We start from the raw sequence: 53,793 nt of genomic DNA, 5'->3' as shown, positions 1-53,793 counted from the left end.
AAGGGGCCGTCCTTATGCTGAGGCAAGCTTACTCCGAGTTTCTGTAATTTTTCTTGTGCTTTTTTCATAATATCATCAACTTTTTGTTGTGTTGCATCATCTGTATTTGTTGTACTGCCATTTGTTCGCTCTACCACTGTTGAAGAGCTTGTTTCATCTTTGCTTGCTGCAAATGCCGTGGAATTTGCAGCGGCCATAACTCCTAGTGTTAAACCGCTTGCCATGATATAACCGAATAGTTTCTTTTTCATGCTGTTGTCACTCCTTAAAAGTTATAGGGGTGTGGTACAGAGCTGTCCACAGATGTTAATGTAACCACCAATAGTGAAAAAATGGTGAAAATAGATAAAAAACGAAAAAATATATAGACTTTTCGTGAACAGTACATTTCTTTTATTGGACAACAAAATGAAATTCGATATGATTTTATCCAAGAAACAACACAAAAGAATGGAGACTTTATATAGATGAACACTCTTAAAAAATGGGGAATAGCTTTGGTAGCTGCAATAGCGGCTTTAAGCCTCGTGTTTTTGTTTCGAGATGAGTTAAAGCCAGGTCCAACGTTAGAAGATTTTTCAGGAGCAACTGAGTTGCACCCTGTTGTAGAAGAAAAGAAAAATAAACTTGTTCAAAAAGCAAGTGACCGAGGAATCTCGATTGTAATTACGGAAGGTTTTCGTTCGAAAGAAGAACAAGATAAGCTTTATGCAAAAGGCAGGACGGAAGAAGGCAATATTGTGACCCAGTCAAAAGGCGGCCAGTCTTACCACAACTACGGATTAGCTATTGATTTTGCTATTCAGTTAAAAGATGGACAAGTTATTTGGGATATGGAATATGACGGCAATAATAACAATCAATCTGATTGGATGGAAGTTGTAGACATCGCAAAAAATTTAGGGTTTGAATGGGGAGGAGATTGGCGAGGTTTTAAAGATTATCCTCATTTTCAAATGAGTCCGGAAAATATAACAAACGACACACGCTAATAAAGCGTGTGTTTTTTTAGGGGGATAATATAATTTTACTATATTTATGTCAGAACCTCTAACACAACTAGAGATTTGTATTTTCTTTTTTTATTAATGTACCGATAAGAGATTTTTTTATATAAATATAATAAAAACATAGATGGATAATTGGGGGTAGGTATGATTATAGAGAACTGCTCGATAAAAATGAAAGACAATTCGTATAAAGATATGCGTTAACTAATATAATCTATTGATTAAGCTTATACAAGTACCTTCAGCCTAGCGAATGTATGCTTACATATCAGTGGGTGCCGACAAAACCTTTTATTTTTCTAGCATATTTTATTTGAAGGTAGTTCATTCCGATTACAAAAAAGAGATAATTTGTCAACTATTGACTTTATTTTAAGGATAAGAATATAATTTTTAATATATTTCAAATATTTTAAAAATTTAAATATTTATTATTGTTCGCAGATTAGGAGGGGGAAAATGATTGTTTTTGACGGAGTGAATAAATATTACGGTGATTTTCACGTATTAAAAGATATCAATTTAACAATTGAAAAAGGTGAAGTGGTCGTTGTAATTGGGCCTTCGGGTTCTGGTAAAAGTACGATGCTGCGCTGCATAAATTATTTAGAAACAATATCTAACGGACAGTTAACGGTAAATAATATACTGGTTGCGGATAAAAAAACAAATATTAATAAACTGCGCCGTAATATAGGTATGGTGTTTCAGCATTTTTATTTATATCCGCACAAAACGGTTTTAGAAAATATCACGTTAGCGCCTATGAAAGTACTTGGGCAGTCTGCCGAAGAGGCTAAGAAAACGGCTCTGTATTATTTAGATAAAGTAGGAATCGGTGAAAAGGCTAACGCCTATCCATCCCAGCTTTCAGGCGGACAGCAGCAGCGTGTAGCCATTGCGAGGGGACTTGCGATGAAACCAGAAATTATGCTTTTTGATGAGCCTACCTCTGCTCTTGATCCAGAAATGATTGGAGAAGTGCTAGATGTCATGAAGACATTGGCTAAAGAGGGAATGACGATGGTAGTAGTAACTCATGAAATGGGGTTTGCGAAAGAAGTAGCAGATCGCATTGTATTTATGGATCAAGGAAAAATCTTAGAAGAGGCAACTCCGGCTGAGTTTTACGAAAACCCGCAAGAAGAAAGGGCACGTTTATTTCTTAGCCGTATTTTAAATCATTAATTGTTTAATAGGGGGAGTAACATGAAGAAATCAAAAACGTTTTTAAAGGCGGCTGTGCTTTCATTAGCAGCGGCTATGATGTTAGCAGCTTGTGGAGGGAAAAGTGAAGAAACGAGTGGATCACCAGCTAAAAAAGATGCTCTCACTGAAATCAAAGACCGAGGGAAAATCGTCATTGGGGTCAAAAATGATACGCGGTTGTTCGGATTAAAAAATCCGAAGACGGGTGAAGTAGAAGGTTTTGATGTTGATATTTCCAAGCAGCTGGCTAAAGAGATTTTAGGAGATGAAAACAAGGTAGAATTTAAAGAAGTTACGTCCAAAACAAGGGTTCCTCTTCTCCAAAAAGGAGATATTGACGCTGTTGTTGCGACAATGACTATTACAGACGAACGTAAAAAAGAAGTGGATTTTACGGATGTGTATTTTCAAGCTGGACAGTCTCTTCTTGTGAAAAAAGGCAGTAAAATTAAAAGCATCGATGATTTGAAAAAAGGTACTAAAGTGTTGGCTGTTAAAGGATCAACTTCGGCTATTAACATTCGTGAAAAAGCACCAGAGACAACGGTATTAGAGTTTGAAAACTACGCAGAAGCATTTACAGCTTTAAAATCTAAGCAAGGAGATGCTTTAACAACTGATGATGCAATCCTTTATGGAATGGCTGATGAAGATCCTTCTTATGAATTAGTAGGAAAGCCGTTCACAGAAGAGCCTTATGGTATTGCTGTGAAAAAAGGAAACAAAGAGCTTGTAGATGCCTTAAACGATGCGCTCAAAAAGATGAAAGACTCTGGGAAATATGATGAAATTCACGACAAGTGGATTAAAAAATAAGCATATAGTTTTCTTTTCTCAGGGTGAGCAGTATACTGCTCATCCTGCTTGCTTAGTTGAAGGGAGGAAGAAAATTGTTGGATTTTTCAATTTTGACGAACAATATGGACCTTTATTTAGAAGGTTTTAAGTACACCATTATCGCGAGTCTAATCACTTTAATAGCCAGCTTTGTACTTGGTACTGTAATCGCGGTGATGAGAATAGCACCGCTCAAAATAGTCAATGCAATTGGTACGGTTTATGTAGAGTTCATTCGAAATATTCCGCTTGTGGTTATCGTCTTTTTTATCTTTATTGTGGCAGGAATCAGCGGTACAGCGGCTGGGGTGCTGGGATTAACCATTTATACGGCAGCTTTTATAGCCGAAGCTATACGAGCAGGAATTATGGCTGTTCCAAAAGGGCAGCTTGAAGCGGCTCGCTCATCTGGTCTTACGTACGGTCAGGCGATGCGGTTCATTATATTACCTCAAGCGATAAAAATCGTCATTCCTCCTCTTGGGAATCAATTTATTAATTTAGTAAAAAACTCATCTGTGTTAGGGATTGTTGCTGGTTTTGATTTAATGTATCAGGCAGATCTCGTTTCCTCTCAAACTTACGTAGTGTTTGATGTATATATTTTTGTGGCCTTGTTTTATTTAGTTTTAACCGTTCCGTTAAGTTTAGGAGTTGGTTATCTTGAGAAACGTCTTGGTAAAACAAGCTGAAAGGAGTGAAAGTGATGGATTTTGTGGGTGCTTATTCTCTTGATCATCTTTCCTTCTTAATGGAAGGTTTTTGGGTCACTTTAAAAGTAGCATTCATTTCGATTGTATTAAGTTTTATTATCGGGAGTATAGTGGGTATTTTAAGATATGCCCGTATTCCAGTTCTGTCTCATGTACTTGCTTTTATCGTAGAAATTATTCGGAATTTGCCGCTGCTTTTAATCATCTTTTTTACATACTTTGCTTTACCTGAGATCGGAATTGATATGGAAATTACGTCAGCAGCTATTGTGGCCCTCACTGTATTTGAATCTGCTATGATTTCAGAGATTATCCGAAGCGGATTAAAATCAATTGAAAAAGGACAAATTGAAGCGGCACGTTCCTCAGGTTTAAACTATTACCAAACGCTTCGTTTCGTTGTGCTGCCACAAGCTTTGCGACGAATGGTACCTCCCTTAGTTAGTCAATTCATTTCATTATTAAAAGATACATCGCTTGCAGTGGTCATCGCACTTCCTGATTTGCTCCATAACGCTCAAATTATTTACGGACAGAAACAAAGTTACGTGGTGCCGATGTTTTTAATTATCGCCATGATGTATTTTATTGTGAATTATGCTTTATCAATCATTGCAAGAAAATTAGAAGTCAAAAGGGTATAAAGGCTCTTTTGACTTTATTTTTGGAAAATAAATAACATTGACAATGTATTGATTCAACGCATAAAATGACTAAAGTAACAGTGGTTAAATCAAATCATTTTCATTCATCATATAGAAGAAAAAAACAGTGTTGGTCCAACCCCTACTGAATATCCGGTAGGGGTTTTTGAGCAAGAAGTGATTTGGTTAAACTAACACGTAAAATGAACAGAAGGGACGGGCATCATGGAAAAACAGGATCAAAATTTAAAAAAAGGTCTGTTGCCACGTCATGTGCAGCTCATTGCGCTTGCCGGTATGATTGGGACAGGCATTTTTAAAGGTAGCGCTGATACGCTGGGTATTGCAGGACCAAGTGTTGTACTGGCGTATTTATTTGGCGGACTTATCTTATTTATTGTAATGACAGCACTAGCAGAGATGGCAATTGTATATCCGAATATGAACGTACAAAATTTGGTGCATAAGGCATTCGGTACGCAAACCTCTTTTATTGTAGGGTGGTTGTATTGGGTGAACTGGATTGTCGTGACGGTTGTTGAACTGCTTGCGGGAGGAAGCTTTTTGAAGTTTTGGTTCCCTTCTGTACCTCTTTGGCTCTTAAGCTTTCTCTGTGCAGTGTTGATTGTAGGAATGAATTTATTTCAAGTAAAATATTACGGAGAAATTGAGTTTTGGTTTGCCGGCATCAAAGTAATTGCTCTTACTGCTTTTATTATATTGGGAGCTTTCATTTTATTCGGTGTGATTCCAAGTGACGTGCACAACCCTTGGGCAAATTATACGGCTCATGGAGGATTTTTCCCTCACGGCATGAGCGGTGTGCTAAGTGCTTTTTTAATTGTGATGTTCTCCTACGGTGGAGCTGAACTAATTGGTGTAGCCGTAACGGAAACAAAAGATGTAAAAAATGTTTTACCGAAAGTAATCAAAGGCACAGTATGGCGAGTGATCGGTTTTTATATTTTGCCTATTTTAATTATCTGCGGCCTTATGCCTTGGAATTCTGTATCAGGACAAGACAGCCCGTTTGTGCAAGTGTTTAGTATCACTGGACTTCCGGGTGCGGCTCATATTATGAACTTCGTTTTATTGACGGCCGTTCTATCTGCAGCTAATTCAGGGATGTATGCAACTTCGCGTACGCTCTATGCTATGGCTCAAAGCGGAGAAGCATCAAAGCGCTTCTTGAAAGTTTCAAAAAATGGTATTCCGATTAATGGGTTGATGATTACAGCTGTTTGTATTTTAATAGGTGTGTTTTTAGCTTATAAAACGCCAGATAATGTAATTAGCTATTTGATGACTATTCCTGGATTCACAATTATTCTCATTTGGGTGAGCATTTGTTTAGCTCAATTAAAGCTGCGTAAAGGGTATAAAGAAAAGCCGTTTTTCGCATTAAAGTGGTTTCCTTATACAACGCTTTTTGCAACAGCAGCACTGCTTGTTATTTTTGTATCATTTATGTTTAACAAAAACAATGTGATTGGATCAAGCGTATGTGCGGTTATTCTAGTCGTACTCCTCATTTTTTCATTTATTAATAAAAGTCGAAGAGAAAAAAAGTTTGAAGTATAGCAAAAAGGCAATATACTAGAAAGACGAGGGTAGAAGCTTGTCTTTCTTTTTTTTGCGAAGATTTCTGCATCACGTTACATATTTCTAGATGAAATGTTTAGTTAAATAAATAAAGGATGAGGACTACAATGGAATCAAAAAATGTATTAACAACAAACCGAAAGAAGAAATCAAAGCATTTAGCCACGATTTCTTTAGCGATTATGGGAGTGGGCTTCGTTGCCACAATGCCTTTTGGTGATTCGATTTGGGGACGTTTGCTTCAAGGTGGGTTCGAAGCTGGATTAGTCGGCGGATTAGCGGATTGGTTTGCTGTTACGGCTCTTTTTCGTCACCCTTTGGGCATTCCTATTCCACACACTGCGCTGCTTCCTAAAAACAGACAGCGTATTACAAGAGGGTTAGTCTCAACGCTTGAAAATGACTGGCTGTCAAAAGAAAGTATTCAAGAAAAAGTAAAAAGAATTGCGTTTACGAAACGTTTGCTTCCAATTGTTCGAAAAGGTGTTCATTCGGAAACTATTCAAAGAAAAGGAACAGCACTGCTTGTTGATGCGATTAATCGTGTGGATACACCTAAAGTAGTTCCTATTATTGAAAAAGAGCTCAAATCATCGCTTTCAGCAATAGAGTTAAAACCTATTGTGCATTCGATTGTCGGAGAAGTGGTCAAAAATCAGTATGATGAAAAAGCGCTCGATGTTCTTTTGAATAAAGGGGAGAGCTGGATTAAAAAAGAAGAGACACAATATCAGCTTGGAAGCATTGCTAAAAATGCGCTGGACAATATTGAACTTGATGGTATTTTACAATTTGCTCTCAAATCATTTCAAAGCATGATTAACGAAGAGAAGCTAGGGTCTATTTTGCAAAATTTATTGCTTTCCATTACAGGACGTCTTCGTAATGAAGATGATGAATATCGTCTTGCTTTGGTAAATGGAATTAGAAAAGAGCTGCAAGGCTTGGAGCATAATGAAGAGCTTCTTGAAAAATTAGAAGCATGGAAACAGAAATCGATTAATGAATTAAATGTAACGAATAAATTAACAGAAATCGTTGATAAAATGAAAACGAAAGTGACGGCATTCATTGAAAGCCCTGAATTTATGAAAAGCTACGCTGTTCCTTACGTAGAAGGCTGGCTGAATGCTCTTGAAGCGGATGCACAGCGTCAAGAAGCAATTGATACGGCTATTCAAAAGCAAATCATGAGCTTTGTAGACGATAATCATTCGAAAATTGGACAGCTGGTTCAAGAAAACTTAGACAAATTAGATGATGAAACACTTGTGGATATGATGGAAAACAATGTCGGAAAAGATTTGCAGTGGATTCGAGTGAACGGAGCTCTATGTGGATTCTTGATCGGTATTTTGTTAACGGTTATTAAATTAGCGGTATAAGAAAAAGCATGCTCCTTTTGGAGCATGCTTTTTTTATTAATCATCTATTTCTACACTGATTACGTTGCCACTTTGGGCATCTACTGAAACAGTTGCTTCACGTTTATCGACTGTGTCAATTTCAATTTCGTATACTAAACGGTTGTTTTCTTGGTCTAGATCCGTTTCATTAACGGTTCCTTTAGCACTTTTTAAAGCTGTTTTGATTGCTTGATCTAATGGAGTAGCAGGGGAAGCGTTTTGAAGCTTTTCTTCTTTCTCATCATCATCGTCTTTTTGTTCTTCATCAAATTCAATAATTTTACCGCTGCTGCTATCAATGTCTACATCGTATTCTTTATTACCTTTTGTGATGTCTACTTCATATTGTTTAACGCCATCATCTACGGCTAATTGAATATTTGTAATATCACCGCCGTCTGTTTTTTGAAGAGCAATGTCTTTTGCCTTCGCTTCTTCAATCGTTGTTTGAGTCTTGGTACTGCTTTTAGACTGATCCGCCATGGCATATGCGCTTGCACCTAATCCACCGACTAATACTGCACTGGCTAAAACGGTTGTAATAATTTTCATATGTTATGACCTCCTCGATTTGTTGTTAAGACTATCTTAGCCAATGAACTTTAAAGGAAAAGAAGAAGAAGTTTAAAATTTTCTTAGAAATAAATAAAGATGTATAAAAAAAGCACAGCTTTCCGCTGTACTTTTAATCGTCATCATTTTCATAGGTAATGGAATCCACATGCCCAGAGTAAGCATTTATCATCACTTTAGCTTCTCTTGTTTTAGACTGATCAATTTCGACTTCGTAGAAGGTCTGACCTTCTTCCTCTTCTATTTCAACTGAGGAAAACGTTCCTTTTACTTTTTGTAAAGCAATGTCTCTTGCTTGTTCCATTGAAATGAGAGGCTCGTCAGATGTAGAAGAAACTGGTGGTTGCTCACTCTTTTTTTGCTTTTCTTCTGTATCATTTTTAGTTTGAGTAGATGGTTGTTTTTCTACTTTTTGTTTGATTAATGACTGGACTTCTCCATTTTCCCCATTTACTGTGACGTGATATGGGATATCATCCTTAAGCAAAGTGATTTGATAAATTGGTTCTTCCTCTTTTTGAGAAAAGCTTGCATTTTCAATAGTGCCGCCATATTTCTGCTGAATCATACGACCGACGTCAGATTCGGATAAAATTGTATCAGATTGATTCATTGCTTTTGCGATTCCGTAAAAACAAGCTGAACCAGCAGTAAGAAAGATAAGTATAAAAAGCACCGTTTTCTTCATACATTCACCTCCAGTATTATGAAAAATAGTATAGCAGGCAATTCTTAAAAATCTCTAAGAAAAGGTGAGAAATCAAAGAGGAAAGCAAACCGTTATTGATGTACCTTTTCCTTCTTCGCTGCTAATCTCAATACGCCCGCTATGAGCTTCTACAATCTTTCGAGCAATAGATAATCCCAGTCCTGAACCACCGGTTTCTCGATTTCTTGCTTTATCTACACGAAAAAAGCGTTCGTACACGTTTGATAAGTCTTCTTTTGGAATACCAATTCCTTGATCTGTGACCGTAATCATAAAGCTTTCACTTCTTGTTATAGTTACTTCCACCGCTTTTTCACTATATTTAATGGCATTATCTAACAGGATGTACAGCAGCTGTTTTAACCGTTTTTCATCTGCTGTTACAATTGGATGATCGGTTTTTACGTTTAAATAAATGGTTCGTTCAAAGGCTTGTTCCAGATGCTTGATTGTTTGTCTACAGACGGCCGCCGCATCTACAGGTTCCATTTGAAGCTCCCACTGGGATTCATCTTTCGCCAGCACAAGCATTTGAGAAGTAAGCTGTTTCATGCGCAAAGACTCAGAGTGAATGGCTTCAATGGCTTCTTCTAAAATATCCGGCCGCTTCATTCCCCAGCGTTTTAGCATATTGGCATAGCTTTCTACCACGGTAAGTGGTGTTTTTAATTCATGAGAAGCATCCGATACGAACTGCTCTTGCTTTTTGTAGTTTTCCTCTAATAAATCCATCATATTATTGAAGGTATTGGCCATTTGATCTAACTCATCTTTAGAAGAAGAAGAGAGAGCGATTTTTTTAAACGTGCGAGACACTTGAATTTCTTCCATGGTTTGAATAAGAGATTTGATAGGCCGCAAAATAATTTTACTTAAAAGCCGTCCGGCAAATATAGTTGGAATCAATATAACAAGAGAGGCAATAAGCAAGATAAATTTCAACGTTTGTAAAGATTGTTCCACGTCTTCAAGTTGTTCCGTGACTTCCAAAGAAACGACTTCACCGTTCGTCCAAATGACGGGAGTATGTGAAATTGCGTATAGATGGCCGTCATCTTCTTTGATTGTTGTTTGCTCATTTGGATAATAGGAATAAGATAAGTCCTGAAGCTCTTTCGTTTGATCAGTAACCGATACAACTAAAGGACTGCCGGATTTAGGTAAAATACGAATCATTCCGTTAGGAGGCAAATAGGCACGAAGCAAATTGGCTTGTTTAACCGTTGCACTTGTTTGTTTTAGCCCATTTGTTACGTTGCTTGTTTCTGCTTGCAAACGTTCAATTGCATTGTCTTCCATGGTTTTTTTGAAAATGAAGTAAATCGAACTGTTTGCAATCACTAGCAGAATAAAAAGCAGCGCAGTTGATGTAAGGATAATCTTTGTTTGTAGTTTCATAAGCTACTCCTTAAGCATATAGCCAACGCCGCGCACTGTTTGAATGTAAGGTGTTGAAAATGGAGCATCAATTTTTTTGCGCAGATAACGAATGTATACGTATACAATATTTGTGTCTCCGTAATAATCAAATCCCCATACGTTTGTAAGAAGCTGTTCAAAGCTCAGCACTTGATTGTTATTTTGAAGCATATAGACAAGCAAATCATATTCTTTTGGAGTGAGCTCAATAGCTTCATTTTCACGCGTGACTTCTCGCGTTTTTTCGTTAACAGCTAAATTGCCTAATTGCAGAGTGGCTGTTTCTTGTTCAGTAGGAGATGTTGATGCAGGGTGGCGAAGCCATACGCGAATGCGAGCAAAAAGCTCCTCAATTTGAAAAGGTTTTGTAATATAGTCGTTCGCTCCTAAATCTAGTCCACTTACCTTATCGGGAAGGGCGTCTCGAGCTGTTAATAAAATAACGGGTGTCTGATCACCATTTGCTCGAACACGACGAAGCACCTCAAGTCCGCTCAGTTCAGGAAGCATTACATCTAAAAGCAGCAAATCCCAATCGTGTTCTTGAAACTTTGCCAATCCTTCTGTCCCCGTATAGGCCATGCCCGTTTCGTAACCTTCATGTTCAAGCTCTAGCTGAATTAAACGAGCAATTTTACGTTCATCTTCTACAATTAAAATTTTGCCTTTACTCAACAAAAATTCCCCCTTGTATCTATGTATAGTTGCGTACATTATAGCACGGGGAGGTTAGAGGTGTATAAATGTTAGGGAAATCGATAATTATTTGACTAAATGTATCAATAATAGCCCGAGAAATAATGTTCATTTTCTTCAGAAACTGATAAGATAGCTAATGACATTTAAAAATGAGAAAGGATTTCGATTATGTTATCAGCTATTAATTCAGTAGATTATACCATTTTTCACGCGGTGAATCAGTACGCCTCGCATGTGAAGTTTGTGGATTCGCTGATGGTATTCTTTGCAGATTATGCCCAGTATGTACTTATCGTTTTACTCGGTTTGTTTTTACTTATTAATAAAAACGGCAGCCGTGTTGTAGCATTCCAAGCTTTATGTGCTTGTGCCACAGGAGTTATTATCAATAAAGTGATTAGTTTATTTGCTTATCGAGATCGTCCGTTTATCTCTCACCACGTGAATCAGCTTATTGATCACGCCGCGAATTCTTCATTTCCAAGCGATCATGCTACGTCTGCATTAGTTATCACTTTTACCATTTGGCTACACTTCAAACGTTCAGGGCGCATGTGGATTGTAATGGGTGCGCTTATTGCATTTTCACGCGTATGGGTCGGTGTTCACTATCCATTCGATGTGTTAACAGGAGCCATCTTAGGCTGCGTGTTGGCGTTGTTTATTCATTATGTTATTTTTAATACGAAAATGATGAGGGCTATTACAAACCTGTCTATTTTTCGAAAATCAGCTTATGACGAACAGTCTCAATATTATTAAGAAAAAGTCGCAAATACGCGGCTTTTTTTATTGAAAAATTTTTAATGCATTTAATACTTGTTTTTTAAAATTTAATTGTGTAAAATTTAATTGCAGGAACGGTGAATGAAAAACTTTCAATAAAATTAATAAAAAGGAGAGGTTTATAAATGAAAGCTTTATATGAAACTACAGTGGTCAACACAGGTGGAAGAACAGGGGAAGTTCATTCTTTAGATAACATCTTTAACTTAGATGTTGCAACACCTCCAGCGCTTGGTGGAGAAGCTACAACAGCAACAAATCCAGAGCAGCTATTTGCAGCTGGATATAGTGCTTGTTTCAACAGCGCGTTAGAATTTATGTTGAAAAAACATAACGTAGAAATCAAAAGTAGTGAAGTAAAAGCTACAGTTCAGCTGCTTCCAGATAAAGCTGATCAAGGAGTAAAAATTGGTGTAGCGCTTGAAGCGCATATCGAAGGTCTAGATTTAGAAACAGCGAAAAAATATGTAGACCTAGCTCACTCATACTGCCCGTATTCAAAAGCAATCAGCGGTAACGTAGACGTAACTGTAGAAGTAGTTTAATTGCTTTGAAAATCCTGCTAAGCATGTAAAACTTAGCAGGATTTTTTTATTTGAATTTTCACTATTCATTTATAGGCAGTGCTAGTATAATGAGGAAGAAATGAATCATTCGCACAGTTTAGGTGCTCTTACATAGTGTAAGAGATAACAGGGAATCGAGTGCAAATCTCGAGCGGTCCAGCCACTGTAAGCAGGGAGTTTTCTATCACGACGTCACTCAAAATGGGGAAGGCGGTAGAAAATGATGATCTCAAGCCAGGAGACCTACCTATTCTGTACACTTGACTCTTCTAGGAAAGAGGCGGTGTATCAAGGTACGCAGTGAGCAATTGCTGTTTATTTTCATATGCCGACACATCCTCAATTTCTATAGAATTGAGGCTTTTTAACGTTTTATTTTAAAAAAAGGAGTGTAGGAAATGGAAGGTTTATCAGTTTTTTTACTTGTCTTTTTATTAGGAATCAGGCACGGATTAGATGCCGATCACTTAGCTTTTATCGACGGCCAGACCCGATATAATTGGCGAATGGGCAGCCGTTTTGCCCCGTGGGTCGGAACACTATTTTCACTAGGTCACGGAGGAATGGTAGCCGTCACGGCCGGGGTGCTGGGCGTGGTGATGAAGAATTTTACGTTTCCATCGTATTTCGATCATTTTGCATCTTGGGTATCCATTGTCTCCCTCTTTCTAATTGGCACATTAAACACGTATCATTTGCTTCGAACCAAAAATCAAGAGGAAGAGTTTCAGCTGAGCGGCTTAAAAGGGAAGTTTATCCCAAAAATCGCAAAAGGAACAACTAATCCTTTCTTAATTATTCTTGTAGGAGCGTTGTTTGCCCTAGCTGCCGAAACGGTCAGTCAAACGGCCGTATGGTCTCTAGCTGTAGGGAATGCAGGCAAGTATACGCCGCTTTTATTAGGACTAGTGTTTATGTTTGGCATGATGCTGACTGATACAATCGATTCAATGATTGTACATAAAATGGTGAATGAATCGAGTAAGTTTGGACAATCTGCTTCCCGCTTGATGGGCTGGGTTATTGTTGTCCTTGCATATGGTGTGTCCTTCTACTTAGCGTTCACTTTCTTTAACCCATGGGCCGAAGTGAATTTTGAAATGGTAGGCGTTATTCTGTTTATTTTCTTAGTGTCTATGTTTGTTTTTGTGAGTGTGAAATCAAAAGGGAAAAATATCAAAGTGAATGTCAATTAGTAAAATAAAAGCTTTAATCTGTTGAAGATTGAAGCTTTTTTGTATGAATTTGTTGAAGTTTACGGCTATTTTCGATCGGTTATGAATAAGTTAAAGTATTATCTGTATTTTAAGGATGGAAAAATGTCTGAAAACCATTATAATTAAGGATAATTTAAAGTCGTTATGTGAAACGCAGAACATACTCACACGTAGGATAGATAAAAGTAGTGGATGCAAGCAGCAGGGGTTGTTTGGAGGAGGAATTGATTTGAGTCAGGTAATGGTAGAACAAAGCGTATTTAGTTATTTAAAAGAACATGAACAAGAGATGCTTGAAGATTTAGTTGGATTTGTGAAAAAAGAATCACCGTCCTACAGTAAAGAATTAGTGGATCAGTGTGGGATATATTTAACTCAGCTGTTTCAAAAGCGTCTAGGCGTAGGGTACGAAATCATAGAAGAAAAAGAAGTAGGAAATCACTTGAAATTTACGATTGGAGAAGGAGAAAAGCAGCTTTTAATCATCGGTCACTTTGACACGGTATGGGAAAAGGGAAGGCTAAGCTTAAGGACAGAGGGAAACAAGCTGTACGGTCCGGGAATTTTAGATATGAAAGGCGGCATTGTGCAATCTATATGGGCGATTAAAGCGATTCAAGAGCTTGGCTTAGCGCTGGATAAAAGAATTGTGTTTTTCTGCAATTCAGATGAAGAAATTGGGTCGATTTCATCTAAAAAATACATTGAAGAAGAAGCACAAAAAAGTGAAGCAGTGCTAGTAGCAGAACCTGCGGTGGCGGGGTCAGGTGCGCTAAAAACATCGCGCAAAGGAGCTGGCATTTTTACCGTAAAAGTATGGGGACGAGCAGCACACGCGGGGAATCACCACAAAGAAGGAATTAATGCTATTGAAGAGCTGGCACGCCAAGTGATTTTCCTGCAAGGTTTAACGGATTATGAAAAAGGTACAACGGTGAACGTTGGGACATTTACCGGAGGCAGCGGTACAAATGTAGTGCCGGAGTATGCAGAAGCACACGTGGATTTACGTGTTTCTACAGAAGAAGAAGCAGAACGTATGACGGATATTATTTTGAATTTAACCCCGATTTTAAAAGGGATCAAGCTAGAAGTAACGGGAGGCATGAACCGTCCTCCGATGGTGAAGTCTAAACAAACGGAAGAGCTATTTGAATGCGCTCAGTCAATTGCGGCCAAACTCGGTATGAAATTAGAAGAGGCAGCTGTTGGCGGCGGAAGCGACGGCAATTTTACAGCGGCCATTGGTGTTCCTACATTAGATGGATTAGGAGCATGCGGAAAAGGAATACATGCAGAACATGAACATATCCAAATTGATGCGTTGTCCGAGCGTTCTTCTCTATTTGCAAATTTGTTGCTGCAAATATAAAGAACCCCGCCTCAAATGGCGGGGGTTAAGCTGAAAGCCTATATTGGGAGAGTGTAAGCTTTCTCTTTTATTTACTGCTTTCTTCTTGAAGAGAAAAAGCAGTTTCTTTCTTTTTGAATACGACTTGATCAAGAGCAAGGAATTGACTTCCTGCAAGGAACAAGTGAGCAGACATTGCAATTAAGGCAATATCAAACTCAAATCCACCTACAAATCCGCTTTTAAGCTTCGCTGTAAAAATAGCCCCAAGCATAACGGCTATAAATAAAGCAGCTACAACTCTCGTTGCTAGACCAAGAATAATAAGAACCCCGCCTACAAGTTCAATCGTTGCAACAATGTATGCCATAAAACCAGGGATTCCTAAGCTACCGAAGAATCCTACTGTATTTTCAATCCCGCCTTGCCATTTTTGAAAACCGTGTACTAAAAATGTAAAACCTAATACTAAACGAATAATAAGTGAACCAATTTCGATGTTTTTATTCACTTTACTTCCTCCTTTAAGTGTATTTGAAAAACACTACATTATGTAGTGTAAAAGCCCGAAAAAAGAAATATAGCAATCAAATCAAAAAAGCCTTTCTAATTTGGATAATTTTACAACATTATGAACATCACACTACACATTGTAGTGTGATGTTTGTCCTTAGTCAAGTGAAAATATGAAATTAGACCATTTGGCATACAAAAGTTTCCTGATGGCTACTTGAAAAATCCTTTAATTATATACAAGTCAGTCTCTTATTTTCAATCTCATTCTCCAACATGCTATACTGATGGCGGAGGTGTTACAATGCGCTTAGAAAATAAAAGAGTCATCGCGCTTGTTAGTGCAGACTTTGAAGATTTAGAACTATGGTATCCAGTGATGCGTCTTCGAGAAGAAGGAGCAGAAGTACATTTAGTTGGAGAAAAAGCAAACGAAACGTACATGGGGAAATACGGTGTTCCAGCCGTATCGGACTACGCTTTTAAAGATGTAGATGCAGCTGAATATGACGCTATTTTAGTACCTGGAGGCTGGGCGCCAGATAAATTGCGCCGCTACCCTGAAGTGGTTGAAATGGTTCGCCATATGGATGAACAGCAAAAGCCGATCGGTCAAATTTGCCATGCAGGATGGGTATTAATCTCTGCAAAAATCTTAGATGGCCGAAACGTAACGAGTACGCCAGGAATCAAAGATGATATGGAAAACGCGGGAGCCATTTGGCACGATGAAGCAGTCGTAATCGACGGCCACATTATCTCAAGCCGCCGTCCGCCAGACCTTCCTCCTTATGCAAAAGCATTTGCTGATGTACTAGCAGAGCAATAAGAAAAAAGCTGAAACCAGATTGGTTTCGGCTTTTTTAAGGTACTCTTAAAAAGGAAATAGTAAAGTAAATAAAAAAATATCATTAAAAAAGCGAGCAGATGCATCTGCTCGCTTTTGTTCGTGTTTCTTATCAGTAACTTGCTTTTTGCAAGTGTAAAAACAAAATGATTACTTTCTTTATAAAATCCATGATTTTGGGTTTTGTATGTTTCGTTGTTGTTAGGGCACAATTAGCATTGATTGTGCTTGCATGGATTTCATCCATTGCCGCGGTTTGTTTTTCCACATGATCGATTAACCTAAACGACGCAAGCCCTACCTCTCTTGCATCCTTACGGCTCCGAAGCCGATCCAGTGTGAATAAGTTTTGTTCAAAGACATGTGTCGAATGCCAGTATTTTTACCTTGCATTGTACGATACATCCTTTCAAGTTACTTTCACTAGGTCTAGCTCTTAAAGAAAAGCCAGAAATATAAATATAACACCCCGGTTAATTTATGTCAAATAGAAAATATAAATTATTTCACGTGAAACAATTGCTGCTAAAACATGGTTAAGTAAAGAGATATCCTTTTTATATAGAAGATTTTTTTGATACGATAAGTTAGAGGGGGGATTAAAAATGAACAAGAATGAACAGTTTCGAAATGATGTATTGAGCAGTGTAGAATCATTATCATATGAACAATTAAATCAGCAGCCAGCATCCAATACATGGAGTGTTATGCAAGTATTAGAACATTTATATTTGATAGAGAGCATGATTGTTTCACGTATAAAAGATCAGTTAGAAAACGGTGTAGATCAGCCGACTGAAGAAAAACCGTTTCATTTAGCGGTAGACCGTTCGCGAAAAGTAGATGCACCAGCTCAAGTCACACCGTCTAATGAAAAGCAAACGTTAGAAGAAATGAAAAGTAAGCTGGCAGACTCAAGAGCGGCTTTAGTAGAGTTAGCAGAAACAGCAAGTGAAGATAAGCTAAAACAAAAGTCGTTTCCACATCCTCTGTTTGGTTTAATGGATTTAAAGCAATGGATTGATTTTATTGGCTATCACGAAAAGCGCCATCAAGAACAAATAGAAGAAATCAAAACAGCAATTGGTGCATAAAAAAACAGGCATTTTGTCTGTTTTTTTATTTTTGGACCAAAATAGGATAGTCTGCCATCATCCAAATACCAACACTGTATGTTTGGGGATTATGGTTCCCTACGGTAGAACCTGTTTGAATCGTAAACGAGAGTTGGAGAGGGTCTTGATCGTAATAAATTATTTGCTTGGTGGAAGGGGAATAAAGCCGCTTCGGAGGGATTTTAGGAACCGTATCCGTCGTGTTAACAAAACATCGGCTATTTGAAACAAGATTTGTGTATGTTTGAACGAATTGGGGATCACCTACTCGAGGAGCTCCATAGTTGTACATTGTAACCCCTGGAAAAGATGCGTTTGTGGCGACGTCTAAGGCATGAAGAATAGCAAGTGCGCCACCTAAGCTATGCCCTGTTATATAAAGAGGCTTGGGGGGAAGGGGTTGATACGTTTCAAAAATGACATCACGGCATGATTCGTAAACCGCTAAAAAACCTTCATGGACGAGACCGGCTTGTTGATTGTATGGGTAAGGGCGCTGCCTAATGCGAGCATCAGCAATCCAGTCTGCCTCAGATTGAGTTCCTCGAAAGGCAATCACAATGGATTCATCGGATTCTAAAATAAAACCAAACCACTCTTGCACCCCTACGGCAGAAGCTTTAAACGATTTAACAAGCCGATAGCCTTCAGGTACATCAAATGTGCCTCCCTGGGCGTATTGCTTATAAGCTAAGACGCACGCATAAAGAAGGTTTAAAGCTAAAGGACGATCAAATAAAGGCTCTATTCTCATCATTGTTTTTCACACCTTCTAATAGAAAATAACTCCTATAGCCTATGTGTTCCTGAGAAAAAAGTGCAGGTATTTCTCTATATATAATTGTGGAATGGGCATAGCTTATCGTTAAATGAGTTTGAAGGTTTTCTAAATGTTTTTGTATATTTTGACCAAAAATAAGAAGGTAGGAAAACAAGTCTTAAAAACTAGCTTTTAAAAAATGAATGAATATACTATAATTTGTTTAAATATTTAAAAGAGGAGTACGACTAATGAAACAATTAATAAATGAAACAATTAATAAATTACAGGGTACATTTTACGATGTAAGCAAATATATTGGACAAAACCCTGAACTTGGCCACGAAGAATTTAAAGCGTGCAAAGCATTAACAGATGTTTTAAAAGAACAAGGGTTCACAGTTGAAATCGGTACATGTGACTTGCCGACGGCTTTTACCGCTGTTTATGACAGTCAAAAGCCAGGTCCATCGATTGGATTTATGGCTGAATACGATGCTCTGCCTGATCTTGGACATGCATGCGGACATAACTTAATTGGAACCATGTCAATCGCGGCTGGTATTGGTCTTAGTAAAGCAGTCGCAGAAACAGGCGGTAAAATATATGTATATGGCACACCTGCAGAGGAAACACGAGGCGGCAAAGTAACGATGGCTGAACAAGGAATTTTTAATCATTTAGACGTAGCTATGATGGTACATCCTTATTACTGTCACCAAAAAAGCGGGCGTTCTCTTGCGATGGATGCCATTCAGTTTGAGTTTTTCGGAAAATCTGCGCACGCAGCAGCTGCCCCTCATGAAGGAATTAATGCGTTAGACGGCGTACTACAAACGTTCAACAGCATTAATGCGCTTCGCCAGCATGTGAAGCCAGATGTCCGCATTCATGGAGTGATTACAGAGGGAGGCAAGGCGGCCAACGTTGTGCCTGATTATGCAGTAGCTCAATTTTATGTCCGCGCTTCAACTCGTGCATATGTAGATGAAGTCACAGATAAGGTGAAGGCATGTGCAAATGGCGCTGCTCTAGCAACAGGAACAAAATTAAAAATCTCAAACTATGAATTTTCTTATGATGATATGCAGACGAATCAAACATTATCCGATGTCTATACAAAAAACCTAATCTCATTAGGAGTGGATGAACAGAGCATTAAAGAAGATCAAGGCGATCATGGATCTTTAGATATGGGGAATGTAAGCCAGGTTGTTCCAGCTATTCACCCGTATATTCAAATCTGTGATGATTATTTTGTTTGCCATACGCATGAATTTAGAGAGGCAGCTTTAAGTGAGCAAGGAAGAGAAGCAATGATACTCGGAGCAAAAACGATGGCATTAACAGGGTATGACGTACTGACAAATCAAACGCTGCTTCAAAAAATCAAAGAAGAATTTAGTGCTATAAAGTAAGGAGTAATGATAAAACTATACCAAATAATACGCTTGCAGCCGCAAGCGTATTATTTTAGTAAGAGGTATGAGACTGAATGGTCTGAAAAATTTGACCATGGCGCTGTTCATCGTTCGCAGCTCGAAGAATACGGCTTTGAATCCGAGCATTTGTTATTCTTCCAGCGATTGATTGATAAAATGGAACGGTTTCTACTTCATCTTTGATGGATTCAGAGACGCCTTCTCGAAATGTATTAGGCGGTTTTATATTTAATGAAATTTGTGGATAGCTGCCTGATAAATCATAATAGGCTTTAGAAAACCAGTCAAAGTGTTTAATTTCATCCTGCCGAATACCTAATATAGCTTGTCGGAATTGATTATTAAGAGCAAGCTCTGCTAGGCGTGTATAGTAGTGAACAGCAGAAAACTCATCGTTTACAGCTTTATTTATATCTCTTAAAAGCTGTTCGTCTAGTCTTGTATCATCTTCCCAGTATGCTTCGTGCTGGGAGTAAAATTCATACATATGGAGATACCTCCTCACCGTTTTGTTATCTTGTCATCACCACCATCGTATGTATAGACAAGAAAAGGCGTACATTAAAAGAAAAAAGTTTAACAAAATGGTAAAAAGGGTATGTACAAAGAATAGTATCAAAAACGACAGAGGTTATCTTATGATTAAAATTGTAGCTAAAACTAAAGAAGGAGCTATTAAAGAAATAGAAATGAATGAGATTCGTTCAAGCCATGACTTTCAGTGGTATTGGGTTGATTTTTACAACCCTACCGATGAAGAAAAAAAACAGCTTGAACAATTCAATTTTCATCCTTTAGCAGTTGAAGACTGTTTAAATCAAGGGCAAAGGGCTAAATTTGAGCTGTATGATGAGCATTACTTTTTAGTCTATTATGCGCTTCATAAAGAAGAGCTTGAGCACTTAGAAGTATCTGCTTTTGTAGGTGATAACTTTTTAGTCACGTATCACCTGAATAAATTAACGAGCGTAGCTAGGGTGTGGGAGCTTATCAAAAAAGACCCTGAGGCTACTGAGGACGGAACATGGGATATTATGTATGAACTTTTAGATCATACCGTTGATGAATATTTCCCTGTGCTTTATAAGTTTGAAGATCACATAGATGACATTGAAGATAATGCGAAAGACGAGCCAATGGATGAATTAATGAGGCAGCTCTACGATATCCGAAGTGATTTGTCACGAATGCGCCGCATTTTGAACCCCATGAGAGATTTAATGTATCGTATTATGTCAACCAATGCGTTAAAAGCAAAAGAGCAGGTGCGCTACTTTAATGATATTTATGACCATCTATTAAACATGATTGAAATTATGCAGGCAAGCAGGGATCTGTCAAATGATATTCGAGAAAGCTTTATGTCCATTAACTCGGATCGTATGAATTCAATCATGTTTACACTAACACTTATGTCAGCTATTTTCTTACCATTGACGTTCATCGCTGGCCTCTATGACATGAACTTTTCATACATGCCGGAGCTGACAGGGAAGTATAATTATTTTATTGTACTGGGCATTATGATTGGACTTGTAGGCGTGATGGTATTTGCCTTTTATAAAATGGGATGGTTCAAATATCGAAAAGGCCCTAAACTATAAAGTAGATTGTTAACCTTCCTGTATAAATGTTAATCAACTCAGTAAAACTGAAATTAAATAAGTGAAGATCTTATCTGGCTCTAGATAAGATCTTTTTCTTGTGCTATAAACAAGAAAAGCGGGGAAGTGAGGGAAGAATGTGAAACATGGAAAAATGGGGTTGCGAACCATTACGGTGCTGCTTGTATGCGTGGTGGTGATTCTATCCTTATTATTAACAGATTTATTAGTCAGCAATTCAATTGGGAAAAATATTCGAAATCAACAGGCTGAAAAAGCGCGGACTATAGCTACAATTATTTCAGAATCAACGAACGTGAAAGAGGGACTGGAAACGAAAACACCTCAGTCAATTCAAGACTTTACTAAACGAATTCGTGAAAAATCAAGCGTCTTATTTATCGTTGTTATGGATATGAACGGAATTCGTCAATCTCACCCAGATCCTAAAAAGATAGGAAAAAGGTTTGCTGGAGGAGATGAGCAAAAATCATTGCACGGGGAATCTTATGTATCTGTATCAAAAGGAACACTTGATAAATCTTTGCGCGCTTTTGCACCTATTTATAATGAGAAAAATCAGCAGATTGGTGCAGTAGCTGTTGGGATTTCCTTGAATAATGTAAATGAAGCAATTAGAGACGGACATCGTCGTATTGTTTTAGGTTCATTAATTGGTTTGCTTGTAGGAGTCCTTGGTGCGATTTTATTAGCGAATTACATAAAGAAAATTTTATTTGGATTAGAACCTTCCGAAATTGCTAAAATTCTAGAAGAGAGAAGCACAATGCTGCAGTCGGTTCGTGAAGGAGTAATAGCTGTTGATAAAGAAGGTAATATTACACTTGCTAATCGCTCTGCACGTCGATTATTTGTCAAAGCAGGATTAGCACCAGAGCCAGTCGGTTTGTCTATTCGAGAATATATGCCTTCCTCCAGATTGGACGACATTTTGTCTACGGGGGAATCTCATTATGATGAAGAGCAAGTCATAAATGGAGTAGCTATTGTTGTTAATAGGGTTCCATTAGTGGTAAATGGAGAGATTGTAGGGGCACTTTCTACGTTTAGGGATAAAACAGAAGTTAATATCTTAGCAGAACAACTAACAGGTGTTAAAATGTATGTGGAAGCGCTTCGAGCACAATCACATGAATTTATGAATAAACTCCATGTGATTTTGGGAATGGTGCAGATGAATTATTATGATGAGCTAAAAACGTATATCCATCAGCTTGTCAATCACCGTGTCGATGAATCTAGTTCAGTGACTAAGTCTATTAAAAATCACGCGTTAGCAGGGTTTCTGATGGGCAAAATGAGTTATGCTAGAGAAGAAAGCGTAGAATTGACGTTTTCCGCTGACGAAGTTATTCCAGAACCTTCAGATCCACACGTTACTCATCATCTCATTACCATTATTGGAAATTTAATTGATAATGCAATTGATTCAGTTTGTCATCAAGCCTCTAAAAAAGTGTCCGTTATGCTTGTGTATAAAAACAATAAACTTACGATTCAAGTTGCGGATACAGGCTGCGGCATTCCTTCCGATACAATGAATCAAATTTTCAAGAAAGGCTTTTCTACAAAAGGAACGAGCAGAGGATTTGGGCTGCATTTAGTGAAACAAACGATTGATGAACTAGGTGGCCAAATCGTTATTGACTCATTTATAAATAGTGGTACCACATTCTATATTGATATTCCGTATGAAACAAGGAGAGATCAAGTTGATTAAAGTATTAATTGTTGAAGATGACCCAATGGTTGCTCAGTTTAATCAAAAGTACATCGAAGAAATAGAGGGGTTTACAGTGGTCGCTGTTGCTCATTCGGGTCATGAAGCCTTGGGGAAGGTAAATGAATATCAAGTTGATTTAGTGCTGCTTGATATCTTTATGCCTGGGCAAAATGGTTTGAGAGTTTTACAAGAGATTCGAACAAAACAAGAGGAAATAGACGTTATTTTTATCACCGCTGCTTCGGATGCCCAAACAATTCAGCAAGCTTTGCGCTACGGAGCGATTGATTATTTGATTAAGCCTTTTACATTTGAACGCTTTTATCAAGCACTTTCGGCTTACAAACAAACATTTCGTACGTTAAAACAGCAACCTCAGCTCAATCAACAGGAATTAGACGGGCTGCTGTCTAATAAAAAAATAAAAGAAGTTCCGGTAGAGCCGTTGCCTAAGGGGTTAACGACAGGAACATTAGAAGTCATTATAGAAGCTATTGATTATCTTAAAAATTATCCTTTTTCGACCGATGATGTAGCTGAAAAAACGGGAATTTCAAGAGTGTCTATTCGAAAATATTTAAAATTTCTAACAGATATAGGTCTTCTTGGAGAAAGAATGACGTATGGTACGATTGGACGCCCTGTTTACGCGTACTTATACAATGAACAAAACCGTCATTTGCTGCATCATTACCTCGTTGACTTCGAAAAATAAAGAATTGACCCATCAGAGAAGTACTCCGCTATTTTATCGGTGTGAGAATATTTTACTGTAGAGTGCCAGTGCTTTAAGTGGTATGGTTGATAATAACATAGTAAAAAAAACAAGTTGTTTGACTGAAAAAGAGGTGGTTTCTTGATTGAAAGCATAGAACGCTTAACTGAACTATTGTTATCAGGGAATCAAGATGAAGCTTGGAATATTGTGTGGAAAAAAAGACAGCAGGATTTCGATACATTTTATATTTTTCAGCAATTCATTTCAGTATCAATGGCTCAAATCGGTATGATGTGGGAAGAAGATGAAATTTCAGTGGCTGGTGAACATTTAGCTACTACTACCTGTGACTATGTTTTGTCACGCTATCAATTGTATATAAGACAAGAAGTTGTTAAAAATGAAAAAAAGGGTCTGTTTTTGTGTATAGAAAATGAACAGCACTTTTTAGGTGTGAAAATGATTTCTATTCTATTTGAAGAGCACGGATGGCAGACGCAACTTTTAGGAGCAGATTCTCCACTTTTACATGCAACGCATGCTGTTGAACAATGGAAACCTGATTTAGTAGGAATTTCGTTCAGTTTGACTCATCATATAGAAAAAGCAAACGAATATATAGAAGGATTACAAAAGACAAAACATCAGCCGCTTATTTTAGTTGGAGGCCGAGTTGTTTCAAACTATAAGTTTCCTCTTATGCAAACAAATCAAGTTCGATTTATTGCACAGCTAGAGGAGTTGAAAGAGCTTTTTCATTATCAATCAATTAGGGGGATTAAGGTTGTCGACTATTAAATATGCTCCGCTTCCTGTTTTTATTATGGATGAGGAAATGAATATTCTAGCGCAATCTGATGAAGCAGCTGCTTTATTTGGAGAGGTTCAACATTTTTTAGAAATTGTTGACGAAGATAGTCAAAAGAAAGCTAAAAAGCGTTTAGGGCAGAAGGAAAAGATAAAAACAGAATTAGTCATGCATTCGCGCGAAGCTAAGATGTCTCTTTATACAGTGAATTGCAAATGGGAGCAAGATAAGGCGCATGTAATATGTGTAGAGCAAGATTCTCAAATTAGAATTCTTTCAGAAAAAATCGAACAGCATACAGCGCGTTTATCTGAAACGGACTTAGAACTGCTGCTGCAAAAAGAACGATTAGAAAAGGCAATGAACCGAGTTATAGAGCTTTCGGGACCGTTTATTCATTTATCCAATAACATAGTACTTATACCGCTGTTTGGAGATTTATTTGAGGAAGTTATCATGAAAAATGAACATCGATTGCTCAAACAGATAGATGAAGAAACGGTTGATCGAGTTATCATTGATTTTAACGGAATCGGTCAAATTGACGAACAAGGTGTTGCAGCGTTAGAACATTTAATATGGGAATTTCAACTAATGGGCGTACAAATTTATCTAACAGGCGTAACACCGGATCATAGTCAATGGCTTCATCAGTATCATTTTCAAGCAAATGTAAAATCTATTAGCAACTTAGGGCAGGCCATTCATCAATTTTTTACAACGGCATGAAATGGCTATAAAAAGTGAACACTTCACGTAATGGCAATAAGATTGGGGATCAATACTGATAAATAGGTGATTAAAATTTGGTGAAACACGCGCGCAAAGCAGCTTTGAGAATTTCAATTATATATATCATTATTGGCGCTGTATGGATCTTGATATCTGATAATATATCTAGAACATTAGCGCAAGGTCGTTTTGAAGTATATATTTTTTTTCAGCAATACAAAGGTTGGTTTTTTATTTTAGCTACGGGGGTTATTTTGTATGGATTGGTATATAGAAGAGCTTATAAGCTTGTGGAGTCCCAGCAAGAGCTCATAGTGAAAGAACATGAACTTCAAACAAGCAATCAGCACTACCAATCTTTATTCAAACATAATCCTGATGGAGTCTTTGAAATAAGTAAAAAAGGTGAAGTCCTTCTTGCTAACCCAGAAGGTGAAGCCATCGTTGGATACTCAAGTAAAGAATTGCAAAAAATGAAACCTTCAGCTCTTATCGCAGCTGAAGAGTTTGACATGTGCAAAGAGCATTTCAAAGAAGTGCTGAATGGAAAAGGTGCTAAGTTTGAAATGAATGTTATTAATAGAAAGCGAGAAAGACGGCTGCTTAGGTGTTCTTTGCTTCCCATCGTCGTTCATAAGCAGGTGGCAGGTGTATTTATGATTGCACGAGATATCACTACATACCGTCAAGATGAAGAGCTTATGATAACGTCGGAAAAAATGTCGGTTATTGGACAAATGGCAGGTGCCGTAGCACATGAAATTAGGAACCCGCTTACTTCTTTAAAAGGCTTTGTACAGGTTATGCAAGCCTCTAAGGAAACAAATGACACATATTTAGATATTATGATGTCTGAAATCGACCGCATCAACTTGATCTCCAGTGAAATGCTCATTCTTGGAAAAAAACAGCATGTATCTTTTGAAAAGACCAATTTATGTGAGATTTTGAAGCAAGTTATTACGCTAATGGAAGCGCAGGCCAATTTAAATAATGTTTCTATTTCATTAAAAGAAACATCCAAAAGGCCTATTTATGTTTCGGCTGATGCAAATCAGTTGAAACAAGTTTTCATTAATGTTATTAAAAACGGTGTAGAAGCTATTATTGATAAAGGTCATATTACAATAACAGTTGAAGAAAACGATACACGAGCATTGATTCACTTTGAAGACAATGGGGTCGGAATGAGTCAAGAGAGAATTGATCAAGTAGGTACGCCGTTTTATTCTACGAAAGAAGCTGGCACTGGCTTAGGGCTGGCCGTATGTTACAAAATTATGGAGCGTCATCAAGGTACTATACGTTTTAAAAGCGGCAAAGGAAAAGGGACAACGGTTACTATTGATATGCCGATTATAGAACGAAACGGCCGCCTCTCCTAGTTCAGAGAGGCGGCTGTTTTCTTGAAACAAAGGAAGTAAGTGGCTGAGCCTTTTGCTTGTGGCTCCATAGAGGACATAAAACCCCCTTCTTATACAAGTTTTCGTCCATAATAAAGAGGATCATATTGTTTTCTATAGAAGCAATAGTGTATCATAGTTGAAGCTATATATATTGACGTAGGAAAGTTAAGGGAAGAACCGATTTTTCTACTGACGGATTGACAGAGTCCTTGGGACAAGAAAGGTTTAGTTGTAAATAAACGGGAAGTGCGGTCAGTATAGGTTTAACGCACATGGTCACTGATAAATTCGTTTAATGGAAATGAAAAAAACGTTTATAATATCGAGAAAAGCATGGAAAAGGAGATAGATATGAGTCAGTTTATAGAGACTTTACAGCCTTTTTTACAAGAGGCGTGGAAAAAAGCAGGGTTCAATGAACCTACTGCCATTCAAACAAAAGCTATTCCAGAGATTATAGCTAATAAAGATGTAATAGGAGAATCTCCAACGGGAACAGGGAAGACACTGGCATACTTATTGCCTGTCTTACATCGCATTCAGCCGGGACCATCTCATATTCAAGCGGTTATTTTAGCCTCTTCCCATGAATTGGTCATGCAGATTCATGGCGAAATTCAAACTTGGTCACAGGGAAGCGGTATTTCAAGCGCAGCATTTATTGGCGGAGCGAATACGAAACGTCAACTAGAAAAACTAAAAAAACGTCCTAATATCATAGTTGGTACACCGGGACGTGTGAACGAATTAATTAAAATGAAGAAACTGAAAATGCACGAAGTCAAAACAATTGTGATTGATGAAGCGGATCAATTATTTGTGCCTGAACACGTTCAAACGGTGCAACAGATTGTAAAGATGGCTTTAAGTGATCGTCAAATCTTAGTCTTCTCAGCTACTGTGTCAGAACGTACCAAATCGCTAGCGAAAGATATGATGAACCATCCTCTTGAAATAGAGGTAGGAAGAGATGAACTTCCAGCTTCTAAGGTAGAGCATGTATACATTAAAAGTGAAGCTAGGGACAAAGTGGACGTGCTTAGAAAACTAGTTCGTCAAGGACCAATGAAAGCTTTAGCCTTTTTTAAAGGCATTGATACTCTCATCGAGTTTGAAGAAAAATTAACATTTAAGCATGTAGAAGCCGGCTCTTTACACAGTGAAACGAAAAAAGAAGATCGTGCTACGACGATTAAGGGGTTTCGCAAAGGAGATTTCCCTATCTTATTAGCAACGGATGTCGCAGCTAGAGGATTAGACATCAAGGGACTGACGCATGTAATTCACATCGATGTTCCTCAAGATGCAGATCAATACGTGCATCGCTCAGGTAGAACAGGCAGATCAGGAGCAGAAGGTACAGTCATTTCTCTTGTGACTGAACGAGAAGAACGAAATTTAAAACAAATCGCACGTGAACTTCAACTTTCATTAGCGAAAAAAGAGCTATATATGGGTGAAATCGTCGATGAAGGAACAAAAGAGCAGTCCCGTACAGCTAAAAAACCTTCAAAAAAGCCAATTAACAAGAAAAAGAAACAAAAAGGTCGGATGTAAACTAGGTATTCTTCCTTTTTACAACAGCAGTGTCACAACATAAAAAGCAACGTCTACTGCTTTATTACAGCAGACTGGCGTTGTTTATTTTCTCTATTTTTTCTGTATAAATAAGTAAAAAAAGATAAATGTAGATATTTTTTCCTAGGTATGAAAATAGTTTGAATGATGGATTTTGTTTTTTGTAACCTTATTTTAACATTACTTTAAGAGACTTCTAATAAAAGAGGAAGAAGGACGTGGGGACATTTTATGGATGCAATTGATGATCTCTTTGACGACATAGAGCGAAGAAGAAAAAGTAAAGAATATAGTCGAGATGCAGATCAATTAGAATCATATTTACATGAAGTTCAACGTATCATGGAATTTCTTGAAGAGGGTATATATCTGTTTCAAAATTCGCACCAACAATATGCGTCAGATTGGTCAGGGCGTTCCAAGAGCTCATATGAGGATATTTATAATGATATTACACAATCTACTTTTCATCTTTACGATGTAAGGGATGAATTGTTTCAAACGTTACGCTTAGAAATTTCAAGATTAAGAGAGTTAGCATCGGCGTAATAAATAACATTATCGGCTCACTCCTTTAGAAAGTGAGTCTTTCCGTATAGGCTTAAAAAATGTTTGGATAATAATTGAAGGCTTACAAGGGATAGGGGGACGGACATATATGGAGATAAAAGTAAATCCAGAGGTGTTGCAGACATTTGCAGAGCGAATTCAGCAGTCTCATTCACAGACAGCTGATGCACTTCAAAAACTAAGCTGGGAAGCTACAAATCTACATTTCTTGTCTGTTGCAGATATTGATAAAGTGCTGGACTTGCAGGAAGAGTTACAGCATATGATTCGTAAACTTGATTCGCTAACAGAAAATGCACATTTATTAGTAAAAGACACTGCGGAACAAATGAGAAAAGCAGATGGAGAGCTAGAAGGCTCTTCAGGCTGGACGGAGTTTTGGTCGAGCGTATGGAGCGATGGGGGCACCCATTCAAAAGATACGTGGAATGATATAAAGAACCTAAAAGAATGGAATACGTATGACAATATGCATAGAACGATTGAAAAACCTCTAGGTACTCTTAATGTTATGTGGAATTCGCTTTCTATGTCTTGGGAAGAAAAAGTAGTGAATGGTTCTACATGCAGCCGCACGGAATTTTTTACTTATGGCGTTATTCAAATGGGATTAGGTATTTTAAGTCAGGAGATGAATTCTTCAAACATTATGTTTAGTGACACCACAGAGGAAGTGAAGAGAGAATGAATGAAGCATATGATGGCGCAGAAAGTGAAATGGTACAGTTCCTTACAGGGTTGTCTCGTCAATGAAATATACGTTTAACTTATTAGAGAAGTCGTTAATTGAGGCAATGAAAGATAATAAGAAAATTGCTCAGTTTTATAAAACATTAATGAATAGCAATTTATGGCTAGTTGTTAGCTCAGAACGTGGAGCATCAGATATATTAATTGCAGAGCACTACGTTCAGACGATGAAAAGCGCAGCGTACCGTTATTTACCTGTTTTTTCGTCAAAATACCCGATTGAACAGATGCTAAAAGATGAAAAAACTGTATGCGTATCATTTAAGGATATGTTGCCTGTATTAAATGAGGAAATAGCGATTTTACTTAACCCTGACACGCCTCTTTCAAAATTATTCATCCCCGAAGAGATAAGGATGTTAAAGGAAGATCAAAATTATTTTAAACAGTAGCCAAAGCGATGAGAAGCGCATGTACTTGCCCCAGCATGTCTGAAGCCTGAAAAATAGAAGGTATATAAAAGAAGGCAGGGTCTTAAATAGGCTGCTGCTTTTTTATTGCTAGTAAATAGTTCTATAGATAATGAGTGAAAAATGTAATTTAATAGCCTTACAGTTTTTATTTTCCTTTAAATAGGTACCTATAGATCAGGTGAAAAAGGTTTAAGTGAGAACAAAATCTTGGTTCTTCAGGTTTTATTTGCATTTTTTAGGAGTATTTGTAGATATATATTCTTATTTTTGGAGGCTTTTACAAGTAACCTTTGACCTTACCCCTGGAGTTTCTTACAATAATAGTAAATATATAAATCGAAGGAGAGATATATATGGCAGGAATTATTCGCGTAACACCAGCAGAACTTCGCGATATGGCAGGTCGCTATACTAACGAAAGCGGTCAAGTTCAAGAGTTAGTAAGCCGTCTTGATACAATGAAAAATCAACTTCAAGACATGTGGGAAGGTGCTTCAAGTGAAGCATTTGCTGCTCAATACGAAGAATTAAAACCTTCTTTCGTTGAAATGTCTAACTTACTTACAAAAATTGCTAAGCAATTAGACGATTCTGCAAACGTTCTTGAAGATACAGATAACCAAATCGCTAGCCAAATCCGCGGTTAACTTCATCTAATAATCTAAGTGAAGTAATAAAAGGAGCGCCCTATTCTCAAAAGATGAAGGCGCTTTTTCTATGTTTTGAGGTGATGAAACCCTATGTATATAGAAGTAACAGTAGACTTAAAGCACTATACAGGTGATCGTTTCGATTTGCGACTATCAAACTATCATTCAATCAAAAAAGTAGTTGAGATCGTTTGGCAAGCTAAAAAGATTACTCAATCACCGAAGGACGGTGCGTGGATACGTGTTTCAAATAAAAATCTTATTTTCTCGGGAAATGAGACGATGATTAACTGCGGAATTACCACAGGTGATTGTATCGAAATTCTCTAAAGGAGTCTATTAGAATGTCAGAGAAGAAACCGACCTACTTAGAAGAACAGCTTGAAGCTGTGATGACACGTCATCACAATGAATATACATTTGTTTTTCAAAAAGAAAAAATTCGACTTGATCGTTCTGTTGAAATTGAAATGTTAAAGGATGTAAACATGGCTTTTCAAAAAGAAATCATGATGGGCGATGATGAGCTTAAAATAACAATTAAGCCTACTTCTGAGTTTCAACCTTTTAAGGTCTTAAAGGGAAAAGAAGAACAGCAAAAGTGGCTGTTTGCAGATCAGCTTATTAAAAAGGTAAAGCAGCATTCTTTTTCAAGGCTGCATTTGTTGATTTGTCCAGAAAATATCATTTTTGATAAAAGTTTAAGCTCTGCTTTTTTACATTATGGAGTAAAAGAAAGTTTACCTCCTTATGAGTCTAACAGGGAACAAAGCTTTCAGGAATTAAAGGCTACGATAGCAGCAGCCATCGACTCATCTTATACATTTGAACAGTATTTTAAGTTATATGAGACCTTACAATTAAAGGAAGACGCTAAAAAAATAATGCACGTCAGTAATGAGGAAGAGCTGAGCCAATTTGTTCAGCATAAGCTAACCCAACTTGAAAAACATCAAAAGACGCTCGTTCAACTTCCTCAAAAACGCTGGACCATTTTTAAGTTTTCATCTGTAGGTATACTTGTCTTATTAATTCCAGCTCTTATTTATACTTTTTACTCTTACTTTTTTGCTCAGCCTAAACAAGAAGCGTTTGTAGAAAGCAACGAATATTTTCTAGAAAAAAACTACAGCAAAGTAGTCGACACACTTGAAAATTACGATATTGAAAGTATGCCTAAAATTGTGCAATACGAAATAGCAACCTCCTATCTTGTTAATGAAAAGTTGGGGGAAGACCAAAAAGCAAATGCTTTAAAGACTATTACGCTTCAGTCAGATCCTCAGTATTTTGCCTATTGGTTTTACATTGGCCGAGGAGACAACAAAAAAGCTCTGGAAGTTAGCAGATTGTTAGAAGAACGTTCGTTAATTATCTATGCACTAATGAAATACGAAGGGCAGCTAAAGACAGAAAACGATTTAGCGGCTGATAAAAAGCAAGAAGAGCTTGATAAAGTAGCGAATGAACTTGAAGAATTTAAGAAAGAAAATGATCAGCAAGAAGCGGAAGCAGCCAAGCAGCAAGAAGAGAAACAAGCTGAGGAAGCACAGGCGGCCAAGCAGCAGGAAGAAGAACAGAAAGCTGCAGAGGCCGAGAAAAAGAAGCAAGAAGAGCAGAAAAAACAGCAGGAAGATCAAGCGAAGTAGGGAGGTAGTTGTATGAATATGCTTTGGGTAGTTAGTGGGCAAACGTATCAGCAGCTGCCTATAGATTTTAATGCTTTTCGCCAAGCAACGGTTGGAAATACTCAGCATCAAACTTTTACGTTTTCCTACCCGTTTGAGAAAGGTCAAATGACGCTGTCATCTGAAAAAAACGGCAGGCTCTTAATTTCCTACGGGGAAGAAAGGATAGCAGAGTTATCTGTTTCTGAGTCGTTTGTATGGAGAGAACAAGGGCAGGATTTAACTTTTGTTCTTACGGAGTCAGCTGTTAAAGAAGCTGTCTATTATATTGATTACGGATCAGAAGTCTCGTTTTCCATAAGCGATGAAGCAGCTGATGTGCATCAGCGGAAAGAAAAGTGTGTAGTAGAGCCAAAAGAAGGATTTTACTTATCCAAAATCAATGGGAATTGGAAGGTCTTTTACAACCAAGAACCGCTTTACCTTAACGGACAACGACTGGAAGAGGATACGAACCTTCAGCCGGGAGATCTTATTTTATGGTCCTCTATGACGATTCAATTGATTGAAAAAGATTTGTTAAAGATTCAAAGCTACTATGACTATGCATCTAAGCTTCCGGCTACGGCACAGCCTATTTCTGAAATGAAAAAGAAGTACCCAGTTTATAGACGGACCCCGCGTATGGTATATGATTTGCCTGATGATAAGGTGAGCTTGTCCTTTCCATCTCAAGACAATGATGAAAATAACCGAAGCTTATGGCTTACTATTTTACCACCATTAGTCATGCTGCTAGTGATGGGTACGGTATCGATTATTCAGCCTAGGGGAATTTTTATTATTATATCTGTCATGATGTTTACGACCACGCTGATTGTATCTACCGTTCAATATTTCAAAGACAAGAAACAGCGCAAGAAGCGACAAGAGCGTCGTCGCCGAATCTATACAAAGTACTTAGAAAACAAACGTGAGGAATTACAAGAACTAGTATCAGTTCAGCGAGATGTATTATCTTATCATTTTCCGACGTTTGAACGAATGAAATATTTAACAGAACAGATTTCTGATCGGATTTGGGAACGAACTGTGGAGAGCAGTGATTTTTTACAGGTGCGTCTTGGAACAGGAACAGTTCCGGGAAGCTATCAAATTTCCTTAAATAGCGGAGATATGGCTAATAGAGAAATTGATGATTTGCTTGAACAGTCTCAGCATATGGAAAAGGTCTATAGAGAAGTGAAAAATGCCCCCGTTACCGCTCATTTAGGCCGAGGATCTATCGGTCTGGTAGGAAAGATGAAAACGGTGAAGAATGAATTGCATCAGCTCGTAGGACAGCTGGCATTTTCTCACAGTTATCATGATGTGAGATTCGTATTTATTTTTGATGAAGAAGAATATAAAGAGTGGGAATGGATGAAGTGGCTTCCTCATTTTCAGCTTCCGCATTCTTTTGCGAAAGGTTTCATTTATAATGAACAAACGAGAGATCAGCTTTTATCTTCTATTTATGAAATGCTAAGAGAACGCGACTTAGATGAAGCAAAAGGGGAAGTGGTTTTCCTGCCTCATTTTGTTTTTATTATTACGAATCAGCAGTTAATTGCAGATCACGTTATCTTAGAGTATTTAGAAGGATATCACCCTCACCTCGGGTTCTCTACGATATTTGCGGCAGAGACAAAGGAAAGCTTAACGGAGCATGTTCACACACTCGTTCGTTATATTAACGAAGCTGAAGGGGATATATTAATTCAAAAGCAAAAAGCTGTGAATATTCCATTTCAACTTGATCAACACACGCTTGAGTATAATGAAAGATTTGCAAGGATGCTACGGACATTGGATCACCAAATTGGCATGACCAACTCGATTCCAAACAGCGTTTCATTCTTAGAATTATTTAAAGCGAGAGAAATTGGTGAATTGGATATCGTACAAAGGTGGCACAGTAATGAATCAGCTAAGTCGCTAGCGGTTCCGATTGGTTTAAAAGGAAAAGAAGATATTGTTGAACTAAATCTCCACGAAAAAGCCCATGGCCCTCATGGTTTGCTTGCAGGTACAACGGGGTCAGGAAAAAGTGAATTTTTACAAACGTATATTCTTTCTCTAGCAGTGAATTTTCACCCCCATGAAGTTGCATTTTTATTGATCGACTATAAAGGCGGGGGAATGGCTCAGCCCTTTAAAAACATGCCTCACCTGCTTGGAACCATTACAAACATTGAAGGAAGCAAGAATTTTAGTACAAGAGCTTTAGCGTCTATTAAAAGTGAATTGAAGCGACGCCAACGCTTGTTTGATAGATATGAAGTAAATCATATTAATGATTATACAGATTTATATAAGCAAGGTATGGCGGAAGAACCTCTGCCGCATTTATTCTTAATTTCGGATGAGTTTGCCGAGTTAAAAAGTGAAGAACCAGAGTTCATTCGCGAATTAGTCAGCGCGGCTCGCATCGGGCGTAGTCTAGGCGTTCATTTAATTTTAGCAACTCAAAAGCCAGGCGGCGTTATTGACGATCAAATTTGGAGTAATGCGCGCTTTAAAGTAGCGTTAAAAGTCCAAGATGCCGCTGACAGTAAAGAAATCTTAAAAAATGCGGACGCTGCTTCTATTACGGTGACTGGTCGAGGCTATTTGCAGGTTGGAAATAATGAAGTGTATGAACTGTTCCAGTCAGCTTGGAGCGGCGCACCGTACATGGAAGATACGTATGGAGCTGAAGATGAAGTAGCCATTGTAACAGACCTCGGGTTGGTTCCATTATCTGATGTATCTACTCAGCAGACCTCATCTAAACAAGCAGAAGCAGAAATTGATGTGGTGGTGCAAAAAATTGAACAAACGCAGCAGGAATTAGGTATCAAAAAATTAAATAGTCCATGGCTGCCGCCTCTTAAAGAAAGATTGCTTCGCAGTGAGTACAAAGAGAAGCGAGAGGGAGTATTCCCAATTGGCTTAATTGATGAACCGGAAAAGCAAAGTCAAACGGTGCATAACTATCAGCTGATGGACGATGGAAATATTGGTATATTTGGTTCGTCAGGATACGGTAAATCGTTTACAGTCATGATGTTGCTTCTTAGCCTAGCTGAAAGACAGAGCCCAGAGCAGCTTCATTATTACATTTTTGACTTTGGAAACGGCACGCTGTTGCCGCTTCGCCAGCTGCCCCATACGGCGGATTATTTCTTAATGGATCAAATGCGTAAAATTGAAAAATTCATGACGATTATCAAACAAGAAATTGCAAGGCGAAAGCAGTTATTTCAGCAGCAGGAAGTTAGCAATATCAAAATGTATAATGCTTTAAGTTCCGAAGAGCTTCCCCTAATTTTTATCACGATTGATAATTTTGATCTTGTCAAAGAAGAAATGCAAGATCTAGAAATGCAGTTCACACAGCTTGTGCGTGACGGTCAGTCTTTAGGAATTTATATGATCTTTACTGCCACGCGCGTGAATTCTATCCGTCAGTCGCTTATGAATAACTTGAAAACGAAAGTGGTTCATTACTTAATGGATCATTCAGAAGCTTATTCTATTTTAGGACGTACGCCGTATGTCCTAGAGTCTATTCCTGGTCGGGCTATTATCAAAACGGATCAACCTTATTTTGCACAGCTATTTTTACCTGTGGAAGGAAAAGATGATTTTGAAATTTTTGATGGAATTAAGCTGCATATTCAACGATTAAAGGATCAATATGCTGATGCTATTCTTCCGGAGCCTGTACCAATGCTGTCATCGAAACTTGTACTTGCCGAGTTTATGACGGACAGAAGAGTTCTTCGGGAAAAAGGAGTCATTCCTCTCGGATTAGATGAAGAATTTGTTAGACCGGTGCATATGAACTTTACGAAAAATAAGCATTGCATTGTCATGGGACAAACGCAAAAAGGAAAGACAAATGTAGTGAAAGTTATACTGCAAACAGCTCTTGAACAAGGCGTAAAACAAATCGGACTATTCGATTCGGTTGACCGCGGTTTATCAAGCTATGCAGCTGAAGAACAAGTTGTTTACATGGAAACAAAAGAACAGATTATCAATTGGCTTGACCTAACCGGAGAACGATTGCAGCGACGTGAAAATAAGTATTTAGAAGCAGTACAGGAAGGAACAGTACACAGTCTTTCATTTGCTCCAATCATGCTTGTAGTAGATGGATTTGTACGATTCCAGCAAAACTTAGACAGCGTCCTGCAGGATCGTATTACAAAATTGATGAAAAATTATAGCCACTTGGGCTTTAACTTGATTGTTGCAGGGAACAACAATGAGTTTTCAAAAGGATTTGACGCGTTAACAACAGAAGTGAAGCAAATTAGCCAAGCTGTGTTGCTGATGAAGAAAACGGAGCAAAGCTTATTTACACTTCCTTATGACCGAAAAGAAGCAGACGTTAATCCTGGCTTCGGTTATTATATTAAAAGTGGAAAAGAAACGAGAATTCAAATCCCGCTATGTGTAAGTGAAAGGAAGATCTTAACATGACCGAACAGCGTAAGTATACACTTAAAGTCATATTAGCTGTTGTTTTAATTTTGGCTCTTCCTTCTTTCTTTTTCCAGTATATTGGAGACAACCCGCTGCAGGTCACAGAAAATTCAACAAGAACGATTGCGGTTGTTAATGAAGATAATGGAGTAAAAGAAAACAGTGAAAAAGTGATAGAATTTGGAGAAAAAGTGACTCCTCTATTACAAGAGGGGTCAGATTATCAATGGACTGTACTTGGACGAAGCGCGGCTACAAGCGGTTTACAGAATGGGAAATATGATGCTGTTATCTATATTCCCTCAACTTTCTCACAAAATATTCTATCGTATCAGGAAAAAAAGCCAGAAAAAGCTACGTTGGAATATAAAGTTCAAAGTCAGCTTAACGCAGTTAATAAGGAAAAAGTAGTAGGGGAATTAGAAGATGCTACTACGAAGGTTAATAATGAAATGTCCTCTTTGTACTGGAGTTATGTATCACAGGAAGTGGATAAGGTAAGGGGACAGTTCGATAAAATTCTAAATAAAGAAATCGCCTTTCAAAAAACAATGGTCGCTTTTTATAAACCAAATTCAAAAGATTTAGCAGGTGAATTAAATGATCAAAAGAAAATTCTTCAGCAAATCCAAGATAATGTAAATAAAGTAGAAAAAGGTTCCAGCGACAGACAAGGCGACGTAGCAAAGGTTGAAAAGAATTTAAACAACTTCATTGAATATGTAAATCAGTATCAAACATATCAAGAAGCACAGAAGCAAATGCTTGAAAAAACGCAGGCTCAAAGCGTCGCTGCGATTCAAGAAGGGTTATCTTCCCTTGAATCTAATCAGCCAAGCTCCAAGCAAAGTTTTGACGAGCAGGCCAATCAAGTATTCAGCGGCTTGTCTTCCATTCAACAGCAGCTGGATGAAAATCAAAAAGCCGTTGGAGAACTTGGAGACAAACAAGCGGATAATGTTACTGAACAAGAAAAAGCTCTACAGGATTTGAACGGCCAAATAATCAGCTCATACAAACAGCAGTCTGAGCAAACAACGCTAAATCAAATTGAAAATAAGCTGAAGCCGCTTCGAGCTCAGCTAGAGGCAGCTTCATCAAATGATGGTAGCCGAGGCTCAACGGATCCAGGAGAAGGTGATGGAACTCAGCCAGATCCAAATCGAGGGGAAGAAACGCCCACGAACCCAGGAGAAGATGATGGAACTCAGCCAGATCCAAATCAAGGTGGAGAGACGCCAACAGATCCAGGAGAAGATGATGGAACTCAGCCAGATCCAAATCAAGGTGGAGAGACGCCAACAGATCCAGGAGAAGATGACGGAACTCAGCCGGATTCCGGCCAAGGCGAAGGAACGTCAGAACCAATTAAAGTGGATTTATCTCAGCAAACAGCAAAGCTTGATGATATATCAACAGGGCTTGATAATTTAGAAAAGCAGCTCCAAGGAATGACGAGTGAAACACCCGAAGCGCCTGAAGCACCTGAAACACCTGAGACACCTGAGGCCACGGAAACACCTGAAACACCGGACTCATCAGGTACATCCAATGCTGTGAAAAGTGCGCTTGAAAAAGTGGCCAATCTGAAAACACAGGTACAAGCAGTCAGAGATGAGCTGCAAAATGTAACGGTTCAGCCTGAAACCTCAGGAGAAAATACGGATGCGCTGAAGCAGAAAATTGCAAGTTTGGAAGCAGAAGTTAAGTCTTTAACAGCACAGAAAAACAAAGCAGAGAAAGACTTAGAAGAAGCAACAAAGTCGTCCAGCAGTCAAATTGCTAAGCTTCAAGAAGAAAATGAACGATTAAAAAAAGAGAATGAAAAGTTGAAAGAAGACGACAAAAAGCCTTCTAAAGGTAGTGTGGATGTAGACAATCTCATTACGATGATTAAACACAAAGAAGATAAAATCTTATCTTCTCCAAACCTTTCAGCTTCTCGCAAGGAAAAGCTGAACAATACATTCTCAGGTAAGATTAAAAGCAGCAATGCAGAAGATTTGCTAAAGTACTACGGTGATTTATCGCAGTATGATTTAACTTTAGCTCAAGTAGGAAATACGGACATACAGAATAGTGTCCTTAACAATGACTCTATTAAAGGAAGTTTGCAGCAGGTGTTAGCTGGAACCGTCTCATCTCAAGACGCGCGTAAGCAAATCCAGGAAAACCTGTCTCTAACAGAAGAAGAGTTAGCGCAGTTCCAAAGTTCAGTGCAAGATTTTGCTGATCAATATGGACAAACAGTTGATGCTGAACAAGCATCTATTATGGAAGAGCTATCAGCTATTCAAGAAAAAGCAAATGCAATGAATCAAGAGCTTCAATCCAGCGCAGGTGAAGATCAGACATTAGAAAAGAAAGAAGCTCCGGACGTAACGGGCTTAATGACGCTGCAGCAAAGCATGGGTCAAGAGTTGAAGGGAATGAATGAACTCATTTCATCTTTAGGTGAAAGACAAGCTAATGTTGTCACATACACAGATGAATTGCAAAAGCGAGTGAATGAAGTACAGGATAAAGCTGACACGCTTAACAGCAAGTGGGCTCAAAATGTGGATTCAACGAAGTTAGTTCGCGGCCAGGTATATCGCTTGTTAAATAATACATTAGTAGATGGACAGAATAATGATTACGTCTACCACTATTTAGCCAATCCTCTTCAAGTAAGCGGTGAAGTGCCGGCTGAAAGAGTAAAAGAGGTTCCACCTGTTGTTATTTTGGTTATTATCTTAATCAGCAGCTTACTCATTGGCTATTTTAGTCAATACTATCGACACGCGCCGATGCTGGTAAAAGGTACGTTGTTTGGGTTATTGAATTTGATTGTAGGGTTAATGGTAAGTATCTTTAGTCTTAACATTTATTCGTTATCAGGAGACCGGGCAATGGAATGGTCAATCTTTACAATCGTCTTATTGCTTGCTTCATCTACACTTGTACGTATTGCTTTCTTATTAGGAAACTTCGCTGGATGGGTGACGACAGTAGGGTTGATTTTGTTTTATGTTACCCCGCTTCTTAACTTGTCTATGCCAAACTTTAATTACGAAGATCCAGTATCTAAAGTGTATATGTCGATTCAATATGATACGCAGTCTCTGTTTGGACAGGCGCTTATTGTATTAGTGGGAATGACTGCTGTTTTAAGTGTTCTGCCATCTATTATTCGTGCTTTAAAGACGACTAAAGAGGTTGAAAATGATGAAACCTATAGTGCTTAATAAGAAGATTGGGAGTATCGTTCTTATTTTTTCTCTTCTTTGTTTCCCTATAGCAGCAGCGGCTGAAGCTGATGACGGAAACGTTGAAGATATCAAACCAAATGTATATAAAGATGATCCGATTAAATTGGACCCTGAGTCTCTGCTGGAAAATAAAAAAGAAGTAGGAAATATTCCGGAGGAAATAAAGGATCTTACATTTGAAAAAGAGGAAGACGTAGAAAAAGAGAGCTTAAGAGAAAATCTTTTTGCGAACGCATCAGCCGAAGATAATACGATTTCTGCGAAAGCAAAAGAATATAACTTGTTTTCTTCTAAAAACATTTCCTATAAGAAAAATCAAGCAGAACAAACTGTTTCTGAAAAGTCATCAGACTTACAATGGTTTTATTTATTATTGATTGGTGTGGGGATTGTTGTACTATTTGCCGTTTTAATACCGCGAATTAGCCCTCAGCCTTCTGTTAAAAAGTGAAAAAACCTCGCTGTTAATCAACAGCGAGGTTTTTGCGTATAGATGCAAGTTTATAGGCGGCGGAAGCCTTCTTCAAACAAATAATCTTCTGCTTCTTCGTAAGATAAGAATGCAGCCTCTAAATTCAAGCCAGAATAAATATTCCACAGGTCATCTTCATGAACAAGTAAAAGTGTTGCATTGTCTGGACCGTTCCAGCGCTGTTCATTTCCATTTCCTACAATGGCTTCTTCTCTAGCTGTATCAGGAAGGGTAGACAAAGATTCAATAGAAGCTTGAATAATTGAGCGAAGCTGTTCTTCTGTATAATCGCGGATATTCACAAGACCTTTGTCATTTGCTTCATATCCTTTCAAAAATCCTGCATATACGAATCCGTTTCCGTTAGGGTGTAGATGATGCACGACAACCGTTTTATCATACACGCTTTCTTCATAATGAAAATTCACGCGCCCTAAAGATACATCTTTTCGATGCAGCTCTGGGAACGATGAAATAATAGCCAATTTTTCGTCAAAACTAAGCATAGACAATCCTCATTTCTATTTAAATCATTTCATTTTCTGAAATATTATAAGCTCTTTTACGATTCGGTTGATTATACCATATATAAAGAAAGACACATAATGCTTTTTCCAATGTGGACTTTTAAAAATATAATTCTGCGCATAAATTGGAGATCGCTGTAAAAAAGAACACATCTTTTTCACTATAAAACTTAACAAAAAAGACGCAGGGAATTCACAGTGAAAAAATAATATAAAGAGGTGGAAGAAAACTAGTTTTCAACCTTATTATAAGGAGGATTAAAAAATGAGATTACACGCTCTGTATAAAAAAACATGGATGATGTCCCTGCTTGTTTTTGCCCTTTTAGTGAGCTTAACTCCTATTAGTCAAGCAGCCACATCTTTATCTGTTTCACAAGCTCTTGGGAATCAAAACAGTAGTGTACAAGCTGTTAAAGGGTATGTAGTAGGTCAACCTACAGCCACATCTACAGTTATTACAGGGAGTTATCCAAACGATTATGCACTTGCTCTTGCTGACAGCCCAAATGAAACCAGCACAGACAAAATGATATATGTTCAAATTCCTTCAAATTTACGAAGTGCATTTGGACTGCAAAGTCACCCAGAATTAAAAGGAAAAAGCCTTACAGTTACAGGAACACTCACTTCTTATTTTTTACATCCGGGAATAAAATCAGTTACTTCTATCAGTATAGAAACAGAAGGAACTGATCCGGCTCCAGATCCAGATCCGGATCCGGATCCAACAGAACCAACCGTTCCAGTAGAAGACTATTATCGTACCGCAGCTGGAAAAACAGGAGATGCCTTAAAGACAGAGCTTCATAACATTATTGACCATCATACAGAACTATCGTATTCAGCTGTATGGGAAGCCTTAAAGAAAACGGATGAAGATCCAGCTAACGCAAATAACGTTATTTTGCTCTATACGGGGCGTTCACAGGCTAAGAATACAAATGGAGGCGGAGCGGACAATTGGAACCGTGAGCATGTCTGGGCAAAGTCCCACGGGGATTTTGGAACAGCCATGGGACCTGGAACAGACCTCCATCACTTACGTCCAACCGATGTGTCCGTAAATAGTACAAGAGGAAACTTAGATTTTGATAACGGAGGGACGGAACATAGCGAAGCACTCGGAAATTATTTTGACAGAGATTCATGGGAGCCTCGAGATGAAGTAAAAGGTGACGTGGCTCGCATGCTGTTTTATATGGCAGTTCGCTATGAAGGCGATGTAAGTGATGAGCCTGACTTGGAGCTTAATAACTTAGTGAATAATGGCACTGCTCCTTATCATGGAAAACTATCTGTACTTCTTCAATGGAACGACCAAGACCCAGTAGATGATCGAGAACGACGTAGAAATGATGTTATTTATTCAGACTATCAGCATAATCGCAATCCATTTATTGACCACCCTGAATGGGTGAATGAAATTTGGAACTAAGGAAGATGGCGTCCTGGCAGGGCGTCTTTTTTTATAAAAGAAAAAGGAAAAAAATAAAATCCGCCGAATACCTATAGGTGATTTTGAAAAATGGAGGGAAGATATGAAACAGCTATGTAAAAAAGGATTGGCTTTCGTTTTAATGTTTACTTTTGTTAACGTTTTCATTTTGAATCCCATTAACGGAGCGGCTGCCGTAGATGGAAAATCAATGAATTCCGGTTACAAAACCTACTTAATGGCGCCGTTGAAAAAAGTAACAGACTATACGACTTGGGAAGCATTTGAGAACGATTTACGCAAAGCGAAACAAAATGGATTTTATGCAGTGACAGTAGACTTTTGGTGGGGAGATATGGAGAAAAACGGTGATCAGCAGTTCGATTTTTCCTATGCGCAGCGCTTTGCTCAAGCTGCTCGTAATGCAGGTATAAAGATCGTTCCAATCATTTCTACTCATCAGTGCGGTGGGAATGTAGGAGATGATTGTAACGTTCCGGTTCCATCTTGGGTATGGAACTTAAAAAGCGATGACAGTCTTTACTTTAAATCTGAAACAGGAACGATAAATAAAGAAACGCTAAGCCCGCTTGCAACCGACGTTATTTCTAAGCAGTACGGAGAGCTCTACACGGCATTTGCGCAAGCGTTAGCACCCTATAAAGACGTGATTGCTAAAATCTATTTATCAGGAGGTCCTGCAGGTGAAATTCGTTATCCGTCTTATACAGCAGCAGACGGAACCGGCTATCCGTCTAGAGGGAAATTTCAAGTGTATACGAACTTCGCTAAAAGTCAGTTTCAATCATATGCTTTGACTAAATATGGTTCACTCGCCGGCGTTAATCAGGCATGGGGAACAAATTTAACATCTACATCGCAAATTTTACCGCCTTCAGATGGCTATCAGTTCTTAAAAGATGGTTATTCAACAGCTTATGGAAAAGACTTCTTAGCGTGGTATCAAGGAGTTTTGGAAGGCCACACAAAACGTATTGGACAGTTAGCTCATCAGGCTTTTGATTCAACCTTTAACGTACCGATCGGTGCAAAAGTGGCAGGAATCCATTGGCAGTACAATAATCCAACGATTCCTCATGCTGCAGAAAAACCGGCTGGATACAATGATTACAATGGGCTTTTGGGTGCGTTTAAAACCGCCAAATTAGACATCACCTTTACATGTTTAGAAATGACGGACAGTGGGAGTTATCCCGAATATTCCATGCCAAAGACGCTTGTACGCCAAGTAGCGGATATTGCGAATGCAAAAGGAATTGTTTTAAATGGGGAAAATGCTTTAAGCATAGGCAGCGAAGATCAATATAAAAAAGCAGCTGAAATGGCCTTTAATTATAATTTTGCGGGATTTACTTTGCTTCGTTTCTACGATGTAATTAATAACGATATGCTTATGGGGCAATTTAAAAATACTTTGGGCGTTACACCAGTTGCGCAAACGGTTGTAGTAAAAAATGCGCCAACTACAGTAGGAGAAACAGTCTATATCGTTGGAGATAGAGCTGAGTTAGGTCAGTGGGATACCTCTATTTATCCAATTAAATTAACATATAATTCATCTACAGCTGATTGGAGAGGCACCGTTTATTTTCCTGAGAGTCAAAGTGTTCAATTTAAAGCAATTGTGAAGAAAGCTGATGGAGCGTTAAAGGTATGGCAGCCTACCCAGCAATATTGGAGCGTGCCGTCAACAACATCAACTTATACAGATAACTGGTAAAATAAAGCCGCATAGCATTTACTATGCGGCTTTATTTTGAACACAAGAATTATTTCCAGTTAGCTTGAATAAATTCGTCCCGACCAGACTTAGCACGGTCTTCTTTATAGTGATCTGGATTTTTCTTGTGAAAATCTTGGTGGTACTCTTCAGCCTCATAAAAAGTAGAGGCTGGAAGGATGCTTGTCACGATTGGTTTTTTAAAACGTCCGCTTTTTGCGACCTCTAGCTTCGTCTCTTCAGCTGCCTGCTTTTGGCTATCATTATGGTAAAAAATTGCTGTTCGATATTGCGAGCCGCGATCTTGGAATTGACCTCCGTCATCTGTTGGATCAATTTGTGGCCAATAAAGATCTAATAGACGTTTATAGGGAAACACTTCAGGATCAAATGTAATTTGAACCACTTCGTAGTAACCGCTTGTGCCAGATTTTACTTGCTCATAAGTAGGGTTATCCACAGTTCCCCCCATATATCCTGATACAATGCCGTGAATACCTTCTAGCTCTTCAAAAGGTGTAACCATACACCAGAAACATCCACCTGCAAATGTAGCTTTTTCCATACGTAATCCCTCACTTACTCCGTTGTTATGAAGGGTATTATATCAAATTTACATTAAAACAGCTAGAAAAGGATTTGTAAGCTGTGTAAAAGCTGTGGATATTTATTTTTATCCACAGCTTTTACACAATAAACCCTACGGTTTTGAAGATTGAAAAATGAAGGAGAGAATAAAGAAAAAATGATAGAATAGATGGGATGTGTATATCGGTATAGAAGAGACTGCGCGACACAAGGTCAATTTATGCGCGTTACTTTAGAGTGCTGATGGCATCTATATAAGTAAATTCAGTATGTTATTAATAAGAGGGAAGAAACAGCATATTCGCGCTGTTAAATAAATATACAAAGATAATAGGAGAGTTGAATATGTTACAAGATAATCTCATCCTAGAGCACTATGGATTAAACGAATTAAATTTTGATACGATCAAAAGCTACCGGGATCGATTTGCTGAAGTAAAACCAGCTCATCCTTGGAATGCGCTTGAAACAAAGGAGTTTTTATACAAAGTAGGAGCGTGGGGAAAGGTTAGAGATACCCATAAAGAGGGAGTCACACTAGCAGGCCTGCTTTTATTCAGTGAAGAACGGATTATTACAGAAGTTTTACCACAATACTTTTTAGAATACAGGGAAAGTAAAGGAAATGAAGAGTGGACAGAGCGCTTTACTTCTCAAGACGGGACTTGGTCAGGAAATATTTTTGATTTTTATTTCCATATTCATGAAATTGTTCGTAATAACGAACCTCAGCCATCAATCGCTTCCTCTTTAACAGAAGTTTTAATTAATATGCTTATTCATGCAGATTATAATGGCGAAGGCGGTGTTATTTTAGAAAAGCAACCTACATATTATGTCTTTTCTAATCCAGGTCTTTTATTAGCACCTTCAGATTCAGTTTTTAGCCATACCGTTAGTCAGCTTCGGAATCCAAACATCGTTAAGTTATTCAGTCTACTAGGGCTATGTGAACGTTCAGGCTCTGGTTTGAAAAAAGTAAAGCAAAATTGGAGCTTGCATCATTATAAAATGCCTGCTATTGATCAAGATATTTCTATGCATCGTACAGTGGTCACTTTATCCCTGTCCGCCCAAGAGAGACAGGAGAGTTCTTCTGAGAAAGACACTCACAGTACGCCCATAACCGAGTCGGGAAATAATTTTAAAGGTGTCGAAAAATATCAAAATACACTTAAAAACAATGTCGAAACAGACTCCTATAATAACAATATTAACTCCTATAATAAATATTTAATAGAGGAGTTTAACTCATATAATAACGATAATAACTCCTATAGTAAAGGAGATAACTACTCTAATAGTGAGTCATACTCCAGTAATAAGGAGATTAACTCCTATAATAAAGAACCAGAAGATGATTTTTCTAATTCAGTGAATGTTGAAGATATTGATACGAAGCTATGGGATATTGCAGCGCTGGCTCGTGAAAAAAAACGGCTTTCGCCGAATCAGATGGAGCATATTATTCTTGAGCTATGCAAAGAAAAACCGCTCATGCTTAAAGAGTTTGCTTATTTATTAGAAAGAACGCCGGATGGAGTACGAAATAACTATTTAACAAAGCTATTACGAAAAGGACAATTACAGTTGAAATATCCAAATCAGCCAAATCATCCAAAGCAGGCATATTTATTCAATAAGAAAGATATAGAAAAGTAAACCAAGCAACCGATAGGACATACAAAAATTAGGTTGAAAACAAATTGATAAGGACCAGTTTGCTGAAAGCTGCAGATTTAAGGGAGAAAGTCACCATAAACTTGCCAAGCTGCCAGCCTCTCTTTATATGAGTTCTGGCTCGTATAAAGGAGGAAAAAGAGTGTGAAAAGCAAGTGCGTTCTTATTTTTCTGCTGGTTGTAGGGTTGTTTAATATGGAGAAAGGAATAGGGTATGGTTCGAAGGTGAATGCAGAGATGAATATACCGCTGTCGACGTGGGTGTGGGGTACAAAAAAATGGATGTTGCGCCAAGAGAATATCCTCGAAAAACTTCAAGAAAAAAAGGTGACAAAGGTGTATTTGCAAATTGATGCTCATCTTTCACCCTCCGTATATAAGCGTTTTATTGAACAAGCGCAAGTCCAGGGTATAAGTGTTTACGCGCTTGACAGCGCTCCTTATTGGATAGGGACTTCCGGTGTAGAAAAGCAAGAAGCATTTTTTAATTGGATAAAAGCTTACCAAGCAGAAGCAGAAGAACAACAGCAATTTTCAGGGGTTCATTTGGATGTAGAGCCGTATTTGTATAAAAGCTGGGAAAATAATCGAGCTAAAAGCATTGTGCAGTACCAATATGTAATTTCTCAAGCGGTTTTACAGTCTCGTCAGTTAGGCTTGCCGCTTGCTGTAGATATACCGTTTTGGTTTGACGAAGTTTCATTCAAAAATAGCAACGGTTCTGGTTCGTTGGGGCGGTGGGTTATTCAGTACGCTGATGAAGTCACAATCATGGCGTACCGAAACCAAGCAGGTAAGGAAAACGGTATTGCTGAAATAACAGAAAATGAACGAAAGTGGGGACGTGTGCTATCCACTCCGATTGAAATAGGGGTAGAAACGATGGCTTCAGATGAAGGAGAACACATTTCTTTTTCTGCTAAAGGAGAAGAAAAGATGATGCAAGAGCTGGGTATGGTGCTTACGGAGTGTCAAGCTGAAAATCCTCCAAGCAGTATAGCTGTTCATCATTTTGATAGCTGGCTACAGATGAAGCCATGACCATGAAAAGACCGCTGCATCGCTGCAGCGGCCTTTTTGGGTTTAGGGAGTATAGATACAATATAGCCATTTTATTAAAGGACTATACATAAAAAAAGTAACCATTTAAAAAATGGCTACTCACACAAAGGGGGGGAACTTAATCTTATCATTCCCACTTTTTCTAAAAGATATGCCTCTTTTAACCTGTTTTTTAAAATAATTTAGTTGTCCAAGATTCGCAGTTCCACACATCTGTGACAACATCTTGGTAAAACTCAGGTTCGTGACAAATAATTAAGATGCTTCCTTTGTATTCTTTTAAAGCTCGTTTCAATTCATCTTTCGCATCTACATCTAAGTGGTTTGTAGGCTCATCCAGTACAAGAATGTTTGTTTCATTGTTAATCAGCTTACATAGACGGACTTTTGCTTTTTCTCCACCGCTTAGAACTTCTACTTTACTTTCAATGTGTTTCGTTGTTAAGCCGCATTTAGCTAGAGCTGCACGAATCTCATATTGGGTAAAGTGAGGAAACTCATTCCATACTTCTTCAATACACGTATTGTAATTAGCCGTTTTGATTTCTTGTTCAAAATAGCCAATATGCTGGTAATCTCCTTTTTCTACAGAGCCTAAAATTGGCTTGATTTCTCCTAAAATACTTTTTAAAAGAGTTGTTTTCCCGATGCCGTTCGCTCCTACAAGGGCAATTTTTTGACCTCGCTCCATCTTTAAATTCAATGGCTTAGAAAGCGGCTCTTCGTATCCGATGACTAAATCAGATGTTTCAAAAATTAATTTGCTTGAAGTACGAGCACTCTTAAAGTTAAACTCCGGTTTCGGGCGCTCTTGCGCTAGCTCAATCACTTCCATTTTATCCAGCTTTTTTTGACGGGACATGGCCATATTTCGTGTCGACACACGCGCTTTGTTTCTCGCTACGAAATCTTTTAAATCAGCCATTTCTTGCTGTTGTTTTTTATAAGCAGCTTCAAGCTGTTGTTTTTTCATCTCATATACTTTCATAAAATCGTCGTAGTCACCTACATAACGATTTAACTCTTGGTTTTCCATATGATAAATCAAATTGATTACGCTATTTAAAAATGGAAGATCGTGAGAAATTAAAATAAAGGCATTTTCATATTCTTGCAAGTAGCGTCGTAGCCACTCAATATGCTGTTCATCTAAGTAGTTTGTAGGCTCATCTAGTAATAGGATTTCTGGTTTTTCAAGCAGCAGTTTGGCTAATAATACTTTCGTACGCTGTCCACCGCTTAAATCCTGTACATCGCGATCTAAGCCGATATCTTCTAACCCTAATCCGCGTGCAATCTCTTCAACTTTAGCATCGATGACATAAAAATCATTGTTTGTTAAAAGGTCTTGAATTGTACCGACTTCTTCTAATAGTTTTTCGAGTTCTTCTGGCGATACATCTGCCATTTTCTCATAGAGACCATTCATTTGGGCTTCTAAATCAAATAAGTATTGAAAAGCACTTTTTAGGACATCACGAATAGAAAGACCGCGCTCTAGTGCCGTGTGCTGATCTAAATAGCCGACGCGCACTTTTTTAGACCATTCTACTTTTCCTGCATCCGGTTCTAGCTTGCCTGTAATGATGTTCATAAATGTTGATTTACCTTCGCCATTTGCGCCAATTAATCCGACGTGTTCACCTTTTAACAATCGAAATGATACGTCGTTAAAAATCGCACGGTCACCAAAACCATGGCTTAGATTTTTTACGTTTAATACACTCATGCTGACACACCTTTTCTTTTAAAATATCTATCGTACGTTTCGTTATAAACAAATTGATTCATAACGATTATAGCGAACTTATATACATAAATCCATATGAGTTTTCTAGCCCTGAAAGTCATATAAAATTCACTCGCTTCTTCCTTTCACTTCATTCATACTATATATCAATGTAGAAAATCCGTCATGACGAAGGAACGGTCATACCGAATTATTCAAATAGAGTATATAGAAGAACAAAAAGGCAGGAGGAAAACAAATGAAAATTCATACGGTACTAGTGGCAGGAAGAATGCATAAAGAGCTGCAGGAGATGATCAACCAAAAGAAGCTCACACAGACGTTTCGATTTATGGAAGAGCAAGACGTTACAATTGAAGATTTAAACTGGGCTGACGCACTTTTATCCTTCGGTCCAACGGATTGCTTTGAAAATCATAGCTTTAAATGGGTTCATTCTCTTGGGGCAGGAGTCGATCGTTTTTTGGAAAGCCGTAAGTGGAAAAAGAATGTGATGTTAACACGTACAGTTTGTTCATTCGGTCAGCGGATCAGTGAATATTGTCTTAGCTATATGCTAGCTGAACTTCAGCACCACGCACAGTTTCAACATCAGCAACAACAAAAGCAGTGGAAAGTGGTAGAACCTAAGCAGCTTTCTACTCAAACGGTCATGATTTATGGAACAGGTGAAATCGGCAGACGTCTTGCAGCTATTTTAAAATCTTTTGGTGTACGAGTGATAGGGGTATCTAAAAGTGGAAATGAAAAGCCGTCATTTGATCAAGTGGTATCGATTTCAAAGGAAAGAGACTTGTTAAAAGAAGCTGGTTGGATTATTAGCACAATGCCGTTAACGAATGAAACAAAAAGCTACTTTGATCAGAAATGGATGAACTTAGTTGAAAATGCATACTTTATAAATGTTGGAAGAGGTGCAACTGTAGATAAAGATGCATTGATAGGAGCCATTGAGCAAAAGCGTATTCGAAAAGCATACATAGATGTGTTTGAACATGAGCCGCTAAAGAAAGAATCATCTTGGTGGAAGCATTCACATATCGTCATAACACCTCATATTTCAGCGGTAACGGTGCCTAAAGAAGCCGTCGAGTGTTTTGTTGAAACGCTGCAAAAAGTTGAGCAAGGTGAATGGCCTTCTAACTTGGTTAATATTGAAAGAGGTTATTAAAGCATTATGAGACGCGTTTCCGCTATGAGAATGGTATACTGAAACTTGCTTTTCTTGAACGAAAAGAATGAAATCTGTTCTTCTAGGGGGGAACAAACGTTGAAGCAAGAAGAATTATTTGAACAAGCACGTGTATTTATAGAGACGTGTTACGCTGAACTTGAAAAAAGCGAAGCGGACAAAAATAACCGATTAAAAGAAATTCATCAGCAAATTATGTCACTCGGACATTATGATCATACACTTGAAGAGTTAGAGCACGGAGCTCGTATGGCTTGGAGAAACAGCAATAAATGTATCGGACGACTATTTTGGCAATCGCTCAATGTATTTGATAAGCGAGAGGCGAGCACAGTTGAAGAGGTAAGAGACGCCCTTTTTCATCATATTGAATATGCAACAAATGATGGGAAAATCCGGCCTACTATTACGGTGTTTAAACCGAAAATGCAAGCAAAAGAACCGGTTAGAATATGGAATCATCAGCTGATCCGCTACGCTGGATATGAGACTGAATATGGAGTGATAGGAGATCCTGATTCTGTTGCCTTCACGAAAGTCTGCCAAAAGTTAGGGTGGGAAGGTGAGAAAACGCACTTTGATGTTCTTCCTCTTGTACTGCAAGTTAATGAAAAGTTACCTCGATGTTTTGAGATTCCAAAATATTTAGTGAAAGAAGTAGCTATTACGCATCCAGAACTTGCTGAATTTGAAGACTTACGGTTAAAATGGTACGCTGTTCCGATGATTTCAGATATGAAGCTAGAAATTGGAGGGATTGAGTACGTCGCGGCACCATTTAACGGATGGTATATGGGAACTGAAATTGGTGCGCGAAATTTAGCGGATACGTATCGCTATAATCAACTTCCCAAAATAGCTTCTATGATGGGATTGAATATGGATTACAACGCTACTCTTTGGAAGGACAAAGCTCTTGTTGAATTAAACCTTGCGGTGCTTTCTTCTTTCAAACGAGAAGGCGTTAGCATTATAGATCATCACACGGCTGCTCAGCAATTTCACTTGTTTGAAGAACGAGAGCAAAAAAATGGCCGGGAAGTGACAGGAAACTGGACTTGGTTGATTCCACCGGTTTCACCAACTACCACACATATTTTTCATAAGCCTTATAAAAATAAAGTATTATCACCAAATTATTTTTATCAAGACGCTGCTTATTAAATGAACAAAAAAGAGAGTACACATTTGTACTCTCTTATTACACGTTAATTAATTTTTGTGTTTATCAAGCAAGTTAGCAAGTACATATGTTTTGTACTTTTCCACTTTGCGGCCTTCATGGTTGCGAACTCCTCGTTTTTTAAGTTCCTCAACATACCAACCTTTGCTTCCTACGTGCATACTTAAACACCCTTTCGTCATTTTTTTAGGATGAACAGAATGAGGTTCATTGTCTGCTCGAATGGAGACATCTTGTCTTTCCAATACGTGCCTCATTGTAACATCTTTTATTTTATGATGAAAGGGAAAAAGGTTAAAAAGCGAGAATAATTTCAGGTGAAATTTAGCTTGCTCATTCCTCGTTTTTTTGAGATAGAAGAAGGAGGTTTAATTCATCTTTATTTTGGATTAGATCTGCCAATGTATATTGATCTAACACTTTAATGAAGGCTTGCATGGCTTCATGCAAAACACTTTTTAATTTACATACGGGGCTAATAATGCAGAAGTTTCCTTCACGGTCAAAACATTCAACAATATGAAAATCTTCTTCTGTTTGACGTACCACTTTTCCAATATTGATGTCTTTTGGAAGTTGAGCTAAACGAATACCGCCGTTTCGTCCTCGGATCGTTTCAATTAAGCCAAGTTTTCCAAGCTCGTGAATGATTTTCATAAGATGGTTTTTTGAAATATTATACGCTTCAGCAATTTCCTTTATATTGCTTAGTTTATTATTATCGCGAACGCCTAAATATAATAAAACTCGCAGTGAGTAATCTGTATATTGTGTGAGCCTCATCTTTTTACCTCTTCTCTTATCAGCAGCTGATATATCTATAATAGCATGTCTATATCTAAGAAATACAGAAAGAATGCTCACATTTTTGAAGGAGCGAATTTGTGAACATTTCTTTAAATAAGTATATAAAATATATCTTTTTGAGTTAGATATACGTATTATAAAGATGTATTGAAAATATATCTTTTAAAAATGAATCTTTCGGAGGCGAAAGTTATGAAACAAACAACTATTTCTATTGTAAAAAGTACAGTTCCTGTTTTAGAAAAGCATGGTCAAGCAATTACAACTCGTTTTTATGAAATGCTTTTTGAGCAGTATCCTTCTTTAAAAAATGTATTCAACCAAACAAATCAAAAAACAGGACGTCAGCAAATGGCGTTAGCTAATACAGTTTATGCTGCTGCGCAGTACATCGATCAGCTTGAAACGCTTCTTCCCGTAGTGAAGCAAATCGCTCATAAACATCGCAGTATCGGCGTAAAAGCAGAGCACTACCCAATTGTCGGAGAGTTCTTATTAAAGGCGATTAAAGATGTTTTAAAAGAAGCGGCAACCGATGAGATTATGGAAGCTTGGAAAGAAGCCTACGGTGCTATTGCAGATGTGTTCATAAGTGTGGAGCAAGAATTATATGAAGAAGCCGAAGAAAAAGGATGGAAAGATTATAAAAAACTAATGGTTCATAAAAAAGTAAAAGAAGCAGAAGACGTGTACTCGTTTTATTTGCTATCACCCGACCAAAAAGCGCTGCCTGCTTTTCTGCCAGGTCAGTATGTGAGTGTACGAATTCCTGGTCAAGAGTATTTATCAATTCGCCAGTACAGCTTATCTAGCTATCCAAACCAACCATATTATAAGATTACGGTGAAAAAAGAAAAGCAAATGGAAGACGGCGTTGTATCAACTTACTTGCATGATCAATTGAAAGAAGGAGACCTGCTTGAAGTCAGCGTTCCTGCAGGAGATTTTGTCTTAAAAGAAAATAGAAAATCAGTATTTATCAGCGGAGGTGTAGGAATCACTCCAATGATGTCTATGCTTCATCAAGCATTGGAAAACAATCAAGAAGTAACATTTATTCACAGTGCTAAAAACGAGCAGTTTCATGCAATGAAACGAGAGCTTCAATCGTTGTCAGAGAAATATACGTTTGAACAACATATTTTCTATAGCCAGGCGCAAACAAATCAGCATGATGAAAATGTAACGTATGGTCGCTTAACTAAACAAGAGCTAGCTAAATACACAGGCGATGAACATGCATATTATTATGTCTGTGGTTCTTCTTCGTTTACACAAATGGTGCTAGAAGGCTTAGCTGAAATGGGTATTTCTCAAGAAAATATCATGTATGAATCGTTTGGCCCGAAAATGAGTATGAATCCTTCCGCATAAATGCATGGAAAAAGGGTAAAAAGCTAACAGTAGACAATACTGTTAGCTTTTTTTATGAAAGGGAGTTTAAAGATGACAAATAAGCAGTATGACATGGTGGGAATAGGAATAGGACCATTTAATTTAGGTTTAGCGGCCCTCGCTGAGCCTCTTGATGAAATTGATGCCGTCTTCTTTGATAAAGAAGAGAAATT

General features: G+C 38.0%; 51 protein-coding genes, 1 pseudogene and 1 riboswitch (1 of these 53 only partly in view). Of the genes and pseudogenes, 38 read left to right on the top strand and 14 right to left on the bottom strand.

Annotated elements, in window-relative coordinates:
* Nucleotides 1-251: pseudogene (locus ACLHDF_RS20500) on the bottom strand (hypothetical protein); the annotation flags it as partial.
* Nucleotides 252-467: 216 nt separating this feature from the next.
* Between ACLHDF_RS20500 and ACLHDF_RS20495 the strand changes: the two are divergent.
* From ACLHDF_RS20495 to ACLHDF_RS20465, 7 genes are all read left to right on the top strand, one after another.
* Nucleotides 468-992: a M15 family metallopeptidase gene (locus ACLHDF_RS20495; protein ID WP_413920485.1), complete on the top strand. Its 525-nt coding sequence runs from the start codon at nucleotides 468-470 to the stop codon at nucleotides 990-992.
* Nucleotides 993-1,469: 477 nt separating this feature from the next.
* A complete protein-coding gene (locus tag ACLHDF_RS20490) occupies nucleotides 1,470-2,198 on the top strand; it encodes an amino acid ABC transporter ATP-binding protein (RefSeq protein WP_413920484.1) in 729 nt (242 codons plus the stop codon).
* 21 nt (nucleotides 2,199-2,219) lie between these two features.
* A complete protein-coding gene (locus ACLHDF_RS20485; RefSeq protein WP_413920483.1) occupies nucleotides 2,220-3,035 on the top strand; it encodes a transporter substrate-binding domain-containing protein in 816 nt (271 codons plus the stop codon).
* Between the two features lie 74 nt (nucleotides 3,036-3,109).
* Nucleotides 3,110-3,748, top strand: a complete 639-nt coding sequence (locus ACLHDF_RS20480; protein WP_413920482.1) for an amino acid ABC transporter permease — start codon at nucleotides 3,110-3,112, stop codon at nucleotides 3,746-3,748.
* A gap of 14 nt (nucleotides 3,749-3,762) precedes the next feature.
* Complete coding sequence (locus ACLHDF_RS20475) at nucleotides 3,763-4,413, top strand: amino acid ABC transporter permease (protein ID WP_413920481.1); 651 nt, start codon at nucleotides 3,763-3,765, stop codon at nucleotides 4,411-4,413.
* Between the two features lie 225 nt (nucleotides 4,414-4,638).
* Nucleotides 4,639-5,994 carry an amino acid permease gene (locus ACLHDF_RS20470; protein ID WP_413920480.1) on the top strand — a complete coding sequence of 452 codons (1,356 nt, stop codon included), beginning with the start codon at nucleotides 4,639-4,641 and terminating at the stop codon, nucleotides 5,992-5,994.
* A gap of 128 nt (nucleotides 5,995-6,122) precedes the next feature.
* On the top strand, nucleotides 6,123-7,400 hold the full coding sequence (locus tag ACLHDF_RS20465; RefSeq protein ID WP_413920479.1) for a DUF445 domain-containing protein: 1,278 nt from the start codon (nucleotides 6,123-6,125) through the stop codon (nucleotides 7,398-7,400).
* Between the two features lie 36 nt (nucleotides 7,401-7,436).
* On the opposite strand, the gene ACLHDF_RS20460 is transcribed toward ACLHDF_RS20465, so the two are convergent.
* The 4 genes from ACLHDF_RS20460 to ACLHDF_RS20445 all read right to left on the bottom strand — a co-directional run bounded on the left by ACLHDF_RS20460 (nucleotide 7,437) and on the right by ACLHDF_RS20445 (nucleotide 10,797).
* A complete protein-coding gene (locus ACLHDF_RS20460; RefSeq protein WP_413920478.1) occupies nucleotides 7,437-7,973 on the bottom strand; it encodes a PepSY domain-containing protein in 537 nt (178 codons plus the stop codon).
* 133 nt (nucleotides 7,974-8,106) lie between these two features.
* Complete coding sequence (locus ACLHDF_RS20455; protein ID WP_413920477.1) at nucleotides 8,107-8,682, bottom strand: PepSY domain-containing protein; 576 nt, start codon at nucleotides 8,680-8,682, stop codon at nucleotides 8,107-8,109.
* Between the two features lie 72 nt (nucleotides 8,683-8,754).
* Nucleotides 8,755-10,101, bottom strand: coding sequence for an ATP-binding protein (locus tag ACLHDF_RS20450; RefSeq protein ID WP_413920476.1), 1,347 nt, complete (start codon nucleotides 10,099-10,101; stop codon nucleotides 8,755-8,757).
* A gap of 3 nt (nucleotides 10,102-10,104) precedes the next feature.
* The gene (locus ACLHDF_RS20445; RefSeq protein WP_413920475.1) at nucleotides 10,105-10,797 is read right to left on the bottom strand and encodes a response regulator transcription factor; all 693 of its coding nucleotides are present in this window, start codon (nucleotides 10,795-10,797) and stop codon (nucleotides 10,105-10,107) included.
* Nucleotides 10,798-10,989: 192 nt separating this feature from the next.
* Between ACLHDF_RS20445 and ACLHDF_RS20440 the strand changes: the two genes are divergently transcribed.
* The 4 genes from ACLHDF_RS20440 to ACLHDF_RS20425 all read left to right on the top strand — a co-directional run bounded on the left by ACLHDF_RS20440 (nucleotide 10,990) and on the right by ACLHDF_RS20425 (nucleotide 14,762).
* A complete protein-coding gene (locus ACLHDF_RS20440; protein ID WP_413920474.1) occupies nucleotides 10,990-11,583 on the top strand; it encodes an undecaprenyl-diphosphatase in 594 nt (197 codons plus the stop codon).
* A gap of 149 nt (nucleotides 11,584-11,732) precedes the next feature.
* Nucleotides 11,733-12,152 carry an organic hydroperoxide resistance protein gene (locus tag ACLHDF_RS20435; protein WP_013055083.1) on the top strand — a complete coding sequence of 140 codons (420 nt, stop codon included), beginning with the start codon at nucleotides 11,733-11,735 and terminating at the stop codon, nucleotides 12,150-12,152.
* A 103-nt stretch (nucleotides 12,153-12,255) separates the two neighbouring features.
* Nucleotides 12,256-12,439: riboswitch (cobalamin riboswitch) on the top strand.
* A 132-nt stretch (nucleotides 12,440-12,571) separates the two neighbouring features.
* Entirely contained in the window at nucleotides 12,572-13,369 is a 798-nt protein-coding gene (locus ACLHDF_RS20430; RefSeq protein ID WP_413920473.1) for a sodium:proton antiporter, read from the top strand.
* Between the two features lie 229 nt (nucleotides 13,370-13,598).
* On the top strand, nucleotides 13,599-14,762 hold the full coding sequence (locus ACLHDF_RS20425; protein ID WP_413920472.1) for a M20 family metallopeptidase: 1,164 nt from the start codon (nucleotides 13,599-13,601) through the stop codon (nucleotides 14,760-14,762).
* 67 nt (nucleotides 14,763-14,829) lie between these two features.
* On the opposite strand, the gene ACLHDF_RS20420 is transcribed toward ACLHDF_RS20425, so the two are convergent.
* Nucleotides 14,830-15,252: a DoxX family protein gene (locus ACLHDF_RS20420; RefSeq protein WP_413920471.1), complete on the bottom strand. Its 423-nt coding sequence runs from the start codon at nucleotides 15,250-15,252 to the stop codon at nucleotides 14,830-14,832.
* Nucleotides 15,253-15,558: 306 nt separating this feature from the next.
* Here ACLHDF_RS20420 and ACLHDF_RS20415 point away from each other — a divergent pair, with 306 nt between their 5' ends.
* Complete coding sequence (locus tag ACLHDF_RS20415) at nucleotides 15,559-16,083, top strand: type 1 glutamine amidotransferase domain-containing protein (protein ID WP_413920470.1); 525 nt, start codon at nucleotides 15,559-15,561, stop codon at nucleotides 16,081-16,083.
* A gap of 130 nt (nucleotides 16,084-16,213) precedes the next feature.
* Here the strand turns inward: ACLHDF_RS20415 and ACLHDF_RS20410 are convergent, their stop codons facing one another.
* Nucleotides 16,214-16,369: a hypothetical protein gene (locus ACLHDF_RS20410; RefSeq protein ID WP_413920469.1), complete on the bottom strand. Its 156-nt coding sequence runs from the start codon at nucleotides 16,367-16,369 to the stop codon at nucleotides 16,214-16,216.
* Nucleotides 16,370-16,706: 337 nt separating this feature from the next.
* On the opposite strand from ACLHDF_RS20410, the gene ACLHDF_RS20405 reads away from it, so the two are divergent.
* On the top strand, nucleotides 16,707-17,195 hold the full coding sequence (locus tag ACLHDF_RS20405; RefSeq protein WP_413920468.1) for a DinB family protein: 489 nt from the start codon (nucleotides 16,707-16,709) through the stop codon (nucleotides 17,193-17,195).
* A gap of 25 nt (nucleotides 17,196-17,220) precedes the next feature.
* On the opposite strand, the gene ACLHDF_RS20400 is transcribed toward ACLHDF_RS20405, so the two are convergent.
* Entirely contained in the window at nucleotides 17,221-17,973 is a 753-nt protein-coding gene (locus ACLHDF_RS20400) for a lipase family protein (RefSeq protein WP_413920467.1), read from the bottom strand.
* A gap of 254 nt (nucleotides 17,974-18,227) precedes the next feature.
* Between ACLHDF_RS20400 and ACLHDF_RS20395 the strand changes: the two genes are divergently transcribed.
* Complete coding sequence (locus ACLHDF_RS20395; protein WP_413920466.1) at nucleotides 18,228-19,394, top strand: M20 family metallopeptidase; 1,167 nt, start codon at nucleotides 18,228-18,230, stop codon at nucleotides 19,392-19,394.
* Between the two features lie 55 nt (nucleotides 19,395-19,449).
* Here ACLHDF_RS20395 and ACLHDF_RS20390 read toward each other — a convergent pair whose 3' ends face one another.
* Nucleotides 19,450-19,905 (bottom strand): ferritin-like domain-containing protein, encoded by a 456-nt coding sequence (locus ACLHDF_RS20390; protein WP_413920465.1) that lies wholly within the window; start codon nucleotides 19,903-19,905, stop codon nucleotides 19,450-19,452.
* A 151-nt stretch (nucleotides 19,906-20,056) separates the two neighbouring features.
* Between ACLHDF_RS20390 and corA the strand changes: the two genes are divergently transcribed.
* The 16 genes from corA to essA all read left to right on the top strand — a co-directional run bounded on the left by corA (nucleotide 20,057) and on the right by essA (nucleotide 40,236).
* The gene (corA, locus tag ACLHDF_RS20385; protein ID WP_413920464.1) at nucleotides 20,057-21,022 is read left to right on the top strand and encodes a magnesium/cobalt transporter CorA; all 966 of its coding nucleotides are present in this window, start codon (nucleotides 20,057-20,059) and stop codon (nucleotides 21,020-21,022) included.
* Nucleotides 21,023-21,176: 154 nt separating this feature from the next.
* The gene (dcuS, locus tag ACLHDF_RS20380) at nucleotides 21,177-22,763 is read left to right on the top strand and encodes a DcuS/MalK family sensor histidine kinase (protein ID WP_413920491.1); all 1,587 of its coding nucleotides are present in this window, start codon (nucleotides 21,177-21,179) and stop codon (nucleotides 22,761-22,763) included.
* The gene (locus ACLHDF_RS20375; protein ID WP_413920463.1) at nucleotides 22,756-23,481 is read left to right on the top strand and encodes a response regulator; all 726 of its coding nucleotides are present in this window, start codon (nucleotides 22,756-22,758) and stop codon (nucleotides 23,479-23,481) included. Before dcuS ends, ACLHDF_RS20375 begins: the two co-directional genes overlap by 8 nt.
* 141 nt (nucleotides 23,482-23,622) lie before the next feature.
* Nucleotides 23,623-24,282, top strand: coding sequence for a B12-binding domain-containing protein (locus ACLHDF_RS20370; RefSeq protein ID WP_413920462.1), 660 nt, complete (start codon nucleotides 23,623-23,625; stop codon nucleotides 24,280-24,282).
* Entirely contained in the window at nucleotides 24,269-25,021 is a 753-nt protein-coding gene (locus tag ACLHDF_RS20365) for an STAS domain-containing protein (protein WP_413920461.1), read from the top strand. Before ACLHDF_RS20370 ends, ACLHDF_RS20365 begins: the two co-directional genes overlap by 14 nt.
* Before the next feature lie 80 nt (nucleotides 25,022-25,101).
* Nucleotides 25,102-26,409, top strand: coding sequence for an ATP-binding protein (locus ACLHDF_RS20360; protein WP_413920460.1), 1,308 nt, complete (start codon nucleotides 25,102-25,104; stop codon nucleotides 26,407-26,409).
* Between the two features lie 372 nt (nucleotides 26,410-26,781).
* A complete protein-coding gene (locus tag ACLHDF_RS20355) occupies nucleotides 26,782-27,987 on the top strand; it encodes a DEAD/DEAH box helicase (protein ID WP_413920459.1) in 1,206 nt (401 codons plus the stop codon).
* A gap of 252 nt (nucleotides 27,988-28,239) precedes the next feature.
* Complete coding sequence (locus tag ACLHDF_RS20350; RefSeq protein ID WP_013055102.1) at nucleotides 28,240-28,557, top strand: hypothetical protein; 318 nt, start codon at nucleotides 28,240-28,242, stop codon at nucleotides 28,555-28,557.
* A 109-nt stretch (nucleotides 28,558-28,666) separates the two neighbouring features.
* On the top strand, nucleotides 28,667-29,266 hold the full coding sequence (locus tag ACLHDF_RS20345) for a WXG100 family type VII secretion target (RefSeq protein WP_413920458.1): 600 nt from the start codon (nucleotides 28,667-28,669) through the stop codon (nucleotides 29,264-29,266).
* 61 nt (nucleotides 29,267-29,327) lie between these two features.
* A complete protein-coding gene (locus ACLHDF_RS20340; RefSeq protein WP_413920457.1) occupies nucleotides 29,328-29,720 on the top strand; it encodes an SseB family protein in 393 nt (130 codons plus the stop codon).
* A gap of 374 nt (nucleotides 29,721-30,094) precedes the next feature.
* Nucleotides 30,095-30,388, top strand: coding sequence for a WXG100 family type VII secretion target (locus ACLHDF_RS20335; protein WP_413920456.1), 294 nt, complete (start codon nucleotides 30,095-30,097; stop codon nucleotides 30,386-30,388).
* A 93-nt stretch (nucleotides 30,389-30,481) separates the two neighbouring features.
* The gene (locus tag ACLHDF_RS20330; protein ID WP_025752817.1) at nucleotides 30,482-30,721 is read left to right on the top strand and encodes an EsaB/YukD family protein; all 240 of its coding nucleotides are present in this window, start codon (nucleotides 30,482-30,484) and stop codon (nucleotides 30,719-30,721) included.
* Between the two features lie 14 nt (nucleotides 30,722-30,735).
* Nucleotides 30,736-32,040, top strand: a complete 1,305-nt coding sequence (essB, locus tag ACLHDF_RS20325) for a type VII secretion protein EssB (RefSeq protein ID WP_413920455.1) — start codon at nucleotides 30,736-30,738, stop codon at nucleotides 32,038-32,040.
* Between the two features lie 12 nt (nucleotides 32,041-32,052).
* Nucleotides 32,053-36,531: a type VII secretion protein EssC gene (gene essC / locus ACLHDF_RS20320; protein WP_413920454.1), complete on the top strand. Its 4,479-nt coding sequence runs from the start codon at nucleotides 32,053-32,055 to the stop codon at nucleotides 36,529-36,531.
* Entirely contained in the window at nucleotides 36,528-39,761 is a 3,234-nt protein-coding gene (gene esaA / locus ACLHDF_RS20315; RefSeq protein ID WP_413920453.1) for a type VII secretion protein EsaA, read from the top strand. Before essC ends, esaA begins: the two co-directional genes overlap by 4 nt.
* On the top strand, nucleotides 39,739-40,236 hold the full coding sequence (essA, locus tag ACLHDF_RS20310; RefSeq protein ID WP_413920452.1) for a type VII secretion protein EssA: 498 nt from the start codon (nucleotides 39,739-39,741) through the stop codon (nucleotides 40,234-40,236). Before esaA ends, essA begins: the two co-directional genes overlap by 23 nt.
* 50 nt (nucleotides 40,237-40,286) lie before the next feature.
* Here the strand turns inward: essA and ACLHDF_RS20305 are convergent, their stop codons facing one another.
* Nucleotides 40,287-40,763 carry a hypothetical protein gene (locus ACLHDF_RS20305; RefSeq protein ID WP_413920451.1) on the bottom strand — a complete coding sequence of 159 codons (477 nt, stop codon included), beginning with the start codon at nucleotides 40,761-40,763 and terminating at the stop codon, nucleotides 40,287-40,289.
* A gap of 286 nt (nucleotides 40,764-41,049) precedes the next feature.
* Between ACLHDF_RS20305 and ACLHDF_RS20300 the strand changes: the two genes are divergently transcribed.
* Complete coding sequence (locus ACLHDF_RS20300; protein WP_413920450.1) at nucleotides 41,050-42,222, top strand: endonuclease; 1,173 nt, start codon at nucleotides 41,050-41,052, stop codon at nucleotides 42,220-42,222.
* Nucleotides 42,223-42,325: 103 nt separating this feature from the next.
* The gene (locus ACLHDF_RS20295; RefSeq protein WP_413920449.1) at nucleotides 42,326-43,963 is read left to right on the top strand and encodes a family 14 glycosylhydrolase; all 1,638 of its coding nucleotides are present in this window, start codon (nucleotides 42,326-42,328) and stop codon (nucleotides 43,961-43,963) included.
* Between the two features lie 49 nt (nucleotides 43,964-44,012).
* Here the strand turns inward: ACLHDF_RS20295 and msrA are convergent, their stop codons facing one another.
* On the bottom strand, nucleotides 44,013-44,528 hold the full coding sequence (msrA, locus tag ACLHDF_RS20290; protein ID WP_413920448.1) for a peptide-methionine (S)-S-oxide reductase MsrA: 516 nt from the start codon (nucleotides 44,526-44,528) through the stop codon (nucleotides 44,013-44,015).
* Nucleotides 44,529-44,896: 368 nt separating this feature from the next.
* On the opposite strand from msrA, the gene ACLHDF_RS20285 reads away from it, so the two are divergent.
* Together ACLHDF_RS20285 and ACLHDF_RS20280 are read left to right on the top strand one after the other, a co-directional pair.
* Nucleotides 44,897-46,213, top strand: coding sequence for an ATP-binding protein (locus tag ACLHDF_RS20285; protein WP_413920447.1), 1,317 nt, complete (start codon nucleotides 44,897-44,899; stop codon nucleotides 46,211-46,213).
* Nucleotides 46,214-46,375: 162 nt separating this feature from the next.
* Nucleotides 46,376-47,272, top strand: a complete 897-nt coding sequence (locus tag ACLHDF_RS20280) for an amidase (RefSeq protein WP_413920446.1) — start codon at nucleotides 46,376-46,378, stop codon at nucleotides 47,270-47,272.
* A 193-nt stretch (nucleotides 47,273-47,465) separates the two neighbouring features.
* Here the strand turns inward: ACLHDF_RS20280 and ACLHDF_RS20275 are convergent, their stop codons facing one another.
* A complete protein-coding gene (locus ACLHDF_RS20275; RefSeq protein WP_413920445.1) occupies nucleotides 47,466-49,022 on the bottom strand; it encodes an ABC-F family ATP-binding cassette domain-containing protein in 1,557 nt (518 codons plus the stop codon).
* Between the two features lie 259 nt (nucleotides 49,023-49,281).
* Here ACLHDF_RS20275 and ACLHDF_RS20270 point away from each other — a divergent pair, with 259 nt between their 5' ends.
* Nucleotides 49,282-50,214, top strand: a complete 933-nt coding sequence (locus ACLHDF_RS20270) for a D-2-hydroxyacid dehydrogenase (RefSeq protein WP_413920444.1) — start codon at nucleotides 49,282-49,284, stop codon at nucleotides 50,212-50,214.
* A gap of 99 nt (nucleotides 50,215-50,313) precedes the next feature.
* Nucleotides 50,314-51,399, top strand: a complete 1,086-nt coding sequence (locus ACLHDF_RS20265; RefSeq protein WP_413920443.1) for a nitric oxide synthase oxygenase — start codon at nucleotides 50,314-50,316, stop codon at nucleotides 51,397-51,399.
* A 48-nt stretch (nucleotides 51,400-51,447) separates the two neighbouring features.
* Here the strand turns inward: ACLHDF_RS20265 and ACLHDF_RS20260 are convergent, their stop codons facing one another.
* Both ACLHDF_RS20260 and ACLHDF_RS20255 read right to left on the bottom strand, forming a co-directional pair.
* On the bottom strand, nucleotides 51,448-51,579 hold the full coding sequence (locus tag ACLHDF_RS20260; protein WP_016762840.1) for a YflJ family protein: 132 nt from the start codon (nucleotides 51,577-51,579) through the stop codon (nucleotides 51,448-51,450).
* A gap of 172 nt (nucleotides 51,580-51,751) precedes the next feature.
* On the bottom strand, nucleotides 51,752-52,201 hold the full coding sequence (locus ACLHDF_RS20255) for an Rrf2 family transcriptional regulator (RefSeq protein WP_413920442.1): 450 nt from the start codon (nucleotides 52,199-52,201) through the stop codon (nucleotides 51,752-51,754).
* A gap of 216 nt (nucleotides 52,202-52,417) precedes the next feature.
* On the opposite strand from ACLHDF_RS20255, the gene hmpA reads away from it, so the two are divergent.
* Together hmpA and ACLHDF_RS20245 are read left to right on the top strand one after the other, a co-directional pair.
* Nucleotides 52,418-53,599: an NO-inducible flavohemoprotein gene (gene hmpA / locus ACLHDF_RS20250; protein WP_413920441.1), complete on the top strand. Its 1,182-nt coding sequence runs from the start codon at nucleotides 52,418-52,420 to the stop codon at nucleotides 53,597-53,599.
* A gap of 72 nt (nucleotides 53,600-53,671) precedes the next feature.
* A protein-coding gene (locus tag ACLHDF_RS20245) for a lysine N(6)-hydroxylase/L-ornithine N(5)-oxygenase family protein (RefSeq protein WP_413920440.1) crosses the window boundary here: on the top strand, nucleotides 53,672-53,793 show its 5' portion. 1,168 nt of this gene lie beyond the right edge of the window; only the first 122 of its 1,290 coding nucleotides appear in the window; its start codon is at nucleotides 53,672-53,674; its stop codon lies beyond the right edge, outside the window.

This window comes from Priestia megaterium (assembly GCF_046599315.1).
Classification (GTDB): Bacteria; Bacillota; Bacilli; order Bacillales; family Bacillaceae_H; genus Priestia; species Priestia megaterium_F.
Note: the sequence above shows the minus strand (reverse complement) of the source record. Positions and strands in the feature narration are given on the sequence as shown.

Bases quoted from the DNA above. Each gene is read 5' to 3' on its own strand.
- ACLHDF_RS20405 (WP_413920468.1), top strand. From the start codon at position 16,707: ATGAACAAGAATGAACAGTTTCGAAATGATGTATTGAGCAGTGTAGAA.
- ACLHDF_RS20455 (WP_413920477.1), bottom strand. From the start codon at position 8,682: ATGAAGAAAACGGTGCTTTTTATACTTATCTTTCTTACTGCTGGTTCA.
- ACLHDF_RS20330 (WP_025752817.1), top strand. From the start codon at position 30,482: ATGTATATAGAAGTAACAGTAGACTTAAAGCACTATACAGGTGATCGT.
- ACLHDF_RS20350 (WP_013055102.1), top strand. From the start codon at position 28,240: ATGGATGCAATTGATGATCTCTTTGACGACATAGAGCGAAGAAGAAAA.
- ACLHDF_RS20390 (WP_413920465.1), bottom strand. From the start codon at position 19,905: ATGTATGAATTTTACTCCCAGCACGAAGCATACTGGGAAGATGATACA.
- ACLHDF_RS20400 (WP_413920467.1), bottom strand. From the start codon at position 17,973: ATGATGAGAATAGAGCCTTTATTTGATCGTCCTTTAGCTTTAAACCTT.
- ACLHDF_RS20470 (WP_413920480.1), top strand. From the start codon at position 4,639: ATGGAAAAACAGGATCAAAATTTAAAAAAAGGTCTGTTGCCACGTCAT.
- ACLHDF_RS20435 (WP_013055083.1), top strand. From the start codon at position 11,733: ATGAAAGCTTTATATGAAACTACAGTGGTCAACACAGGTGGAAGAACA.
- esaA (WP_413920453.1), top strand. From the start codon at position 36,528: ATGACCGAACAGCGTAAGTATACACTTAAAGTCATATTAGCTGTTGTT.
- ACLHDF_RS20285 (WP_413920447.1), top strand. From the start codon at position 44,897: ATGTTACAAGATAATCTCATCCTAGAGCACTATGGATTAAACGAATTA.
- ACLHDF_RS20395 (WP_413920466.1), top strand. From the start codon at position 18,228: ATGAAACAATTAATAAATGAAACAATTAATAAATTACAGGGTACATTT.
- ACLHDF_RS20275 (WP_413920445.1), bottom strand. From the start codon at position 49,022: ATGAGTGTATTAAACGTAAAAAATCTAAGCCATGGTTTTGGTGACCGT.
- ACLHDF_RS20460 (WP_413920478.1), bottom strand. From the start codon at position 7,973: ATGAAAATTATTACAACCGTTTTAGCCAGTGCAGTATTAGTCGGTGGA.
- corA (WP_413920464.1), top strand. From the start codon at position 20,057: ATGATTAAAATTGTAGCTAAAACTAAAGAAGGAGCTATTAAAGAAATA.
- ACLHDF_RS20260 (WP_016762840.1), bottom strand. From the start codon at position 51,579: ATGCACGTAGGAAGCAAAGGTTGGTATGTTGAGGAACTTAAAAAACGA.
- ACLHDF_RS20355 (WP_413920459.1), top strand. From the start codon at position 26,782: ATGAGTCAGTTTATAGAGACTTTACAGCCTTTTTTACAAGAGGCGTGG.
- ACLHDF_RS20335 (WP_413920456.1), top strand. From the start codon at position 30,095: ATGGCAGGAATTATTCGCGTAACACCAGCAGAACTTCGCGATATGGCA.
- ACLHDF_RS20300 (WP_413920450.1), top strand. From the start codon at position 41,050: ATGAGATTACACGCTCTGTATAAAAAAACATGGATGATGTCCCTGCTT.
- essC (WP_413920454.1), top strand. From the start codon at position 32,053: ATGAATATGCTTTGGGTAGTTAGTGGGCAAACGTATCAGCAGCTGCCT.
- essA (WP_413920452.1), top strand. From the start codon at position 39,739: ATGATGAAACCTATAGTGCTTAATAAGAAGATTGGGAGTATCGTTCTT.
- ACLHDF_RS20495 (WP_413920485.1), top strand. From the start codon at position 468: ATGAACACTCTTAAAAAATGGGGAATAGCTTTGGTAGCTGCAATAGCG.
- ACLHDF_RS20340 (WP_413920457.1), top strand. From the start codon at position 29,328: ATGAAATATACGTTTAACTTATTAGAGAAGTCGTTAATTGAGGCAATG.
- ACLHDF_RS20305 (WP_413920451.1), bottom strand. From the start codon at position 40,763: ATGCTTAGTTTTGACGAAAAATTGGCTATTATTTCATCGTTCCCAGAG.
- ACLHDF_RS20475 (WP_413920481.1), top strand. From the start codon at position 3,763: ATGGATTTTGTGGGTGCTTATTCTCTTGATCATCTTTCCTTCTTAATG.
- essB (WP_413920455.1), top strand. From the start codon at position 30,736: ATGTCAGAGAAGAAACCGACCTACTTAGAAGAACAGCTTGAAGCTGTG.
- ACLHDF_RS20345 (WP_413920458.1), top strand. From the start codon at position 28,667: ATGGAGATAAAAGTAAATCCAGAGGTGTTGCAGACATTTGCAGAGCGA.
- ACLHDF_RS20490 (WP_413920484.1), top strand. From the start codon at position 1,470: ATGATTGTTTTTGACGGAGTGAATAAATATTACGGTGATTTTCACGTA.
- ACLHDF_RS20270 (WP_413920444.1), top strand. From the start codon at position 49,282: ATGAAAATTCATACGGTACTAGTGGCAGGAAGAATGCATAAAGAGCTG.
- ACLHDF_RS20295 (WP_413920449.1), top strand. From the start codon at position 42,326: ATGAAACAGCTATGTAAAAAAGGATTGGCTTTCGTTTTAATGTTTACT.
- msrA (WP_413920448.1), bottom strand. From the start codon at position 44,528: ATGGAAAAAGCTACATTTGCAGGTGGATGTTTCTGGTGTATGGTTACA.
- ACLHDF_RS20485 (WP_413920483.1), top strand. From the start codon at position 2,220: ATGAAGAAATCAAAAACGTTTTTAAAGGCGGCTGTGCTTTCATTAGCA.
- ACLHDF_RS20440 (WP_413920474.1), top strand. From the start codon at position 10,990: ATGTTATCAGCTATTAATTCAGTAGATTATACCATTTTTCACGCGGTG.
- dcuS (WP_413920491.1), top strand. From the start codon at position 21,177: ATGGGGTTGCGAACCATTACGGTGCTGCTTGTATGCGTGGTGGTGATT.
- ACLHDF_RS20255 (WP_413920442.1), bottom strand. From the start codon at position 52,201: ATGAGGCTCACACAATATACAGATTACTCACTGCGAGTTTTATTATAT.
- ACLHDF_RS20430 (WP_413920473.1), top strand. From the start codon at position 12,572: ATGGAAGGTTTATCAGTTTTTTTACTTGTCTTTTTATTAGGAATCAGG.
- hmpA (WP_413920441.1), top strand. From the start codon at position 52,418: ATGAAACAAACAACTATTTCTATTGTAAAAAGTACAGTTCCTGTTTTA.
- ACLHDF_RS20450 (WP_413920476.1), bottom strand. From the start codon at position 10,101: ATGAAACTACAAACAAAGATTATCCTTACATCAACTGCGCTGCTTTTT.
- ACLHDF_RS20415 (WP_413920470.1), top strand. From the start codon at position 15,559: ATGCGCTTAGAAAATAAAAGAGTCATCGCGCTTGTTAGTGCAGACTTT.
- ACLHDF_RS20465 (WP_413920479.1), top strand. From the start codon at position 6,123: ATGGAATCAAAAAATGTATTAACAACAAACCGAAAGAAGAAATCAAAG.